At 60.1% G+C, this 57,671-nt stretch carries 41 protein-coding genes (2 of these 41 only partly in view); 23 read left to right on the top strand and 18 right to left on the bottom strand.

The features are described from left to right. On the bottom strand, positions 1–1,032 hold the 5' portion of the coding sequence (locus ACEN8Z_RS08200) for a methyl-accepting chemotaxis protein (RefSeq protein WP_495597314.1). It extends 591 nt beyond the left edge of the window; the window shows 1,032 of its 1,623 coding nt (coding positions 1–1,032); the start codon lies at positions 1,030–1,032; its stop codon lies off the left edge, out of view. A gap of 324 nt (positions 1,033–1,356) precedes the next feature. After that, positions 1,357–2,049: a tellurite resistance TerB family protein gene (locus tag ACEN8Z_RS08195; protein ID WP_495597313.1), complete on the bottom strand. Its 693-nt coding sequence runs from the start codon at positions 2,047–2,049 to the stop codon at positions 1,357–1,359. A 205-nt stretch (positions 2,050–2,254) separates the two neighbouring features. Between ACEN8Z_RS08195 and ACEN8Z_RS08190 the strand changes: the two genes are divergently transcribed. The 9 genes from ACEN8Z_RS08190 (at position 2,255) to ACEN8Z_RS08150 (ending at position 13,510) form a co-directional block, all read left to right on the top strand. After that, complete coding sequence (locus ACEN8Z_RS08190; RefSeq protein WP_007975056.1) at positions 2,255–3,169, top strand: LysR family transcriptional regulator; 915 nt, start codon at positions 2,255–2,257, stop codon at positions 3,167–3,169. Between the two features lie 147 nt (positions 3,170–3,316). Beyond that, positions 3,317–4,774 carry a gamma-aminobutyraldehyde dehydrogenase gene (locus ACEN8Z_RS08185; protein ID WP_495598103.1) on the top strand — a complete coding sequence of 486 codons (1,458 nt, stop codon included), beginning with the start codon at positions 3,317–3,319 and terminating at the stop codon, positions 4,772–4,774. A gap of 83 nt (positions 4,775–4,857) precedes the next feature. Continuing rightward, positions 4,858–6,009, top strand: a complete 1,152-nt coding sequence (gene ydcS, locus ACEN8Z_RS08180) for a putative ABC transporter substrate-binding protein YdcS (RefSeq protein ID WP_495597312.1) — start codon at positions 4,858–4,860, stop codon at positions 6,007–6,009. 217 nt (positions 6,010–6,226) lie between these two features. Then, positions 6,227–7,264 (top strand): ABC transporter ATP-binding protein, encoded by a 1,038-nt coding sequence (locus ACEN8Z_RS08175; RefSeq protein ID WP_495597311.1) that lies wholly within the window; start codon positions 6,227–6,229, stop codon positions 7,262–7,264. Position 7,265: 1 nt separating this feature from the next. Continuing rightward, complete coding sequence (locus ACEN8Z_RS08170; protein ID WP_007996978.1) at positions 7,266–8,213, top strand: ABC transporter permease; 948 nt, start codon at positions 7,266–7,268, stop codon at positions 8,211–8,213. Continuing rightward, positions 8,203–9,012, top strand: coding sequence for an ABC transporter permease (locus tag ACEN8Z_RS08165; protein ID WP_495597310.1), 810 nt, complete (start codon positions 8,203–8,205; stop codon positions 9,010–9,012). The genes ACEN8Z_RS08170 and ACEN8Z_RS08165 overlap by 11 nt, the downstream gene beginning before the upstream one ends. 160 nt (positions 9,013–9,172) lie before the next feature. Then, positions 9,173–10,597: a gamma-aminobutyraldehyde dehydrogenase gene (locus ACEN8Z_RS08160; protein WP_495597309.1), complete on the top strand. Its 1,425-nt coding sequence runs from the start codon at positions 9,173–9,175 to the stop codon at positions 10,595–10,597. A 276-nt stretch (positions 10,598–10,873) separates the two neighbouring features. Beyond that, the gene (locus ACEN8Z_RS08155; RefSeq protein ID WP_442095703.1) at positions 10,874–12,358 is read left to right on the top strand and encodes an APC family permease; all 1,485 of its coding nucleotides are present in this window, start codon (positions 10,874–10,876) and stop codon (positions 12,356–12,358) included. A gap of 639 nt (positions 12,359–12,997) precedes the next feature. Then, positions 12,998–13,510 carry a BRO-N domain-containing protein gene (locus ACEN8Z_RS08150; RefSeq protein WP_495597308.1) on the top strand — a complete coding sequence of 171 codons (513 nt, stop codon included), beginning with the start codon at positions 12,998–13,000 and terminating at the stop codon, positions 13,508–13,510. Between the two features lie 64 nt (positions 13,511–13,574). Here ACEN8Z_RS08150 and ACEN8Z_RS08145 read toward each other — a convergent pair whose 3' ends face one another. Continuing rightward, positions 13,575–13,760: a hypothetical protein gene (locus tag ACEN8Z_RS08145; RefSeq protein ID WP_495597307.1), complete on the bottom strand. Its 186-nt coding sequence runs from the start codon at positions 13,758–13,760 to the stop codon at positions 13,575–13,577. A 419-nt stretch (positions 13,761–14,179) separates the two neighbouring features. Here ACEN8Z_RS08145 and ACEN8Z_RS08140 point away from each other — a divergent pair, with 419 nt between their 5' ends. From ACEN8Z_RS08140 to aauR, 7 genes are all read left to right on the top strand, one after another. Next, on the top strand, positions 14,180–15,808 hold the full coding sequence (locus ACEN8Z_RS08140; protein WP_495597306.1) for a glucan biosynthesis protein D: 1,629 nt from the start codon (positions 14,180–14,182) through the stop codon (positions 15,806–15,808). Between the two features lie 277 nt (positions 15,809–16,085). Beyond that, entirely contained in the window at positions 16,086–17,000 is a 915-nt protein-coding gene (locus ACEN8Z_RS08135) for a glutamate/aspartate ABC transporter substrate-binding protein (RefSeq protein ID WP_495597305.1), read from the top strand. A gap of 194 nt (positions 17,001–17,194) precedes the next feature. After that, positions 17,195–17,941, top strand: coding sequence for an amino acid ABC transporter permease (locus ACEN8Z_RS08130; RefSeq protein WP_495597304.1), 747 nt, complete (start codon positions 17,195–17,197; stop codon positions 17,939–17,941). Continuing rightward, a complete protein-coding gene (locus ACEN8Z_RS08125; protein WP_495598102.1) occupies positions 17,941–18,612 on the top strand; it encodes an amino acid ABC transporter permease in 672 nt (223 codons plus the stop codon). The genes ACEN8Z_RS08130 and ACEN8Z_RS08125 overlap by 1 nt, the downstream gene beginning before the upstream one ends. After that, the gene (locus ACEN8Z_RS08120) at positions 18,609–19,343 is read left to right on the top strand and encodes an amino acid ABC transporter ATP-binding protein (RefSeq protein WP_116265064.1); all 735 of its coding nucleotides are present in this window, start codon (positions 18,609–18,611) and stop codon (positions 19,341–19,343) included. Before ACEN8Z_RS08125 ends, ACEN8Z_RS08120 begins: the two co-directional genes overlap by 4 nt. A gap of 175 nt (positions 19,344–19,518) precedes the next feature. Further along, positions 19,519–21,420 (top strand): two-component sensor histidine kinase AauS, encoded by a 1,902-nt coding sequence (aauS, locus tag ACEN8Z_RS08115; RefSeq protein ID WP_495597303.1) that lies wholly within the window; start codon positions 19,519–19,521, stop codon positions 21,418–21,420. Then, positions 21,417–22,745, top strand: coding sequence for a two-component response regulator AauR (aauR, locus tag ACEN8Z_RS08110; protein WP_495597302.1), 1,329 nt, complete (start codon positions 21,417–21,419; stop codon positions 22,743–22,745). Before aauS ends, aauR begins: the two co-directional genes overlap by 4 nt. 194 nt (positions 22,746–22,939) lie before the next feature. Here aauR and ACEN8Z_RS08105 read toward each other — a convergent pair whose 3' ends face one another. Further along, positions 22,940–23,974: an alpha/beta fold hydrolase gene (locus ACEN8Z_RS08105; RefSeq protein ID WP_495597301.1), complete on the bottom strand. Its 1,035-nt coding sequence runs from the start codon at positions 23,972–23,974 to the stop codon at positions 22,940–22,942. Positions 23,975–24,191: 217 nt separating this feature from the next. On the opposite strand from ACEN8Z_RS08105, the gene ACEN8Z_RS08100 reads away from it, so the two are divergent. Both ACEN8Z_RS08100 and metR read left to right on the top strand, forming a co-directional pair. After that, complete coding sequence (locus ACEN8Z_RS08100) at positions 24,192–29,426, top strand: dermonecrotic toxin domain-containing protein (RefSeq protein ID WP_495597300.1); 5,235 nt, start codon at positions 24,192–24,194, stop codon at positions 29,424–29,426. Positions 29,427–29,543: 117 nt separating this feature from the next. Continuing rightward, complete coding sequence (gene metR, locus ACEN8Z_RS08095) at positions 29,544–30,461, top strand: transcriptional regulator MetR (RefSeq protein ID WP_008000240.1); 918 nt, start codon at positions 29,544–29,546, stop codon at positions 30,459–30,461. A gap of 119 nt (positions 30,462–30,580) precedes the next feature. Here the strand turns inward: metR and ACEN8Z_RS08090 are convergent, their stop codons facing one another. The 5 genes from ACEN8Z_RS08090 to ACEN8Z_RS08070 form a co-directional block, all read right to left on the bottom strand. Further along, positions 30,581–31,078 carry a GNAT family N-acetyltransferase gene (locus ACEN8Z_RS08090; protein ID WP_495597299.1) on the bottom strand — a complete coding sequence of 166 codons (498 nt, stop codon included), beginning with the start codon at positions 31,076–31,078 and terminating at the stop codon, positions 30,581–30,583. Between the two features lie 2 nt (positions 31,079–31,080). Further along, positions 31,081–31,719: a LysE family translocator gene (locus tag ACEN8Z_RS08085; RefSeq protein ID WP_007985735.1), complete on the bottom strand. Its 639-nt coding sequence runs from the start codon at positions 31,717–31,719 to the stop codon at positions 31,081–31,083. Positions 31,720–31,742: 23 nt separating this feature from the next. Continuing rightward, the gene (locus ACEN8Z_RS08080) at positions 31,743–32,177 is read right to left on the bottom strand and encodes an NUDIX hydrolase (RefSeq protein WP_495597298.1); all 435 of its coding nucleotides are present in this window, start codon (positions 32,175–32,177) and stop codon (positions 31,743–31,745) included. A 231-nt stretch (positions 32,178–32,408) separates the two neighbouring features. Next, complete coding sequence (locus ACEN8Z_RS08075; RefSeq protein ID WP_495597297.1) at positions 32,409–33,734, bottom strand: APC family permease; 1,326 nt, start codon at positions 33,732–33,734, stop codon at positions 32,409–32,411. A gap of 217 nt (positions 33,735–33,951) precedes the next feature. Further along, positions 33,952–34,773 (bottom strand): carbon-nitrogen hydrolase family protein, encoded by an 822-nt coding sequence (locus ACEN8Z_RS08070; protein WP_495597296.1) that lies wholly within the window; start codon positions 34,771–34,773, stop codon positions 33,952–33,954. A gap of 124 nt (positions 34,774–34,897) precedes the next feature. Between ACEN8Z_RS08070 and ACEN8Z_RS08065 the strand changes: the two genes are divergently transcribed. Continuing rightward, a complete protein-coding gene (locus tag ACEN8Z_RS08065; RefSeq protein ID WP_495597295.1) occupies positions 34,898–35,698 on the top strand; it encodes a helix-turn-helix transcriptional regulator in 801 nt (266 codons plus the stop codon). A gap of 165 nt (positions 35,699–35,863) precedes the next feature. After that, positions 35,864–37,483, top strand: coding sequence for an FMN-binding glutamate synthase family protein (locus ACEN8Z_RS08060; protein WP_495597294.1), 1,620 nt, complete (start codon positions 35,864–35,866; stop codon positions 37,481–37,483). Positions 37,484–37,516: 33 nt separating this feature from the next. Here the strand turns inward: ACEN8Z_RS08060 and ACEN8Z_RS08055 are convergent, their stop codons facing one another. The 3 genes from ACEN8Z_RS08055 to ACEN8Z_RS08045 are packed head-to-tail and all read right to left on the bottom strand — an operon-like array spanning position 37,517 to position 40,403. Continuing rightward, positions 37,517–39,070: a glycosyltransferase family 39 protein gene (locus ACEN8Z_RS08055; protein WP_495597293.1), complete on the bottom strand. Its 1,554-nt coding sequence runs from the start codon at positions 39,068–39,070 to the stop codon at positions 37,517–37,519. Continuing rightward, positions 39,067–40,032, bottom strand: coding sequence for a glycosyltransferase family 2 protein (locus ACEN8Z_RS08050; protein ID WP_495597292.1), 966 nt, complete (start codon positions 40,030–40,032; stop codon positions 39,067–39,069). Before ACEN8Z_RS08050 ends, ACEN8Z_RS08055 begins: the two co-directional genes overlap by 4 nt. Continuing rightward, positions 40,029–40,403, bottom strand: a complete 375-nt coding sequence (locus tag ACEN8Z_RS08045) for a GtrA family protein (protein WP_008000221.1) — start codon at positions 40,401–40,403, stop codon at positions 40,029–40,031. The genes ACEN8Z_RS08050 and ACEN8Z_RS08045 overlap by 4 nt, the downstream gene beginning before the upstream one ends. A 245-nt stretch (positions 40,404–40,648) precedes the next feature. Here ACEN8Z_RS08045 and ACEN8Z_RS08040 point away from each other — a divergent pair, with 245 nt between their 5' ends. Further along, positions 40,649–41,773 carry an OpgC family protein gene (locus ACEN8Z_RS08040; protein ID WP_495597291.1) on the top strand — a complete coding sequence of 375 codons (1,125 nt, stop codon included), beginning with the start codon at positions 40,649–40,651 and terminating at the stop codon, positions 41,771–41,773. A gap of 312 nt (positions 41,774–42,085) precedes the next feature. Here the strand turns inward: ACEN8Z_RS08040 and ACEN8Z_RS08035 are convergent, their stop codons facing one another. Then, on the bottom strand, positions 42,086–43,519 hold the full coding sequence (locus ACEN8Z_RS08035; RefSeq protein ID WP_495597290.1) for an amino acid permease: 1,434 nt from the start codon (positions 43,517–43,519) through the stop codon (positions 42,086–42,088). 889 nt (positions 43,520–44,408) lie between these two features. On the opposite strand from ACEN8Z_RS08035, the gene ACEN8Z_RS08030 reads away from it, so the two are divergent. Further along, positions 44,409–47,522, top strand: coding sequence for a transglycosylase domain-containing protein (locus ACEN8Z_RS08030; RefSeq protein ID WP_495597289.1), 3,114 nt, complete (start codon positions 44,409–44,411; stop codon positions 47,520–47,522). A 155-nt stretch (positions 47,523–47,677) separates the two neighbouring features. Then, positions 47,678–52,351, top strand: a complete 4,674-nt coding sequence (locus ACEN8Z_RS08025) for an NEL-type E3 ubiquitin ligase domain-containing protein (protein ID WP_495597288.1) — start codon at positions 47,678–47,680, stop codon at positions 52,349–52,351. Between the two features lie 50 nt (positions 52,352–52,401). Here ACEN8Z_RS08025 and ACEN8Z_RS08020 read toward each other — a convergent pair whose 3' ends face one another. The 5 genes in view from ACEN8Z_RS08020 to ACEN8Z_RS08000 are tightly spaced (at most 58 nt apart) and all read right to left on the bottom strand, a layout consistent with a single transcriptional unit that may run on beyond the window. Further along, on the bottom strand, positions 52,402–53,655 hold the full coding sequence (locus ACEN8Z_RS08020; protein ID WP_495597287.1) for a hypothetical protein: 1,254 nt from the start codon (positions 53,653–53,655) through the stop codon (positions 52,402–52,404). Between the two features lie 38 nt (positions 53,656–53,693). Then, on the bottom strand, positions 53,694–54,188 hold the full coding sequence (locus ACEN8Z_RS08015; protein WP_495597286.1) for a CS1 type fimbrial major subunit: 495 nt from the start codon (positions 54,186–54,188) through the stop codon (positions 53,694–53,696). 16 nt (positions 54,189–54,204) lie between these two features. Continuing rightward, positions 54,205–54,951, bottom strand: coding sequence for a molecular chaperone (locus tag ACEN8Z_RS08010; RefSeq protein ID WP_495597285.1), 747 nt, complete (start codon positions 54,949–54,951; stop codon positions 54,205–54,207). A gap of 58 nt (positions 54,952–55,009) precedes the next feature. Next, positions 55,010–56,278: a hypothetical protein gene (locus ACEN8Z_RS08005; protein WP_495598101.1), complete on the bottom strand. Its 1,269-nt coding sequence runs from the start codon at positions 56,276–56,278 to the stop codon at positions 55,010–55,012. Between the two features lie 35 nt (positions 56,279–56,313). Continuing rightward, positions 56,314–57,671, bottom strand: partial view of a CS1-pili formation C-terminal domain-containing protein gene (locus ACEN8Z_RS08000; RefSeq protein ID WP_495597284.1) — the 3' portion only. It continues 1,165 nt past the right edge of the window; only the last 1,358 of its 2,523 coding nucleotides appear in the window; its start codon lies off the right edge, out of view; its stop codon occupies positions 56,314–56,316.

Raw genomic sequence — 57,671 nt, 5'->3', positions numbered from 1 at the left:
TTCCTCCATGCGCGCCAGGCCCTGCTGTCCGGAGCCGGCGGCCACGGAAGCCTGATCGGCAGCGGTGGAGACCTCAGTCATGGTGCGCACCAGATCCCGGGAAGTGGCGGCGATTTCACGGGAGGTCGCGCCGATTTCCGTGGTGGTGGCGGCGGTTTCGGTGGCAGTAGCCTGCTGTTGCTTGGAAGTGGCGGCGATTTCGGTCACCGACGTGGTGACTTGCACTGACGAACGCTGGGCCTGGGACACCAGGGAAGTGAGCTCGCTCATCATGTCGTTGAAGCCGGTCTCTACTGCGCCGAATTCGTCCTTGCGCTCCAGGTTCAGGCGGCTGCTCAGGTCGCCAGTGCGCATGATTTCGAGGATTTTCACGATGCGGTTCATCGGCGCCATGATGGCGCGCATCAACAGCAAACCGCAGAGGCCGGCAGCCAGGACGGCCACCAGCAGGGAAATGCCCATGCTGATTTTTGCCGAAAGCACGGCGTCGTCGATGGCGGCCATTTCGTGGTCGGCCACCAATTTGTTTTCGCGGAGGATGTCGTTGAGCTTCGTGCGACCTGCGGTCCAGACCGGGGTCAGTTGCTCGGTGAACAACTTGACGGCCTCGGCTTCCTGGTTGCGAATGTGCAGATCGAGCACTGCCGTCAGAATCCTGCTGAACTCCTCGTGCCGTTGTTCGAAAGCGGCAAACTCGACCTTGTCTTCATCGGTTGTGATGGTGTTGCGGTAGTTACCTATCTGCTCCAGCAGACGCGCTTCGAAAGCCTTGAATTCCGCAGCGTCTTCGCTGCTGATGCCCTGCCCTTCTTTCAAGCCGAGCATTTCCTGAGTCTGCAGGTAAGTGTCGACCCAGGCGCTGCGAATCATGGAGCTGTAATAAACCCCCGGCAACGCGTCGTCCCGGACGCTGGCTTCGCTCTCTTCGATCTTCAGCAATCGCGAATAGGAGAGGACCACCATCAGCAGCATGATGGCGATAATTACCGCAAAGCTCGCCAAGATGCGTTGGCGCAACGTCCAGTTCTTCACAGTCAATCCTCGGGCCTGATTCGAAATGCGGGGAGTATAGCTGAGGGCGGTGTTTCATTTATAAGACGGTTGCACGCCACTTCTCATCCCGCTGAAAAAAGGCGGGATGGGCTCTGGGTTGGGAATGTCCGCTAATTGAGGGGATGGGTGTTAGGGGTGATTCAGCAGAAAGGGACCGTGCAATGGTCATCAAGGAATGCGGTGTGACTGAAATTGTCATCGCGAGCAAGCTCGCTCCCACATTTGACTTATGTCGCGAACAAATTCTGTGTTCACAGCAATTCCCTGTGGGAGCGAGCTTGCTCGCGATGGCGGACTGAAGGTTTACAGGGAAGCCTGGCGAACCTGCTTCTCCAGCTCGGCCTTCAACCCCGGCTCCAGCTTGAGCTGCCGCGCCAGCTCGTCAAGGTAAGCCTTCTCCATGAAGTTTTCCTCATCCACCATCATTACGCTGGCGATGTACATCTCGGCGGCGATTTCCGGGGAGCGGGCAGCTCGGGCGACGTCGCTCGGGTCCAGCGGCTTGTTGAGCTCGGCGTGCAGCCAGTGTTGCAGCTCCTGGTCATTGTCGAGCCGGGTGAACTCGCCTTCGATCAAGGCCCGTTCACGCTCATCGACATGACCGTCAGCCTTGGCGGCCGCCACCAACGCCTTGAGAATCGCCTGACTGTGCAGCTCGACTTGCGCAGCCGGCACACGGTCCAGGGTTTGCGGTTCCGCACCGGCCGCAGCACCCTGCTGCGCATGCCAGTTACCCAAGGTTTTATAGGCCAGCACACCCAACGCGGCGAGACCACCGTAGACCGCGACCTTGCCCCCGACTTTACGGGCCTTTTTGCTGCCGAGCAGCAAACCCATGGCCCCTGCCGCCAATGCCCCGCCACTCGCGCCGGAGAGCAAACTGCCGAGGGCACCGGTGCCACCGCTCGCGCCCTTCTGCGGTGAGCTGCCTGCCTTGTTTTGCAACAGGTCCTGGCCGGATTTGAGCAATTGATCGAGCAATCCACGGGTGTTCATTTACCGCCTCCACAAGACGTTTAACCTGAAACCAAGGCCACCAGCCTAGATCGAAAGTTCCCGATTGCTGCCCGCAAGAGTGCTTCGAGATGTTGCTCCACCCTTTTCTGCTTGCCGCTTGAAGCTTGCGGCATAAAGCAGCCTTTCAAAAAAAACGATATACACTCCAGCCAATCGATAAAAACAGCCCACCGGGTGCTTTCCCATGATGACCTTGCGTCAGATCCGTCACTTCATCGCCGTGGCCGAGACCGGTTCGATCTCGGCCGCCGCGCAAACCGCGTTCATTTCCCAGTCGACCCTGACCCTGGCGATCCAGCAACTGGAGGAGGAAATCGGCGTCAGCCTGTTCAGTCGCCACGCCAAGGGGATGACCCTGACCCACCAGGGGCATCAATTCCTGCGCCAGGCGCACTTGATCCTGGCCACCGTGGATAACGCCAAGCGCAGCCTGCAACAGAGCACCGACCAGGTCGCCGGGCAGTTGATCGTCGGCGTGACCAGCCTGGTCGCCGGCTACTACCTGGCAGATTTGCTCACCCGTTTCCAGCGTGCCTACCCCAACGTGGAAATCCGCGTGATGGAAGATGAGCGCCCGTACATCGAACATTTGCTGGTCAGCGGCGAGATCGATGTCGGCGTGCTGATCCTCTCCAACCTCGAAGACCGCCACGCCTTGCAAACTGAAGTGCTGACCCACTCGCCGCACCGGCTGTGGCTGCCGGCCCAGCACCCGCTGCTGGAGCACGACAGCATCAACCTCGCCGATGTGGCCCGCGAACCATTGATTCAACTGAACGTCGATGAAATGGACCGCAACGCCCAGCGCATGTGGTCGGCAGCCTCCCTGCAACCGCGCATCACCCTGCGTACGGCCTCGACCGAAGCGGTGCGAAGCCTGGTGGCTGCCGGCCTGGGCGTGTCGATCCAGCCTGACATGACCTATCGCCCGTGGTCACTGGAGGGCGACATCATCGAAGCGCGGCCGATTGCCGACCTCAGCCAGACCCTGGATGTCGGCCTGGCCTGGCGTCGCGGCACTGCGCGGCCGGCGCTGGTGGACCCGTTCCTTACGGTCGCCCGCGAACAACCCCACGGCGGGCGCAAGCCATCTATTTAATCGAACGCCACCTTCAGTATTTAGTATTTGTTGTCCTCGGGTCCGCACACTAGTCTTGTTGCATCTAATAAAGACGGCCGGGCCCCAGTCACAGGGAGCGCTGCCATGTCTACACAAGAAGCCACACAAAAAACGAGAACCCGAAAAATGGCTGGCGCGCAGACCCCGTTGTTCACCGCATTGTTGATCGATGGTGAATTAGTAGCCGGCCAAGGCTGCGTCGAGCCGATTCTCAACCCGGCCACCGGGGAAGTGCTGACGCAAATTGCCGAAGCCAGCACCGAGCAAGTCGAAGCAGCGATCCTCGCTGCGAATCGCGCTTTTGCCGGTTGGTCACGGACCACGCCACAGCAGCGTTCGAACCTGCTGCTGGAAATCGCCAACGTCATCGAAAAAAATGCCGACCTGCTCGCCCGCCTCGAAGCCATGAACTGCGGCAAGCCGTTGCACCTGGCCCGTCAGGACGACCTGAATGCCACGGTCGACGTGTTCCGCTTCTTCGCCGGTGCCGTGCGCTGCCAGACCGGCCAGCTCAGCGGCGAATACCTGCCGGGCTACACCAGCATGGTCCGTCGCGATCCTATCGGGGTGGTGGCGTCGATTGCGCCGTGGAACTACCCGATCATGATGGCCGCGTGGAAAATCGCCCCGGCCCTCGCCGCCGGCAATACCCTGGTGTTCAAACCGTCGGAACACACGCCCCTGTCGATCCTGGCCCTGGCTCCGGCGCTGGCCGAGATCCTGCCACAGGGTGTGATCAACATCATTTGCGGTGGCGGTGAAGGGGTCGGCAGCCACCTGGTGAACCACCCTAAAGTGCGTATGGTGTCGCTGACCGGCGATATCGTCACTGGCCAGAAAATTCTTCAAGCCGCCGCCAAAACCCTCAAGCGCACACATCTTGAACTCGGTGGCAAGGCCCCGGTGATCGTCTGCAACGATGCCGACATCCAGGCCGTGGTCGAAGGCGTGCGCACCTACGGCTATTACAACGCCGGCCAGGATTGCACCGCAGCTTGCCGAATTTATGCCCAGGCCGGGATTCATGACCGTTTGGTGTCAGAACTCGGCGCGGCGGTCAGCAGCCTGCGCTTCGCCGGCAAACGCGACGCCGACAATGAAATCGGCCCATTGATCAGCACCCGCCAGCGCGACCGCGTGGCCAGTTTTGTCGAACGCGCCCTCGGCCAGCCGCACATCGAACGGGTAACTGGCGCGGCCGTGCATTCCGGTGCCGGCTTCTATTACCAGCCGACCCTGCTCGCCGGCTGCAAGCAAAGTGACGAGATCGTCCAGCGCGAAGTGTTCGGGCCGGTGGTCACCGTGACCCGCTTCGATGAACTTGAACAGGCGGTGGACTGGGCCAACGATTCGGAATACGGCCTGGCTTCGTCGGTCTGGACCCAGAACCTCGACAAGGCCATGCAGGTCGCGGCGCGCTTGCAGTACGGCTGCACCTGGATCAACAGCCATTTCATGCTGGTCAGCGAAATGCCCCATGGCGGCCTGAAACGTTCGGGCTACGGCAAAGACCTGTCCAGCGATTCGCTTCAGGACTACAGCGTGGTGCGGCACATCATGGCCCGCCATGGCGAGCATCTCTGACTACGCTTATAAGAAGCCACCAACGGCATGCTTCACCACGTTCACAACTGCCCCGACCATAATTTGAAGAAGAGGGAAATTCCATGTTCGTGCACAAGACCGCACTGCTCAGTGCAATCACCACCGCGCTGCTGGCCAGCGCCAGTGTCCAGGCCGCCGAGCCGCTCAAAGCTGTCGGGGCCGGCGAGGGCCAACTGGATATTGTGGCCTGGCCTGGCTACATCGAGCGTGGCGAGAGCGACAAGGCCTACGACTGGGTGACCGGTTTCGAAAAGGAAACCGGCTGCAAGGTCAACGTCAAGACAGCGGGTACCTCCGACGAAATGGTCAGCCTGATGGCCAAGGGTGGTTACGACCTGGTGACAGCGTCGGGCGATGCCTCCCTGCGCCTGATCGTCGGCAAGCGTGTGCAGCCGATCAACACTGCGTTGATCCCGAACTGGAAAAACCTCGACCCGCGCCTCAAGGATGGACCGTGGTACGTGGTCAACAAGCAGACCTACGGCACCCCGTATCAGTGGGGCCCGAATGTGTTGATGTACAACACCAACGTGTTCAAGACCGCGCCCACCAGCTGGGGCGTGCTGTTCAATCCGCAAAACCTGCCGGACGGCAAGCCGAACAAGGGCCGCGTGCAGGCCTATGACGGCCCGATCTACATCGCCGACGCGGCGCTGTACCTGAAGACCGCCAAGCCGGAACTGGGCATCCAGAACCCCTACGAACTGACCGAGGCCCAGTACAAGGCCGTGCTCGACCTGTTGCGCGCCCAGCAGCCGTTGATCCACCGCTACTGGCACGACACCACCGTGCAAATGAGCGACTTCAAGAACGAAGGCGTGGTCGCCTCCAGTTCATGGCCGTATCAGGTCAACGGCCTGATGAATGAGAAACAGCCGATCGCCTCGACCATCCCGAAAGAAGGCGCCACCGGTTGGGCCGACACCACCATGATGCATGCCGAGGCCAAGCACCCGAACTGCGCCTACAAGTGGATGGACTGGTCGCTGCAACCGAAAGTCCAGGGAGACGTCGCGGCGTGGTTCGGCTCGTTGCCAGCGGTTCCGGCGGCGTGCAAGGAGAGCGAATTGCTCGGCGCCGAAGGCTGCAAGACCAACGGTTTCGACCAGTTCGACAAGATCGCCTTCTGGAAAACCCCGCAGGCTGAAGGCGGCAAGTTCGTGCCGTACAGCCGCTGGACCCAGGATTACATCGCGATCATGGGTGGTAGATAACCCACCCTCCCCCTGTGGGAGCGAGCTTGCTCGCGATGAGGGCATTCCAGTCAATATTGTTACTGACTGACACTCCGCCATCGCGAGCAAGCTCGCTCCCACAGTAGATCACCGTCGTTGCCGCTACCGCGCTCGGCCGACAGATAAAAGTTTTTGTTTTTTCAGAAGTCCAGGCAGGGCCGCTGCGACGGCCTTCGCCTTTTTGGAGCACCGCACCATGACGCTTGCAGTCCAGTTCACCAACGTTTCCCGGCAATTCGGCGAAGTAAAAGCCGTAGACCGGGTTTCCATCGACATCCAGGACGGCGAGTTCTTCTCCATGCTGGGGCCGTCCGGCTCTGGCAAAACCACCTGTCTGCGCCTGATCGCCGGTTTTGAACAGCCGAGTGCAGGTTCCATCCGTATTCATGGCGAAGAGGCCGCCCACCTGCCGCCGTACCAGCGCGATGTGAACACCGTATTCCAGGATTACGCGCTGTTCCCGCACATGAACGTTCGCGACAACGTCGCCTACGGTTTGAAGGTTAAAGGCATCGGCAAGGCCGAGCGCTTCAAGCGTGCCGAAGAATCCCTGGAGATGGTCGCCCTCGGCGGCTACGGCGACCGCAAGCCGGTGCAGCTCTCCGGCGGTCAACGCCAGCGTGTGGCCCTGGCTCGCGCTTTGGTCAACCGTCCACGGGTGCTGTTGCTCGACGAACCCCTCGGCGCGCTCGACCTGAAGCTGCGCGAGCAAATGCAAGGCGAATTGAAGAAGCTGCAACGCCAGCTCGGCATCACCTTCATTTTCGTCACCCACGACCAGACCGAGGCGCTGTCGATGTCCGACCGCGTTGCGGTGTTTAACAAGGGCCGCATCGAACAGGTCGACAGCCCGCGCAACCTGTACATGAAGCCGGCCACCACGTTCGTGGCGGAATTCGTTGGCACCTCCAACGTGATTCGCGGCGAACTGGCCAAGCAGTTGAGTGGCAATCCGCAGCCATTCTCGATTCGCCCGGAACACGTGCGCTTCGCCGACGGTCCGCTAGCCAGCCACGAGATTGAAGTCAGCGGTTTGCTGCATGACATCCAGTACCAGGGCAGTGCGACTCGCTATGAGCTGAAACTGGAAAATGGCCAGACCCTGAACATCAGCAAGGCCAACAACCAATGGCTGGACACCAGCGCACAGCACCAGACCGGGCAGCGCATCAGTGCACGTTGGGCGCGTGAAGCCATGATTGCTTTGCACGACACCGTTGCGGGCGGGGTGTGACATGAACACCCTGGCTATCTCTCAAACCCGGTCAGGCGGCTCGCCATTGCGCCGGTTCTCCAACCTGCTGTATCGCCGGCCTAACCTCTATCTGTCGATGCTGCTGGTGCCACCGCTGCTGTGGTTCGGCGCGATCTACCTGGGCTCGTTGCTGGTGCTGCTGTGGCAAGGTCTCTACACCTTCGATGACTTCACCATGGCGGTCACCCCTGACCTGACCCTGGCGAACCTCACCGCGCTGTTCCAGCCGTCGAACTTCGACATCATCCTGCGTACCCTGGGCATGGCGATTGTCGTGTCGATTGCCAGCGCCTTCGTTGCGTTCCCGATTGCCTACTACATGGCGCGCTACACCACCGGCAAGACCAAGGCGTTTTTTTATATCGCGGTGATGATGCCGATGTGGGCCAGTTACATCGTCAAGGCTTACGCCTGGACGCTGCTACTGGCCAAGGGCGGCGTGGCGCAGTGGTTCGTGCAGCACCTGGGGCTGGAACCGGTTCTGCAATTCGTGCTGGGCATTCCGGGCGTTGGCGGCAGCACCTTGTCGACCTCGCACCTGGGGCGCTTCATGGTGTTCGTGTACATCTGGTTGCCGTTCATGATCCTGCCGATCCAGGCCTCGCTGGAACGCCTGCCGCCATCGCTGCTGCAAGCCTCCGCCGACCTCGGTGCCAAGCCGCGCCAGACCTTCACGCAAGTGATTCTGCCGCTGTCGATCCCGGGCATTGCCGCCGGTTCGATCTTCACCTTCTCGCTGACCCTGGGCGACTTCATCGTGCCGCAACTGGTGGGCCCGCCGGGTTACTTCGTCGGCAGCATGGTGTATGCCCAGCAAGGCGCCATCGGCAACATGCCCATGGCCGCCGCCTTCACCCTGGTGCCGATCGTGCTGATCGCCATCTACCTGTCCATCGTCAAACGTCTGGGAGCCTTCGATGCACTCTGAGAAAGCTTCTTTAGGCTTGAAAATCGCCGCCTGGGGTGGGTTGGTGTTCCTGCACTTCCCGATCCTGATCATCTTCCTGTACGCCTTCAACACCGAAGATGCGGCGTTCAGCTTCCCGCCCAAGGGCATCACCCTGAATTGGTTCAGCGTGGCGTTCTCGCGGCCGGACGTGCTGGAAGCCATCAAGCTGTCGTTGCAGATCGCCTCGATTGCCACCCTGATCGCCATGGTCCTCGGCACGCTGGCGTCGGCGGCGTTGTACCGCCGGGACTTCTTCGGCAAGCAAGGCATCTCGCTGATGCTGATCCTGCCGATTGCCTTGCCGGGGATCATTACCGGGATCGCGTTGCTGGCAACGTTCAAGACATTGGGCATCGAGCCGGGGATGTTCACCATCATCGTCGGTCACGCGACTTTCTGTGTGGTGATCGTCTACAACAACGTCATCGCCCGTTTGCGCCGTACCTCCCACAGCTTGATCGAAGCCTCGATGGACCTCGGCGCAGACGGCTGGCAGACCTTCCGCTACATCATCCTGCCGAACCTCGGCTCGGCGTTGCTGGCCGGCGGCATGCTGGCGTTTGCCCTGTCGTTCGACGAAATCATCGTCACTACCTTCACCGCCGGCCATGAACGGACCCTGCCGCTGTGGCTGCTCAACCAGCTCAGCCGCCCACGGGACGTGCCGGTGACCAACGTCGTGGCGATGCTGGTGATGATCGTGACCATGCTGCCGATTCTTGGTGCCTATTACCTGACCCGGGGTGGTGAGAGCGTTGCGGGGAGTGGCGGGAAATAAACTCAAAATAGACACCACTACCCCCTGTGGGAGCGAGCTTGCTCGCGATGAGGCCATCACATTCAGCATGGATGGTGGCTGACACACCGCCATCGCGAGCAAGCTCGCTCCCACAGGGACTGGTTTCAAAACAAGATCTGCATTGATGAGGACAAATGCCATGCAAACCAAACTCTTGATCAACGGCCAACTGCAAGATGGCGAAGGCCCCGCCCAACCAGTGTTCAACCCGGCGCTGGGTCGTGTACTGGTGGAGATCAACGAAGCCAGCGAAGCCCAGGTCGATGCCGCCGTACGCGCCGCCGACGCCGCTTTCGAGAGCTGGTCGCAAACCCCGCCGAAAGCGCGTTCGCTGCTGCTGCTCAAACTCGCCGATGCCATTGAGGCCCACGGCGAAGAGCTGGCCAAACTGGAATCGGACAACTGCGGCAAGCCTTACAGCGCCGCGCTGAACGACGAGATCCCGGCGATTGCCGACGTGTTCCGCTTCTTCGCCGGCGCCAGCCGCTGCATGAGCGGTTCGGCCGGTGGCGAATACCTGCCGGGCCACACCTCGATGATCCGTCGCGACCCGGTGGGTGTGATCGCCTCCATCGCGCCGTGGAACTACCCGCTGATGATGGTGGCCTGGAAAATCGCCCCGGCCCTGGCTGCCGGTAATACCGTGGTGCTCAAACCGTCGGAACAAACCCCGCTGACCGCCCTGCGCCTGGCCGAACTGGCGTCGGACATCTTCCCGGCCGGCGTGCTCAATCTGGTATTTGGCCGTGGTCCTACCGTCGGTAGCCCGCTGGTCACCCACCCGAAAGTGCGCATGGTGTCGCTGACCGGTTCGATCGCCACCGGGTCGAACATCATTTCCAGCACCGCCGACAGCGTCAAACGCATGCACATGGAATTGGGCGGCAAGGCCCCGGTGATCATCTTCGATGACGCCGACATCGACGCCGCCGTCGAAGGCATCCGCACCTTCGGTTTCTACAACGCCGGGCAAGACTGCACCGCCGCCTGCCGCATCTATGCCCAGGCAGGCATCTACGAGAAGTTCGTCGAGAAACTCGGGGCTGCGGTCAGCAGCATCAAGTACGGCCTGCAGGACGATCCGTCTACCGAACTCGGCCCGCTGATCACCGCGCAACACCGTGACCGCGTTGCCGGTTTCGTCGAACGCGCCATTGCTCAACCGCACATCCGTCTGATCACTGGCGGTAAAGCAGTCGACGGCAACGGTTACTTCTTCGAGCCGACCGTACTGGCCGATGCGCAGCAGGATGACGAAATCGTCCGTCGCGAAGTGTTCGGGCCAGTGGTGTCGGTCACCAGATTCAGCGATGAAGCGCAGGTACTCGGCTGGGCCAACGATTCGGAATACGGCCTGGCGTCGTCGGTGTGGACCGCCGACGTCGGTCGCGCCCATCGCCTGTCGGCCCGCTTGCACTACGGCTGCACCTGGGTGAATACGCACTTCATGCTGGTCAGCGAAATGCCTCATGGCGGTCAGAAACTGTCCGGCTATGGCAAGGACATGTCCATGTACGGGCTGGAGGACTACACCGTTGTGCGGCATGTGATGTTCAAACATTAAGAAAAGCATCGCCTGTAGGAGCGAGCTTGCTCGCGATGGACGTCAACGTTGACGCGGGGATCCTGACGCCCCTCGGTGTCCTCAGGTTTTTCGCGAGCAAGCTCGCTCCTACAGCGAATGGCGTCACCGCAACACTCAAGGAAGAAACCGGCACCCAGCACCACCAGGCTCCACAGCAAAAAAACAAAACAATAACCACCGATCCGGGCGGTGCCCTCAAGGCCCCGCCACGGTTTCGGACATCCGAAATCTGCCGATTTTCCGGAGAAAACACACATGAGTGCATCACCCGATCTCTCTGTAGCCCTTGCCGACAGCGATGCCGAGCAACTACGCAAGCTGGGTTACAGCTCCAACTTCAATCGCAGCATGAGCTTGTGGGAAAACTTCGCCCTGGGCTTCACTTACCTTTCCCCGGTCGTCGGGGTTTATACCCTGTTCGGCTTGTGCCTGGCCGCTGGCGGGCCACCCATGTTCTGGGCTTACTTGCTGGTCGGTTGCGGCCAGTTGCTGGTGTGCCTGATCTTCGGCGAAGTGGTTTCGCAGTTCCCGATTTCCGGCGGCGTGTACCCATGGGCCCGCCGTCTGGTGGGCAAGCGTTGGGCGTGGATGGTGGGCTGGATCTACTCCATCGCCCTGTGCGTGACCATCGCGGCGGTTGCCGTGGGTGCCGGTCCGTACCTCGCCGCCATGATGGGCTTTGAACCGAGCAACAACACCAACATCATCATCGCCCTGTTCCTGACGCTGTTCGCCACCCTGGTCAATCTCAGCGGCACCAAAGTGCTGGCGCGGATCGCCATGTTCGGCTTCCTCTGCGAGCTGGTGGGCGCGGTGATCGTCGGCGTTTACCTGCTGATTTTCGAGCGTCATCAACCCATCAGCGTGTTGTTCAACACCTTCGATATCAGCGTCGACGGCTCGTACCTGCCGGCGTTCCTCACCGCATCGCTGGCGGGGATGTTCCTGTACTACGGCTTCGAGGCCTGCGGCGACGTGGCCGAAGAAACCCCGAACCCGAGCAAGAAGATCCCGGTGGCCATGCGCATGACCATCTACATCGGCGGCATCGCGGCAATGTTCGCCTGCCTGGCGCTGATCCTGGCCGTGCCGGACATGCAAGCCGTGATCAATGGCACCGACAAGGACCCGGTCACCACCATCCTCAACAACGCATTTGGCCCTGTGGGTTCGAAAGTGGTGATGGGCGTGGTGATGATTTCCTTCATCTCCTGCGTCATCAGCCTGCAAGCGGCGGCCAGTCGTTTGCTGTATTCCTACGCCCGCGACGAAATGGTTATTGGCAGCCGACTGCTGAAGAAGATTTCCCCTACGACTCAGGTTCCAGTTGCCGCGCTGTTCGTCTCCGGCGTCCTGCCGGCGCTGATCATCATCCTCGGCTTCTTTCTGCAGGATGCAGTAGCCACCATCGTCAGCTTCGCCGCCATCGGCATCTACCTTGCGTTCCAGATGATCGTGCTCGGGGCTCTGTACGCCCGCATGAAAGGCTGGAAACCGAGCGGCAAATTCACCCTTGGTGCCTGGGGCTGGGCGGTGAACATCGGCGCACTGGTCTATGGTGTCGGGGCCATCATCAACATGGCCTGGCCACGGACACCGGATGCTGCGTGGTACATCAACTACGCCATGGTCCTGAGTACTGCCATCGTTATTGGTTTGGGCTTGCTCTACATGTGGATCGCCAAGCCGTATGACCACGGAAAGGCGCCTGCGGGGGATGCGTGGAAGGTTAGTCGGTAAGGTATTCGCCCTCGCTTGGAGACCCTGCCCGTAACGATACGGGCAGGACTTCAAGTCAATAAGGGGCTGAGGGGACATGAAACACCACCCTCAGAAAGCGAAATGCGAAGTAGCAGCTGGCGAAGCCTGCGTTCGGCTGCGTAGCAGTCGTGAAATCAGACCACGCGGTGTTTCAGGAAGATCTCGCACGCAGGCTTTACGACTGCTACGCAGCCGGACGCAGGCTACGCCAGCTGCTACAGATCGTATTTTGGCTTAACTGATCAGCACCACTCAGCTTTATACAAAACCAGCAAGATCCTACAGATCTGCCCTTCCTGAAAAACCCTCGATTCCTACAACATGCGTCGCCAGAGTAGACTTGGCGCCGCGAGCGCCTGACCGATAGGCTTCATTCCGTCGCTGCCAAATCAGCGACCCGGAGTCGAAGCCGGAACTTATCAACATGGCGCATCCGCGCCCCCATACGAACTGGGGCATTTTTTTGCCTTTCAGTTTCGCGTTATGGCGGGTCGTGTGGCGCGGGCCTCTTGGCTTCCATGTTGATAGAGAGTGTCCCGACTTCGAACGCCGCACGGTCCGCCACCCTAATCTGTCGAAGGATTAGTGGCGGCTCCACTTTCAACATGGAGTCGAAAAATGCACAAGCACACATCACATCCGACTGAAACTCCGTCCTGCTTCATTCCTAAAGTCTTCACCCGCCACAACCGCTTCCTCCACGCCTTCATGCAAGACAACCAAGTCTGGTTCTGCGCCCAGGATCTGGGACGCCTGATGGGCAAACCATTGAATGAACGCCTCACCCTGAAACTCGACCCTGACCAACGTCGCACCGTCTGTCTGCTCAAGGACGGCAAAACGGTCGAAACATTAATGATCAGCGAATCTGGCATGTACGCCTTGCTGGTTCACCACTTCGTCCCGGAAAACCGCAACCTGCGCCAGTGGTTGAGCAACGAAGTCATACCCTCGCTGCGTGATGCGAAATCAGCGCCTGTGGAAAACCTGCCAAGCCTGAGTTCCTTGAATTGGGCGGGAGTTTCGGTGCCCTTGCTGCATTACCAACATCACGCCTGGATCAAGTGGCGAGACATGCCTGAGTTGATGCAGGTGCAGCGACCCTTCCCAATCGCTGGCACTTGCCGTTGAAGGGATAAATCAAGCTGATCAAACAGGGACAGACTTCACAGTCCGTCCCTTTGGGTTTGCCTGCTCAAAACCGCGAAACACTCCTCATCGCATCCACCAGATACCGCATCGCGATCCTGTCGCTCTCCGACAGCTCCCGATAGCGCTCCACCAGTTTCATCTCCTCGGAATTCAGCCGGCGTCTTTGCCGTCCGCTGGTCAGACACGGAAAGATTCCCAACAATTCAGTGATGTTCTGTACTTTCGACATGGACGATGTCCTTCTCTAGACGTCAAAGAAACTGCAAAAAAACCGCATCGCCCTATCCCTTTTTCAGCAGCCGCCGGGTGCCCACTGAACCGCACCGGTCCGAAGGGCATAAACCGGTCATGAGCACAGAATAGAAATATTCCGGGCGCTGAAAAGCGTTTTTTAGAGTAATTAATCGAAAAAAGCAGAAATGCCCTGTAAATCAGAAATCCCTGTCGGAATTGTTTCCCGACATGTCTTGTTTCATTGCCGAGCCAGCGCTGTGCCATCAATCAATTTTGCTCTGCAATCGAACGGTTTAAGCTACCCGGCATCTGTTTTACAGTCCGTTGCGTTTGGCCGAAGGCATGTCCGAACCGATATTTCTGATCCAGCACGTGCCAGGAACGGCGCGGGATTGCTCACGACAGGTTGTATTTATGCACCGCAGGAATTTGCTCAAAGCCTCCATGGCCATTGCGGCCTACACTGGCTTGTCCGCCACGGGGCTGTTGGCGGCCCAGGCCTGGGCCGCCAACAGCGGCACCGCTGATGGCGAGGCCACCGCGTTCGATTTCGAGGCGCTGAAACGCCAGGCCAAACAGCTCGCCAGCAATCGCTACCAGGACACCAAGCAACAGTTGCCGCCGACCCTGGCGACCATGACGCCGCAGAACTTCAACGCGATCCGCTACGACGCCAACCACTCCTTGTGGAATGACCTGAACGGTCAGTTGGATGTGCAGTTTTTCCACGTCGGTATGGGGTTCAGGCAGCCGGTACGCATGTACAGCGTCGACCCCAAGACCCGCCAGGCGCGTGAGGTGCATTTCCGCCCGTCGCTGTTCAACTATGAAAACACCACGGTCGACACAGCGCAGCTCAAGGGCGACCTGGGTTTCTCCGGCTTCAAGCTGTTCAAGGCCCCGGAACTGGACAAACACGACGTCGTGTCCTTCCTCGGCGCCAGTTACTTCCGGGCGGTGGACGCCACCGGCCAGTATGGCTTGTCGGCCCGCGGCCTGGCCATCGATACCTATGCCAAAAAACGTGAGGAATTCCCGGACTTCACCAAGTTCTGGTTCGAGACGCCGGACAAGGACAGCACCCGCTTCGTGGTCTACGCCTTGCTCGACTCGCCGAGCGCCACCGGTGCCTACCGCTTCGATATCGACTGCCAGGCCGAGCGCGTGGTGATGGAGATCGATGCCCACGTCAACGCACGCACCGCCATCGACCAACTGGGCATCGCGCCGATGACCAGCATGTTCAGCTGCGGCACCCACGAACGCCGGATGTGCGACACCATTCACCCGCAAATCCACGACTCCGATCGCCTGGCCATGTGGCGCGGCAACGGCGAATGGATCTGCCGTCCGCTGAACAATCCGGTGACCCTGCAATTCAATGCCTTCGCCGACAAGGACCCGAAAGGTTTCGGCCTGGTGCAGACCGACCACGAATTCGCCAGCTATCAGGACACTGTCGACTGGTACAGCCGCCGCCCGAGCCTGTGGGTCGAACCGACCACTGCATGGGGCGAAGGCTCGGTCGATCTGCTGGAGATCCCGACCACCGGCGAGACCATGGACAACATCGTCGCCTTCTGGACCCCGAAGAAACCAGTGGCTGCCGGCGATTCGCTGAACTACGGCTACAAGCTCTACTGGAGCGCACTGCCACCGGTCGGCACACCACTGGCGCGGGTCAATGCAACCCGTTCGGGCATGGGTGGCTTCACCGAAGGCTGGGCGCCAGGCGAGCATTACCCGCCAGTCTGGGCCCGTCGTTTTGCCGTGGACTTCACCGGCGGCGGCCTGGACCGTTTGCCTGAAGGCGCGGGCATAGAGCCGGTGGTCACTTGCTCGAACGGCGAGGTCAAGGATTTCAGCGTGCTCAAGCTGGATGACATCAGGGGCTACCGCATCCTGTTTGACTGGTACCCGACCAATGACAGCGTGGAGCCTGTCGAGCTGCGCCTGTTCATCCGCACCAACGACCGCACGCTGAGTGAAACCTGGTTGTACCAGTACTTTCCGCCTGCGCCCGACAAGCGCAAATACACCTGACACCCAGGTAGCACCCAGCCACCATTCGGTTTTCCGAACGCGACCTGCGGGTCGGTTCGGTTAACCGGATCCTTCGATGACAATATGAGCGCCATAAATATTTAATTTCCTTATAAATCAATGATTTGACCAATTAGCACTGGTCTGGCACGAGTCATGCTCTACACTTCTTCGACGAATGCCCCTGGCGCGCACTTTCAGTAGCGCTCTGGCATTTGCAGCACAAAAAGGGCCGATGAACTGGCTCCATAAAAAAAACAATGTCGAGGAAAATTTGATGCGCATCGTTCCCCATATCCTGGGCGCAGCCATTGCTGCCGCTCTGATCAGCACGCCAGTTTTCGCCGCCGAACTGACCGGCACCCTGAAGAAGATCAAAGAGTCCGGCGTCATCACCCTCGGGCATCGCGACGCTTCCATTCCGTTCTCCTACATCGCGGATGCTTCCGGCAAACCGGTCGGCTACTCCCACGACATCCAGCTGAAAGTCGTCGAAGCGCTGAAAAAAGACCTCGACATGCCGAATCTCCAGGTCAAATACAACCTGGTGACTTCGCAAACCCGCATCCCGCTGGTGCAGAACGGCACCGTGGACCTCGAGTGCGGTTCCACCACCAACAACGTCGAGCGTCAGCAGCAAGTTGACTTCTCCGTTGGCATCTTCGAAATCGGTACTCGCCTGCTGTCCAAGGCAGACTCCAAGTACAAGGATTTCCCTGACCTGGCCGGCAAGAACGTCGTGACCACCGCCGGCACCACGTCCGAGCGCATCCTCAAGGCGATGAACGCCGACAAGCAGATGGGCATGAACGTCATCTCGGCCAAAGACCACGGCGAATCCTTCCAGATGCTGGAAACCGGCCGTGCCGTGGCTTTCATGATGGACGACGCTCTGCTGGCAGGTGAAGCAGCCAAGGCCAAGAATGCGAAAGACTGGGCAGTGACCGGTACTCCGCAGTCCTTCGAAATCTACGGCTGCATGGTGCGCAAAGGCGACGAGCCGTTCAAAAAGGCTGTGGATGACGCCATCAAGGCCACCTACGCATCGGGCGAGATCAACAAGATCTACGACAAGTGGTTCATGCAGCCAATCCCGCCAAAAGGCCTGAACCTGAACTTCCCGATGAGCGACGAGCTCAAGGCCCTGATCGCCAATCCAACCGATAAAGCGGCTGACGACAAGAAATCCTGATTTCTGACTAACCTTATCTCCTGAGAGGGCCCTCGCCCTTTCAGGAGGTGGTCACTTCCTGCTGGCATTTTTTGGAAACACTCGAACCGGTGGCTGTCGAGCCGAGCGCGTGTGCCTGTCCCTCAAGGACAGGCGGGAACGGAGCTTCCCCCAAGCGGGCACTTGTACATCGATTGAACTGAGGGGAGACCCTAATGAATTACAACTGGGACTGGGGCGTGTTCTTCAAGTCCACCGGCGTGGGCAGCGAGACCTATTTCGACTGGTACGTGGCCGGTTTGGGCTGGACCATCGGCATCGCCATCGCGGCCTGGATCATCGCCCTGACACTGGGCTCGATCCTGGGCGTGATGCGTACCGTGCCGAATCGCATCGTATCGGGCATCGCCACCTGCTACGTCGAACTCTTCCGTAACGTGCCGCTGCTGGTTCAGCTGTTCATCTGGTACTTCCTGGTACCCGACCTGCTGCCGGCGGACCTGCAAGAGTGGTACAAGCAGGATCTGAACCCGACCACCTCGGCCTTCCTCAGCGTCGTCGTGTGCCTGGGCCTGTTCACCACCGCCCGGGTTTGCGAACAGGTGCGCACCGGTATCCAGGCCCTGCCAAAAGGCCAGGAATCCGCGGCTCGCGCCATGGGTTTCAAGCTGCCGCAGATCTACTGGAACGTGCTGCTGCCCCAGGCCTACCGGATCATCATTCCGCCGCTTACCTCGGAATTCTTGAACGTCTTCAAGAACACCTCCGTGGCCTCGCTGATCGGTTTGATGGAACTGCTCGCGCAGACCAAACAGACCGCCGAGTTCTCCGCCAACCTGTTCGAAGCCTTTACCCTGGCAACGCTGATCTACTTCACCCTGAACATGAGCCTGATGTTGCTGATGCGCCTGGTCGAGAAGAAAGTCGCCGTACCGGGCCTGATCTCCGTAGGGGGTAAATGATGGAATTCGATTTCTCGGGCATCATCCCGTCCCTGCCGGGCCTGTGGAACGGCATGATCATGACCCTCAAGCTGATGGCCATGGGCGTGGTCGGCGGGATCATCCTCGGCACCATCCTGGCGTTGATGCGCCTGTCCCACAGCAAGGTGCTGTCGAACATCGCCGGCGCCTACGTTAACTATTTCCGTTCGATTCCGTTGCTGCTGGTGATCACCTGGTTCTATCTGGCGGTGCCGTTCGTGCTGCGCTGGATCACCGGCGAAGACACGCCGATCGGTGCGTTCGCGTCGTGCATCGTGGCGTTCATGATGTTCGAAGCGGCGTACTTCTGCGAAATCGTCCGCGCCGGCGTACAGTCGATTCCCAAGGGCCAGATGGGCGCTGCCCAGGCACTGGGCATGACTTACGGCCAAATGATGCGCCTGATCATCCTGCCGCAAGCGTTCCGCAAGATGACGCCGTTGTTGCTGCAACAGAGCATCATCCTGTTTCAGGACACCTCGCTGGTTTACGCGGTCGGCCTGGTGGACTTCCTCAATGCTTCGCGCGCCAGTGGCGACATCATTGGCCGCTCCAATGAGTTCCTGGTTTTCGCGGGTCTCGTGTACTTCATCATCAGCTTTGCCGCCTCGCAGCTGGTCAAGCGTCTGCAAAAAAGGTTCGCCGTATGATCTCTATCAAAAGCATCAACAAGTGGTATGGGGACTTCCAGGTACTGACTGATTGCAGCACCGAGGTCAAGAAAGGCGAAGTGATCGTGGTGTGCGGGCCATCCGGTTCCGGCAAATCGACCCTGATCAAGTGCGTCAACGCCCTGGAACCGTTCCAGAAAGGCGATATCGTGGTCGACGGCACCTCCATCGCCGACCCGAAGACCAACCTGCCGAAACTGCGTTCGCGCGTGGGCATGGTGTTCCAGCACTTCGAGCTGTTCCCGCACCTGACTATCACCGAAAACCTGACCATCGCGCAGATCAAGGTGCTGGGCCGCAGCAAGGAAGAAGCCACCAAGAAAGGCCTGCAACTGCTCGAGCGCGTCGGCCTCTCCGCCCATGCCCACAAGCATCCCGGCCAACTCTCCGGCGGTCAGCAGCAGCGTGTGGCGATTGCCCGTGCGCTGGCGATGGACCCGATCGTCATGCTGTTCGACGAACCGACTTCGGCGCTGGACCCGGAAATGGTCAACGAAGTGCTCGACGTGATGGTGCAACTGGCCCACGAAGGCATGACCATGATGTGCGTGACCCACGAAATGGGCTTCGCCCGTAAAGTGGCCGACCGGGTGATCTTCATGGACCAGGGCAAAATCATCGAAGACTGCAAGAAAGAGGAGTTCTTCGGCGACATCAACGCCCGCGCCGATCGTACGCAGCACTTCCTCAACAAGATTCTGCAGCACTAAGCGACACACACTTGCTGGTTGACTCAATCCCCTGTGGGAGCGAGCTTGCTCGCGATAGCGAACTGACATTCAACATCAATGTTGACTGCAATGGCCTCATCGCGAGCAAGCTCGCTCCCACAGGGGCCAGCGGTGACTCTGCTGCAAGTGTTGTGGTTGATCCAAGGCATCTGTGATGAAATGCGACCCCAATCTTTATCGCGCAGCAATGCCATCACTCGCCGTGAAACCCCGTCTGATTCGTCATTTGTTCCTGCCGCCACTGATCATCGCGATGATGATCGGTCTGGGCTATATCGGCTTCTGGAGCAGTGAACACTATGGCATTCGCAGCCTTGGCGAGAACGGCCAGCGTCAGCTGGAACTGCACGCCCGTGCTGTCGAAAGCGAAATCAGCAAGTACACCTACCTGCCCAGCCTGCTGGAACTCGAAACCAGCGTTTCGCAGTTGTTGGCCGACCCGACCCCGGAACACCGGCAATCGGTCAATGATTACCTTGAAGGCCTGAACCGGCGCAGTCGCAGTCGGGCCATCTACGTGATGGACACCACTGGCCGCGTGATGGCCACCAGCAACTGGCGCGATGTCGACAGTTACCTGGGTGAAGACCTGTCCTTTCGCGCCTATTTCCAGAACGCCGTGCGCGGCCAGCCCGGGCGTTTCTACGGCATCGGCAGCACCAACGGCGAACCCGGTTACTACCTGGCCCATGGCCTGGAGGAGCACGGCAAGATCATCGGCGTCGCGGTGGTCAAGGTGCGTCTCGAAGCCATGGAAGAGCGCTGGCAGCGGGCGCGCCTGGAAGCCTTTGTCAGCGACGAGAACGGCATCATCATTCTCTCCAGCGATCCGGCTCGACGCTTGAAATCGGTGGTGCCGCTGAGCGAGGAAACCAAGGAAAAACTTGCCCGCAGCCTGCAGTACTACTGGTTCCCCCTCAACGAACTGCAGCCGCTGGCCCGGGAAACCCTGTCCGAAGGCGTAGAAAAGCTCACGTTCCCGGCCAACAGCGAACTGGTGTCCGACGATGAAAACATCAGCTACCTGGCGCAAACCCGGCCTTTGAGCGATACGCCATGGAATTTCACCCTGCTCACACCGCTACAGGATTTGCGTCGCGAAGCGATCAACCAGGGGATTCTGGTGGCCGTGGCGTTTGCCCTCTGCGCCTTTCTGTTGATCGCCTGGAACGAGCGGCGCAAGGTGATCGCCACCCGTCTCGCCGCCCGGGAAGCCTTGCAGGAAGCCAACAACCAGCTGGAGCGTCGGATTACCGAACGCACCACCGACCTGCGCGCCAGCAACGAACGGCTCAAGGGCCAGATCCGTGAACGCCGCCTCGCCGAAGAGACCTTGCGCCGCGCCCAGGATGAACTGGTACAGGCCGGAAAACTCGCGGCCATCGGCCAGATGTCCACCAGCATCGCCCACGAACTGAACCAGCCGCTGGCGGCGCTGCGCACCTTGTCCGGCAATACCGTGCGCTTCCTCGAACGCGGCCAGCTCGACGTGGCCAGCACCAACCTCAAGACCATCAACGAACTGATCGACCGCATGGGCCGGATCACCGCCAGCCTGCGCTCATTCGCCCGGCGCGGGGACGACAAGGGCCAGGCCTGCCTCGGCAAAGCGGTGGACGCGGCCTTGCAATTGCACGGCGGCCGGGTGGAAAACATACAGCTGCAACTGCACCGCGACTTCACCGATGTGCAGGTGCAAATCGACCAGACCCGCCTGGAGCAGATTCTGGTCAACCTGATCGGCAACGCCCTCGACGCCATGCAAGCGCAACCGCTGCCGCAGTTGTGGCTCGAAGGCGAAGCATTCGATGGCAAGTATCGACTGCGCGTGCGAGACAACGGCCACGGCATCGACGCCGAAGCGCGCAAGCACCTGTTCGAACCGTTCTTCACCACCAAACCCGGCGAACAGGGCCTGGGCCTTGGCCTGACCCTTTCCGCCAGCCTCGCCGCCGCCACCGGCGGTCACCTGGGTGTCGAGCACCCGGCCAGCGGTGGTACCGCATTCGTCCTCAGTTTACCGTTGGTAAGCCCCACTCCCGCCGAGCCAATATGAACAACGACCTTAGTGTATTGATCGTCGAAGACGACCCCCATGTGCTGCTCGGCTGCCAACAGGCGCTGACCCTGGAAGACATTCCCTGCATCGGCGTGGGCAGCGCCGAAGAAGCCCTGGAGCGGGTCGGCGACAACTTTGCCGGCATCGTCGTCAGCGACATCCGCCTGCCGGGCATCGATGGCCTGGAATTGCTGACCCGGCTCAAGGCCCGCGACCGCAGCCTGCCGGTGGTGCTGATCACCGGCCACGGCGACATCTCCATGGCCGTCGGCGCCATGCAAAAAGGCGCTTACGACTTCATGGAGAAACCCTTCTCCCCGGAGCGCCTGGTGGATGTCGCCCGCCGCGCCCTCGAGCAACGCAGCCTGGCGCGGGAAGTCTCGTCGTTGCGTCGGCAGCTGGCCGAACGCGACTCCCTCGAAGGGCGGATCATCGGGCGCTCGCCGGCCATGCAGAACCTGCGGGAACTGATCGCCAACGTCGCCGATACCTCGGCCAACGTGCTGATCGAAGGCGAGACCGGCACCGGCAAGGAATTGGTCGCGCGTTGCCTGCATGATTTCAGTCGGCGGCACACCAAGCAGTTCGTCGCCCTGAACTGCGGTGGCCTGCCGGAAAACCTCTTCGAAAGCGAAATTTTCGGCCACGAAGCCAACGCCTTTACCGGCGCGGGCAAACGACGGATCGGCAAGATCGAACACGCCGACGGCGGCACGCTGTTCCTCGACGAAGTGGAAAGCATGCCCCTGCCCTTGCAGATCAAACTGCTGCGGGTGTTGCAGGAACGCACCCTCGAACGCCTCGGTTCGAACCAGAGCGTAGCGGTGGATTGCCGCGTCATCGCGGCGACCAAGTCCGACCTCGACGAGTCGAGCAAGGCCGGCGAATTCCGCAGCGACCTGTATTACCGCCTCAACGTGGTGACCCTGGAACTGCCGCCGCTGCGCGAGCGCCGCGAGGACATCCTGCAACTGTTCGAACACTTTTTGCAGCAGTCGTCCCTGCGCTTCGACCGCGCGGTGCCGGAGCTGGACAACCAGACTGTTTCGAACCTGATGAGCCACGACTGGCCGGGCAACGTGCGTGAGCTGCGCAACGTTGCCGAGCGCTTTGCCCTGGGCCTGCCGGCGTTCAAGAAACCCGGTGCCGGCGGCAGCAATCAAGGCCTGGCGTTTGCAGAAGCGGTGGAAGCCTTCGAGCGCAACCTGCTCAGCGATGCCTTGCAACGCAGCGGCGGCAACCTGACCCAGGCCAGCCAGGAACTGGGCATGGCCAAGACCACGCTGTTCGACAAAGTGAAAAAGTACGGGCTGAGCCATTAAGTGTGGACCTGATTCTCAAAGCAACCCTGGGCGCGACGTTGGTGGTGAGCCTCGCTGGCCTGACTCCGCTTTCACAGAGAAATACATTCTCCTGTGGGAGCGGGCTTGCTCGCGAAAGCGGTGTGTCAGTCAACTCAAATGCCAACTGATACTCCCTCTTCGCGAGCAAGCCCGCTCCCACATTGGATCGGGGGTTACAGGAGATTGTGATCGGCCACAGGCTCGATCTGCGCCCAGTGCGAAGTGTCTTCACGGTGCTCGCGCAAGTACGGCAACACCGCCGCCAGCAACGGCGCCTTGAACGCCTCCTGGAAGCGATGGGCCAGGCCCGGAATCAGGATCAACTGACTGCCACGCAGATGCGCCGCCAGATGCACCCCGTGCATCACCGGCAACAGCGGGTCGGCCGTGCCATGCACCACCAGCGCCGGCACCCGCAATTGGTTGAGCAGCGCCACCCGGCTCGGCTCGGCGAGAATGGCCATGATCTGGCGTTTCACGCCCTCAGGATTGAACGCCCGGTCATAGGACAGTGCCGCCTGATGCAGCAGCACCTGGCGATCATCGGTGACCATCGGGCTGCCCAGTGCCGCCAGCAGGTCGGCCTGCTGCTCCAGGGCCACTTCGCGGTTCGGTGCGCCGCGCCGGGACAATAATTGCACCAGCGCCGCACTCGGCGCCGGCAAGCCTTCGGCTCCGGAAGTGGTCATGATCAGGGTCAGGCTCTCGACCCGTTGCGGTGCCATGGCCGCCATGTGCTGGGCGATCATCCCGCCCATGCTGGCGCCCAATACGTGGAATCGATCGATGTGCAAGGCGTCCATCAAGCCCAGGCCATCGTCGGCCATGTCGGTCAGCGAATACGGCGACGACACCGGCAATCCGAGTTTGTAGCGCAGCACTTCGAAGGTCAGGTTGGCTTCGGCCGGTGCTTGCCGCCAGGTCGACAGGCCGACATCGCGATTGTCATAGCGGATCACCCGAAAGCCCTGCTGGCACAGGGCGACCACCACCTCGTCCGGCCAGTGAATCAACTGCCCGCCCAGGCCCATCACCAGCAGCAAGGCCGGGTCCGACGCACGGCCGATGCTCTGGTACGCCAGGCTTACCTGGGCCAGATCCACCCGTTCGGTCGGAACATTGACGTCACAACGTGAAGCCGCCAGGGACGGCAGGCCGAACAACAGCGCGGCCAGAAATATGATTCGTGAAAAGAATGCAGCACCCATGAAAAAACACCAAAACGCAGAACCCCAGTAGAGCGCGAGTCTGATGAAGTTTGTTCAAGCGCGCTGCCACAGTTCCATGACAGTTTGATGAAGAGTGCCGGGCGGTCATCCGGCGTCGAAATCACCCCGCGATAACTATGTACCACCTGCCCCCCTGACGATGGACCTCTAATGCCCGTAACGCCGGCACCGCCCGGCCTTCTGGAGATTCATCGTCATGGTTGACGAAACCACCCCCCTTACGGCCGATTTCGGCCTTACCTTCCCATTGCCCGCAAACCCGGATCAAGGCCTGAGCCTGAGCGCCTCGGCGCGCTGGGACGAATGCTGCGACCAGTGGCGCACCCTCATGGCGCAAAGCTCGCAAGTCCACCTCGACACCGCCTGGTGGAGCGCACGCGCGCTCGGCACCGATCGCTCGCGTCGGGAACAAGCCATCCGCTTGTATCGCCAGCATTTCGAGGTCTCTAGCCAATGGGCGTTTGCCCAAGGCATCCTCGATGCCGGGCAGATCAAAATGTTACTGGCGCTTATCGACCCGCCAGCGCAAACAACAACGCCTGACCCGCACCTCGTGTACGTCGAACAGCTGACTCTCAATGATGACAACGGTCTGTCTGCCCAACTGTCGGGCGCGCTGGTCATCACCCGGGATACCGATCAACCGGTCGCTCAGCTGTTGTATCTGCCTTCGCATTCATCCGCCTGGATGATCTTTCAAAGCCGAACTGAACTGGAGCGCTGGTTGACCGAGCATCAACCACAGCGGTTCGACCAGCCCCGACTGTCGATGGACAAGGTCAGTGTCGGTTACACCGTCCTCGACAAGGCTGTGCTGCACACCAGCGCCGAAGCCCTGTTGTCCCGTTTGTCCGTCGCCCCCGCGGACCGGCCCGGCAATGCTGCCGTACTGGCCGCGCCCCCCGACCTGCCACTTGTGGAGACAGAGGACAACACAGCCCTGTTCGGCCAGCTCAGTCCCGATATTCCCTTGGGCGTGCGTCACCGCACGCTGGCACAACAACGGACGGCCCTGGAGAGTCTGCTCGGCGATGACTTTCCGGGGGATGCCAAGGATCCACGTCTGCAACGCCTGCACCAGCAACTCGAGGCCCTCAGCGCTGCCGAGCAGGCCAGCAGTGCCGCCGCGATGGCGCTACTGGACACCGCCGATGCCCTCAAATGGCTGGAGTTGCGCCACCAGGCGGGCCCGCATTACGCCGCCCTGCACCAGGCACGCCAGGACGGCTTGCGCGCCGAAGCCGAACTGCAATTGAGCCTGAATCAGATCAACAGTGAAGAGCATCAATGGCTCATCAGTGTGCTGGACGCCCCCGATCAGCCCCAAGCGGCCGACCTGGTGGTCGCGCGGCTGGAACTGTCGGCAACCGACACCGAAGGTGACACCCGCCGCACGCAAACCGAGGAACTGGACGGCGTTCTGCTGTTTGCCAAATCCTCGGCGTTGCTGGCGCATTCGACCGACAGCCTGTTGCTCTACTGGCCCGGACGCTTCGGTGGACTGCAACGGTTTGCCTCTCGACAGCTGCTGGAACAATCGCTGTTCAAACGCCCGGTCAACGACCCGGCCCTGGCACTGCACGTGTTGCCGCTGAGCAGTCCGCCGTTTGAATACGCCCTGCAAACCCAGCTCCACAGCTGTGAACAACAGGCGGCCCGGATCATCGCCGCCAATCCTGTTCCGGCTCGTACCAGCCAGCGAGTGGCCGAACTGGAAAAACTGCGCGAACAGACCCTCGCCTGCCTGACCGTCCCCCAATCCGCCGCCCGGGACTGGGTGTACGCACGCATCGTCGAGCAAAACCAGAGCAGTGCGCTGGCCGCTCAATTGCCGTCGTGGCATCGCGAACTGCCCACCGTGCAGCGTGACCGGCTCAAGACGCTGTTCAAATCCTGGATCGCCGCGATGCAGCGCTCCCACGTGTGGTTCGAACGCGAACTGCCGCCACGGGAAGCCTTCGCCATCAAGGCTGTCGACGCCCGGCTGCGCCTGGACTTCGACCTCACTCAAGCGGCGCAGGTGCTGCTCGACGTTCCGGATTCCACCAGCTGGCGCAAAGTACTCATTGAAGGCGCCGCACCAGGCACCCCTCAGCAAAATGTGCTGGTCGCCAGCGAGCAGCGCAGCAAGCTGTCCCTGGGTGAGCTGGCGCTGAGCAATATCGATCAGCAAATGTGGTGGCGACTGTCGTTCATGCGGGTCGAGGTCAGCGGGGTCGACACCGCGCAACAACAGAAAATGAAAAGCGCCATCACTCAATCCTGGCTGCGCAGGCTGGTCACTGAACTGGATCTGGCCGGGCAATATGAAACGCTGATCCGCGAGACCTTTCTCGGCCCCTCGACGGCATCGACGTTCAGTAATGAATATCGGCGCGAATGTCTGAGTGAGCCGTGGCGCCTGATGCTTCGCCTGCAAGGCGAATTCGCCGAGCTGGCAAAGGACATCGATGCCAACGGCCGGCAAGTACTGGAAATCGCCATCGACGCCAGCAGCCGTGAAGCCTTTGCCAGCAACGGCAAGCGCATCGAGTTGCTGCCCGCGCACCTGACCGTGGGCGGCAAGGACACCCACGCCCAGGGACCGAGCACGTTGTCCGGCGTCACCTTTATCGTGGAGCACGTCAGCGGCCTGACCCTGCTGTATCTGCCCGACAGCCCCGACGGCGTTTATCTGCGCCAGTTCGACAGCCTTGAACAGGCGCGGATGCGCCTGTTCAACGATTGCCTGCGCAGTTCGATGGTCAACTACCTGGCCGGTCGAGCCTTGAAGGGCGATATCGCCCACCACGTCAGTCGGATCAACCAGGCCCGATTGAAAAACTTCGACGGGCTGATCGGCGTCGGTACGCCCTGGCCAGCCAGCACTTCCCTGGCAGCGCATCTGCTGAATGCGCACATGGGCCGTTTGCTGGAAGCCCATCGGGCGACATCGCGCTCCAATGATGCGTTGTACCTGGAGCAGGTCGCCTTGAAGTCCGGCGCAATGTTCAATTACTTGAAAATGGCCCTGGGCATGCTGCCCTTCGTCGGTGCGACCATCGCCCTGTACGACGCCTGGAACAGCGCCAACCTGGCGGTGGCGGCCTTCCTGCGCGGTGAAGTCGGCCATGGCCTGGCCGAGGTGGAGGCGGTGCTCTTGTCGCTGATCGACGCGGCCATGGACATTCTCCCCGGCACCATTGCCACCCCTGCCGCAGCCCGCGTTGCCACGCGCAGTCGTCAGTGGCGGGCGCTGGGCAAAAGTCCGCGCGCCTTGCAGGTATCGACGCAACACCAGGCACGGCGTTCGCTGGAACGTTTCAAGGGTTATGAATATGAAAAGCCGATTTCCCTCGCGGGTCTGCACCCGGGCACCGAAGGCATTTATCGCAACGTGTATCGACACGCCGACGGCGACTTCATGCTCAGACAGGGGCGGATCTATCGCATCGAACTGGAAGGCAATCCACCCCGCTGGCGCTTGAGCGGCACCAGCAGCCGGACCTACAAACAGCCAATCGCCCTGGATGAGTCAGGCCATTGGAACACCCACTACGCGGTGTACGGCACAGTGATCGAAGGGGGTGGCGTGGGCGGCGGTGCCGTGCTCGGACACATGGCCGACGGGCTCGACCCGATCTGGCCTGCCGCCATTCGCAACCGGCTGCCGCGCTGGTGGACGGACCGCGCCTTGCGCCGGCAATTGACCCTGAAAAACACCGCCGATGCCTATACCCGGCGCCTCGATGCCCAGACCCGCAAGAACAATAGCCTGGTGCAGGGCTACTTCGATCTTGCACCCGAGCAGCGCCCGGCACTTCGCTCCGCTGTCGACCTTGCCTGCCTGAACGATATCGAAACCGCACAGGCTTTGTACCTGACCCTTGAAGAGCTGATGGTATTGAGCCATGGCAACAAACGCGCCCAGATCAATGACATTCAAAGCCGCTGCGCCTGGATTGTCGTCGACCGCCTGGACCGCAGGATCGGCCTGGCCCGGGAGCGACTGATAGAAAGCCTCGACCGGATCGAACAGTTGAACACCCGTTCGGATTCAACGCCGGTCAACGATACCGCTGCACATTTGAAACTGATGGCCGAGCGCAAGGAGGTCCGAAAAACCTTTATCAAGGAGTTCGACCAGCAATACCAGGCCGTCGAGCAAGCCAACCGATGGAACCGCAGCATCACCCGCCCCAAGCATAAAGAGAACGTGGCCAAGACCGTCGAGCTGCTGAACAAGGCATACAGCGATGCCAATTACCGGTACCTGAAGGCGGCGCATGTGCTGGAAACCATCACCCACTACGACGCTGTCGACGACCTGTCATGGACTTACTTTCATGTGCAGTTGAAAAAGTCCCGCGAGAAGGTTGGGCGCGCCCTGCTGACCCAACATCAACTGCCGCAAGTACGCTCCAACGTCGGTCAGCGCAACAGGGTTATCGAAGACTGCCAGGCCATTTACACCCAATTCCGTCGCCAGCTCGGCGCCTGGACACTGGGTTATCCGCAACACCTGGACTTGGAGCAAGTCACTGTGTTTCTGGATAACCTCGATCAGATGGAAGCACTCGCTCGCCATGCCCTCAAGAACCGCTCCTCCATCACGCCAGTGGAAGAACGCTCCGGACGGCAATTGTTTGAAACTGAGGACAACCAGTTGCTGATCGGCGTGACCAGCACCGACACCACTACCCGGCAACAGCGCTTCACCATCGAAGGCGTCGATGGCCGCACGGAAACCTGGCTACCGCGCTCCAGTGGCAAATATCACCTCAGCGAGCCAGCGGGCTCCGTGCAGCCGGAACTGCCGACCGATGTCGGCCCGTTGCTGGCAGAAGCCAGGAACAGGCTGGAGGCGGCAAGCGCCTACAGCCGCAAAGTCGAAGGCTACGCACGGCAAGACATGTTGCCGGTCGACCTTGAGCACATGATGAGCAGTGAGGCCACGGAGTTGACCACGCGCGCCCGGGCCATCGAACGATTGTCCCCCGCCGAGGCCGTCGCGCTGCAATTGCGCAATCGGGCCGATGAGATGTTGCGCACGGGGCGTACCTTGCGCATCAATCAGACCATGAGCAGCAAAACCCCGACCGAAGGTTATCTGGACTATCTGCTTGAACAGCAAGTGGTGGACATTCGCAAGGAAGGCGGCCTGCGCGATCTGGGCAAACGCGCCGACGGACGACGGGATTTCCTGCAGGAATACGAAGTGCGCGACCTGCGCAGCGAACCGCCGCAAACCCTGTGGTACGCACACTTCCACTACACCTCGGCCAAGCCTCAGTTCAGCGACTTCGTCAAAGGCCACCTGAAACGGCCGGAACAACGCAACCTGGGCCTGCAATGGCAGAAGGACGTGGCCGCCAGTGGTGGTACGGTCGAGGCGATCTGGCGCGGCGACATCGGCAAACCGCTGGGCAACAAGCACTTTTCCACGCTGTGAAGCAACAACGGCGGAGCACGCAATGTGCTCCGCCGTGCTTAGGGTCGACAGCGGCATCAACATGAGACAAACTCAACCTTTTCGAATTATCGACAAGTTTTACTCATGGAGCCTCCGGTGCTTGAAATCCGTCACCTCAAGACCCTGCACGCCTTGCGCGAAGCCGACAGCCTCGTGGATGCGGCCGATCGCCTGCACCTGACCCAGTCGGCCCTGTCTCACCAGTTCAAGGAGCTGGAAGAGCGAATGGGCATGCCGTTGTTCGTGCGCAAGACCAAACCGGTGCGCTTCACCAGCGCCGGTTTGCGCCTGCTGCAATTGGCCGACGCCACCTTGCCGCTGCTGCGCGCTGCCGAGCGTGACATCAGTCGCCTGGCCGGTGGCACCGCCGGGCGCCTGCACATGGCCATCGAATGCCACAGTTGCTTCCAATGGCTGATGCCGACCATCGACCAGTTCCGCGACGCCTGGCCGGAAGTCGAACTGGACCTGGCTTCGGGTTTTTCCTTCGCCCCACTGCCGGCCCTGGCCCGTGGCGACCTGGACCTGGTAGTAACCTCCGACCCGCTGGATCTGGCCGGGATCACCTATGTCCCGCTGTTCACCTATGAGGCGATGCTGGCGGTGGCCAACCAGCACCGCCTGGCTGGCAAAGCCTACATCGTCCCCGAAGACCTGCTCCCGGAAACCCTGATCACCTACCCGGTGGAACGGGACCGGCTGGACATCTTCACCCGCTTCCTCGAACCCGCCGACATCGAACCGGCACAGGTCCGCACTTCGGAACTGACGGTGATGATGATGCAACTGGTGGCCAGCGGTCGCGGCGTGTGCGGCATGCCCCATTGGGCGCTGCATGAATACAGCTCGCGGGGTTACGTGAAAGGCAAGCGGCTGGGTGAGAAAGGTTTGTTCGCCACGCTGTACGCCGCGATCCGGGCCGACATGCTCGATGCGCCGTATATGCGCGACTTCTTGCTGACGGCCAAGGACACGTCGTTTTCGACATTGGATGGGGTTAGTGCGGTTCGATAGAAAAACATCCCCCCTGTGGGAGCGGGCTTGCCCGCGATGGCGGCGGCAGATCCAACATTGATGTATCAGACATATCGCTATCGCGGGCAAGCCCGCTCCCACAGGGATCTCGGTGAGCCTTAAAGTTCGCGCCACATGTGGATCTTGTCGAAGTAATCCTCCCCCACCCGCACCGCCATCGGTTCCAGGCCGAACTGGACGAAACCGCAGCGCTGGTAGAGGTTGAACGCAGCATCGTTGCCGGCGGTGACGGTCAACTGGATCAGGCGCAAACCCGCATGGTTCTGCGCCTCGGCCAGTGCCGCCCGGACCAGTTGATAGCCGAGCCCGCGCTGGCGGACCGTTGGTGAGACGTACATGCCAAACAGCGTCACCTTGTGCCGGGCCTTTTCCCGAGGCTCGAACGCGAGGCCGACGATGCCGGCCAGGCGCCCTTCTTCGAACGCCCCAAGCACCACGTCCAGCTTGCCGGCCAGGCGCGACTCCCACCAGCTCAGCGGCATCGCCGCCCGCTCACGCACACTCGAGGTAAAAGCCTGCGGGTGCAGGTCGTAGGCTTCGAGCATCAGCGCCCGATAGTCCAGGGCATGGCCGGCATCCAGTCGCTCGATCCACATGCTCAAGCCATCCGTTTTTGCTCAAGCATCAGCCGCAGTGCCAGCCCCGACAATATGAAGCCCATGAAATAGCGCTGCATCGCCAGCCAGGTCGGGTTGTTGACGAACCACGAGGCGATACCCGCGGCAAACATGGCGATCATCAGGTTGACGCAGAAACTGACGCTGATCTGGGTCAGGCCGAGAATGATGCTCTGGCTGAACACCGAGCCATGCTCCGGCGTGATGAATTGCGGAAACACCGACAGATAGAACACCGCGATTTTCGGGTTCAGGGCACTGGTCAGAAAGCCCATGGTGATCAGTTTGCGCGACGAATCAGGGGGCAATTGCTGCGCCTCGAACGGCGAGCGCGCACCAGGCTTGACCGCCTGCCAGGCCAGCCACAACAGGTACAACGCACCGGCCCACTTCAACACCTCATAGGCCATCGGCACCGCCAGGAACACCGCGGTCAAACCGGCGGCGGCGGCAAACAGGTGCACGAAGAATCCGGCGACCACCCCAAGCAACGAGATCACCCCGGCCTTGCGGCCCTGGCAGATCGAACGGGAGATCAGGTAGATCATGTTCGGCCCCGGTGTCAGCACCATCAGCAATGCGGCAGCGGCAAAAATCAGCAAGTCTTGAAGCGGGATCATGGGCGAAGTCCTTTGCGTAATGATCAGGCGATCGCGGTCAGCGATGCTCGATAGAACGGCAGGATCAGGTCCCGTGTCAATGGCGCCAGACAGACACCACCGTCGGTGTGTGGATCAATCCAGATCACCTCTTCGATCTCCGCCGCCGGGGTGACGTCTGAATCAATATTCAGCTGAAACAGCTCGGCGTGCACGACAAAGCCCGGCTCATTGGCGGCCGGTGCCGAGAAGTGGCCTAGGTAAACGGCCTGCGCCGGGACGATGTCCAGACCCAACTCTTCTTCCAGTTCACGGGCCAAGGCGTGAATCGGCAATTCATGGGGCTCGATCTTGCCACCCGGTTGCATGAACGCCGTGGTGCCGCGCTTGCGCACCAGCAGCGTGCGACCGTCAGGGCCGATCAACAAAGCGGCGGCGATGTGGATAAGTCCGGTGGACTGGGCGGGAAACGTCGTCATGATCAAAGGCCTTTGACTCAAAAGCAGCAAGGATCACATGTCCGCCGCTCTCGATCAAAAACCAAAGCAAACAGCCGAACCGATTTTTGCAGATGCCGCTGATCCCCTGTAGGAGCGAGCCTGCTCGCGATGGACGTCAACGATAACGCGCCCTATCTGAATGATTGCGTTGTCCAGACGTTTTTCGCGAGCAGGCTCGCTCCCACAAGTAGATCGCAGCCTGTAGCTCGCTTATACAGCTTCCTGGAAATCCATCTCCGGCGGCTGCCGACGGAAACCGCCAGTCAACACCGCCAGGTACACCACGCCAATCGCCAGCCAGCTCAATCCCAGATAAACCGCCAGATGATCGAGGCTGACCATCAGCCACAAATCCGCTGCCAGGCCGATGAACGGGAAGATCAGGAACAGCACCAGTTCACGCAGGCCTTTCTTCTCGCCACCGATCCAGTAATGGAAGATCACCGACAGGTTGACCAGGCTGAACGCCAGGAACGCGCCGAAATTGATGAACGAGGTCGAGGTGGTGACGTCCAGTTTCAGTGCCAGCAATGCCACCACCGCGCACAGCAGGATGCTGTTGATCGGCGTGCCAAAGCGTTCGTGCAAGGTGCCGAAAAACGCTTTCGGCAGCACGCCGTCACGGCCCATGGCATACAGCAGCCGCGAACCGCTGGCCTGGGCCGACAGGCCCGAAGCGAACTGGCCGACGATCAGGCCGATCAGGAAGATCGAGACGAACAGGTCACCACCGATGTTGCGGGCAATTTCATAGGCCGCCGAGTCGACACTCTCGAACTGGAACGACGGATGGGCGATTTGCACGAAGTACGATACGCCGACAAAAATCAGCCCGCCGATCAGGGTGATCAGCATGATCGCCCGAGGAATGGTGCGGCGTGGATCGCGGGTTTCCTCGGTCAAGGTGCTGACCGCGTCGAAGCCCAGGAACGAATAACAGGCGATGGCCGCGCCGCTCATGATCAACGGCATCTGCATATCGCCATTGAAGAACGGCTTGATCGACCACAACGGCGTGCTCGCATCACCGCCGACGTAATGCACGCACAATGCAACGAAGGCGGTCAGCACCAGGAACTGCACCAGCATCAGCAAGGCGTTGATGCCGTTGGCCAGTTTCAGGCCGACGATGTTGATCGCGCTGGTAATGCTGATGAACGCCAGTACCCAGACCCACTGCGGCACGGCCGGGAATGCGGAGTTGAGGTAGGCCGCACCGATCAGCCAGATCGCCATCGGCAGGAACAGGTAATCGAGTAGCACCGCCCAACCGGCGATGAACCCGAGTTTCGGGCTGATGGCCTTGCGCACATAGCTGTAGGCCGAGCCGGCCACCGGGAACGCCGAGGCCATGCGCCCGTAGCTCATGGCGGTGAAGAACATCGCCACCAGCGCCGCGAGGTACGCGGCCGGCACCATGCCGGCGGTGGATTGAGCGAGGATGCCAAAGGTGCCGAGCACAATGATCGGCGTCATGTAGGCAATGCCAAACAGCACCACCGACCCCAGTGACAGGGTGCGTTGCAAACGAGCCATGAGCGACTACTCCGAATTTTATTGGATTTATGGCAGAGCCGAGTTCGGCGCAAATTACGGGTGTTGCGTTGTTGTTATTCGGTCAGACAGGTGTGTCGTCCGGGAGGGCCTCATCGCGAGCAAGCTCGCTCCCACAGGGGATCTCGGGCGTTCACAAGGCCAATGTGGGAGCGGGCTTGCCCGCGAAGGCGTCAGTCCAGCCAACACAGAATCCGGATCAGCCCTTGGGAATCAGCAGCTCGCGCAACCCGCAGGCCCGCTCAACCACCTCTCCCGGCAACTGCAGCCGCTGATCATCCAGGTACCGATAATCCCGACGCGCCGCCGTCAGCTGATTCAGGTCCAGTTCAACCGCAAACTGCCCTTCCTCGCGCCCGGCTTCGAACAACAGGGTGCCCAGCGGATCGACCAATGCGCTGCCGCCGGCAAACAGCAAACCACCGTCACCCGCTTCCACCCGGTTAACCATCAGCGCAAACGCCTGGTTTTCCTGGGCGCGGGCCATGATCGCGGTGCGGTGGGTCGGGCCATACGGGTCCATGTTGCCGTTGGTGACGATCAACAGTTCGGCACCCAGTTGCGCCAGGGCGCGGGCGCTTTCGGGGAATTCGATGTCGTAGCAAATCAGCAGACCCACGCGCACGCCGTTCCACAGGCAGGTGGCGTAGCGATCGCCCGCCTCGTAGACACCGCGATCCGAGGCCCACAAGTGAGTCTTGCGGTACTTCAGCGCGATGCCTTCGGGAGTGATCAGCAGCGTGGTGTTGTAGAAACGGCCGTTGTCGTTTTCGGCCATGCCAATGGCCACGGCGATATTGTGCTGGCGGGCGGCGGCGAGCACCGCACTGACGGACGGTCCGTCCGGCGCCTCGGCCACCTCGGCTACGGACTCAGCCGAAGGGAAACCCATCAAATGGCCTTCAGGGAACATGATCAGCTGCGTGTCGGCTGCGCACCCGGCAATCGCCGCCAGGGTGCGTTCGAGGTTGTAGGCCGTGTCATTGTCACGACCTGCCAATTGGGCGAGTTCGACCTTCATGGGTATTCCTTGTTATGGACCGGGCGGCAGAAAGATTGCCCGGTCGGTGTCTGTGCGCCAGTATGCGCAGCAAGCAACCGGGCGGGGAATCACGCCGCTGGGGTAACACGATAGGGGTAGATGCATGGCACTCTCGTTGGACGACATCGCCTGGCACCGCTCGGTGGGGCAACTGATCGACGCCCTGGACAAGCCCAATTTCTGGACCCAGCTGGTGCGTTTGCTGGATCAGTACGTGTCCTTCGACAGCTGGGTAGCCCTGCTTTTCAGCGCCGATCAGCGCCCGCAGGTGTTCGCCGAATGCCCCGGCGAGGACGGCAGCCCCGACCAGTTGTTCCAGGATTACCTGCGCGGCCTGTATCTGCTCGACCCGTTCTACATCGCCTGCCGCGAGCAGTCGCGCACCGGACTGTATCGCCTGTCGGAAGTCGCCCCGGAACACTTCGAGCTGACCGAGTATTACCAGCGCTACTTTCGTCTGAATGTGGTGGCCGACGAAATCCAGTTCAATTGTCAGCTCGAAGGTGACCGCACACTGTGCCTGTCACTGGGCAGTACGCAGCGCTTCAGCAGCCAGCAGATCGCCTTGTTGTCGTTGATCCAGCCGTGGGTGCTCGGTTTGTTGCGCCAGCGTCTACCCTATGAGATCAACGAAGTCGTGGCCCTGGCCCCCGCACCACCGCAGGCCGATTGGCGGGTACAGCTGGAAGCTTCGGTGCAGCAACTCAAGGGCGCGCAGTTGACCGCCCGGGAACTGGATGTCGGGCGTTTGATGCTCAGCGGTTGCTCCAGTAAAGAAATCGCCCGTAAGCTGGAAATCTCGGTCGAAACCGTGAAAGTCCATAAGAAACACATGTACAGCAAGCTGGGGATCAAGTCCCAGTCCGAGCTGTTTTCGATTTTTCTCCAGGCACAAAATGCCTGAACGTCCTGTGGAGCGCTTTGCTCTTATGTGGGAGCGAGCTTGCTCGCGATAGCGGTGTGTCAGTCAACATAAATGCTGAATGTGGAACCGTCTTCGCGAGCAAGCCCGCTCCCACAGTGTTTTGTGTTTAGCCAAATTTATTGAGTCCGAACCCAAGGAAACCGTATGAGCCTGTCACTCCTGAGCCGCTACGCCTTCTTTGCCGTCTGCGTGATTTTCACCCTCGCCAGCCTGCCATTTCTTGACTATGACTGGCTCTGGCCGATCACCGCCGTTACCGGTGTCCTCAGTCTGGTCGGCCTGTTTGATCTGCTGCAAGTTCCCCACGCGGTGCGCCGTAATTACCCGATCCTCGGCAATATCCGCTATCTGGTCGAAGGCATCCGCCCGGAAATCCGCCAGTACCTGCTCGAATCCGACAGCGACGCCCTGCCCTTCTCCCGGGCCCAGCGTTCGCTGGTCTATTCCCGGGCCAAGAATGAAACCGCCGACAAACCCTTCGGCACGCTGATCGACGTGTATCAGTCGGGCTTCGAATTCATCGGCCATTCCATGCGCCCGGCGCCGTTGAGCGACCCGAGCAGTTTCCGCGTCACGGTCGGCGGCCCGCAGTGCACCCAGCCGTATTCGGCGTCGGTGTTCAACATTTCAGCCATGAGCTTCGGTTCGCTCAGCGCCAACGCCATCCGCGCCTTGAACCAGGGCGCCAAACTCGGCAATTTCGCCCATGACACCGGCGAAGGCAGCATCAGCCCCTATCACCGGGAACATGGTGGCGACCTGACCTGGGAACTGGGTAGCGGCTATTTCGGTTGCCGCACCAGCGACGGTCGCTTCGACCCGGAGCGCTTCGCGGCGCAAGCGCAAACGCCGCAGGTGCGGATGATCGAAATCAAGATGAGCCAGGGCGCCAAGCCCGGCCACGGCGGGATCCTGCCCAAACACAAGGTCACCAAAGAGATCGCCGAAACCCGCGGCATCCTGATGGGCGAAGACTGCGTGTCACCGTCTCGCCACAGCGCGTTTTCCACGCCCATCGAAATGATGCATTTCATCGCACAACTGCGTGAACTGTCCGGTGGCAAACCGGTGGGGTTCAAGTTCTGCCTCGGCCATCCGTGGGAGTTCATGGGCATTGCCAAGGCCATGCTCGAGACTGGCATCCTCCCGGACTTCATCGTGGTGGATGGCAAGGAGGGTGGCACCGGCGCGGCACCTGTGGAGTTCACCGACCACATCGGCGTGCCGATGCGCGAGGGCCTGTTGTTCGTGCACAACACCCTGGTGGGCCTGAACCTGCGGGACAAGATCAAACTCGGCGCCAGCGGCAAGATCGTCAGCGCCTTCGACATCGCCAGCGTGCTGGCCATCGGCGCCGACTGGGCCAACTCGGCGCGCGGCTTCATGTTCGCCATCGGTTGCATCCAGTCGCAGAGCTGCCACACCAACAAGTGTCCGACCGGCGTCGCCACCCAGGACACCCTGCGCCAGCGCGCGCTGGTGGTGCCGGACAAGGCCCAGCGCGTATTCAATTTCCATCGCAGCACGCTCAAGGCTTTGGCGGAAATGCTCGCCGCCGCCGGCCTCGAGCATCCGTCGCAGTTATCCGCCAAGCACCTGGTGCGACGCATGTCGGCGACCGAGATCAAGCTGTTCTCGCAGTTACATGTATTCCTCAAACCCGGCGAGCTGCTGACCGGTGAAGTGAATGGCGAGTTCTACTCGCGGATGTGGCAGATGGCGCGGGCGGACAGTTTTGAGCCCAATGAAGTGGCAGCGGCCTGACGTTGGCTCCAGCGCGGAAAGTTCGGGACGACTTCAGCGCTCGCCGCCGAGTATAAACAGGCGCGCCTCGACTTCCTCTCCCTTGAGGGTCTGCGTCTGTTTCCACCCCTTGGGAAATGTCACGACCTTTTCCGGCCGGGGCCTGCCGGTCACCCACCAGACTCTTTTGGAACTGAGTTTTACTGTTGCGACATTGTCGAAAAAAATCCAGTCCAACGTCTGAGGGATAAGAAGCCAGCCACCATAGTTGAAGGGACCGTCCGAAGCGCCTGTCGGCAATCGGGCGATGTAAAGCCTCGGCTGGATACCCGTGGTGTTGTAGTAGTGGAACGGCAAATACCAGTACAGGCCGTCAATGACCAACTCGTCGCCCGCCTCGGCCTCCCTCTTGATGCCATCTGCCAACATATCCAGCCTGGCCATCTTACGGATGAAGGTTCCGTTCAGCCCGTCTTCCTGCGAATACACTTTCTGCAGTCCATGTACTTCCCCTGCAACAAACACGCTCAAGCAGAGGAGTGCAATCACAGGACGTCGTTCAGCCAACCGATCCAGCACAACGGCGACGAACAAAGGCAAACCGGCCGCGGCAAACACCAGGTACCTGGGAACGAAGATCGGAACGGCCAATGACAAGAAAAACGCCGTGATGAGCGGTACGAAGAAGTAACCGATGACCAGCACGGTCGAGCGGCGATCGGTGCGCCCATACCGCAACGCCATCACACAACAGGCGATCACCACCGCCGAGACAATCAGCGTCCCCCACAACCCGCCCTCCGTGGTTGAAATCATCGCCGCACATTGCGCGATAAAGCTCGGCAACATCTCCCACGTGGTCGGCGATATCCATTCGAGCCCTTTCATTTTCCACGTCTGGTCAATCAGATGCGGCAACCAGGGCGAATACAGCACGACAATCGCGAGATTGGCCAGCAGCCACTTGCGCACAGGCAACGATGCCGATTTGCCACTGCCCAGCCCCGACCAATACAGCCAATGCACCAGCACACAGAGCACTGCAAAGTAGTGCGTGTAGAACGCCGCTGTCATCAGCAGCACGTACATCACGGGATAGCGTTTGAGTTGCGGTTGCCGACTCCAGCAGACCAGCGCAACCGTGGCGCCCATCAGCCAGAAACCGACGAGCGTGTACATGCGCACTTCCTGGCTGTAACGAACCGTGATCGGCAGCAGCACCAGCAATACTGCGGCGATACAGGCCGCTCTTCGCGTGGCAAGCAGACTCATCAGTTTGATACTGAGCAGCACCGTGCCCACATCTGCCACGGCGCTCAGGCCGCGCACAGCCACCACACTGGCGCCAAACAGCATCGTCCAGTAATGAAGAATCACGTAATACAACGGCGGATGAACGTCTCCCGCCGTGGTAGACCAGATCAATGCCGGCGAACGCTCGCTCAGCATCAGGCTATAGCCTTCGTCGTACCAGATGATCGGGACTGAAATCCCGTGAAATCGAACGATCAGGGCCAGGGCGAGCAACGCCAGCACAATCGATGGGTAGACGACCAGACGCCACTGACGCACCTGAACATCCTCGGCCAGGCGCTCCATCGTGTTCATACAATCCTCTTCAGTGAGGGTTTGTCGGCTGGCTCGTCACTGCCTTTGATGATGTCCTTGATGACATAGCGGGGCCGATGCTTGGACTCCATATAGATGCGCCCGATGTATTCACCGAGGATGCCGATGCCAATCAATTGAACGCCGCCCAGAAACAGAATCGCCGTCATCAGGGACGGATACCCCGGGACATCGTTGCCGAACAGAATTTTGTCCAGAATCATGTAGGCCGCATACACAAGTGCCGCCAGCGAGATGATGCCGCCCACGTAGGACCAAACACGCAACGGCACCGTGCTGAACGAGGTGATGCCTTCAAGTGCCAGGTTCCATAGCTTCCAGATATTGAATTTACTTTTGCCGGCGGCACGTGGCGCGCGATCGTATTCAATGACTCGCGTATTGAATCCGGCCCATGACAACACCCCCTTCATGAACAGCTGCTGCTCCGGCAGGCTCTTGATGACGTCAACGACTTTCCTGTCCATCAAGCGAAAGTCACCGACATTTTCTTCGATGCGGGTCGAGGCAATCCGATTGAGCAGGTGGTAGAACATGGCCGCGAAATGGCGTTTGAAATAACCGTCGGCCGAACGGCTGCGACGCTTGGCAAGCACCACGTCAGCGCCATCGGTCCACTCCTTGATCAGCCGGGAAATGACACTGACCGGGTCTTGCAAGTCCACATCCATCGGAATGACCGCATCACCGGTGGCATATTCCAGCCCGGCAAACAGCGCAGGCTCCTTGCCGAAGTTGCGCGAAAAATTAATCAGCAGCACATCGCTGTCCTGCCGAGCGATCGAGCCCGCCAGCAGTAAAGTGTGATCGGTGCTGCCGTCATTGATGAACAGGATTTCAACCTGATAGGGGCTTAGCGAGGGCTCCTGGCGAACAGCCTGGTAGAACAGGTCAATCGCCTGCTCCTCATTGAACACCGGAACAATCAACGAGACTTTCATGTGTCACGCCTGCGAAACACCACGTATTTTGAATACAAAAATCCGAGTACCAGACTCAATGCCGAAAACAGGGCCACGGTGAGCAAACCGTGCAATCGCCAGACGTCGCCAAGATGGCCGACCCCCAGGCTCAACGCCCCCATGCCCGAAACAAACAGTAGATAACCGCCGACCGAGGACCTGGCGGCGAAAGTGAATTGCGCGTTCATGTAGAAGGAAAACGACGCAGCCACGCAGAAGGCCACCAGGTTGCTGACCGCCTGACTGAGGCCGGCCGCAACGCTCAGCAGGAAAAAGATCTGCCAGTGAATCAGGGTGTTGGCGACCCCGATCACCGTGTAACTGGACAGCCCTTTCCACAACAGTCTCATGGGAGACTCCCGCTTTTTAGAACGTTGCGCTCATTTGTATTTGAGCCTGTCTACTGTCAGAAATCGCAGGTTTTTGAACCTTTCAGACCAGCGGTTGAGCCTCGGGGCAACGCCCGAGACATCCGGTAATATCCCGACTTTGCAATTGCCCGCGAATCAGTCCACCCTGCGCGCCGCCGCTTGGGCGCGTGGCCTTTGCGCCCGTGGCCAATCCCATTTTCACCCGCTGTTACGAGTCTGCTGTCATGACGTTAGCGCGCGATCACCGGATCGACTTCTTTCGTGGTCTGGCCCTGATCTTCATCTTTTGGGATCACGTGCCCCATAACCCTTTGGGGCAAATCACCCTGCGTAACTTCGGTTTCAGCGATGCGGCCGAGGTTTTCGTGTTTCTGGCAGGTTTTGCGGCCGTGCTGGCGTACGGCAAAGTCCTGGCGCGCGAAGGCTTTCTGATCGCCTGCGTGAAAATCCTGCGCCGCGCGTGGGTGCTCTACGTGGTGCATATCTTCCTGCTGGCGATGCTGATGGGCATTGTGTTCTTCGCCAATAGCCACGTGGAAACACGGGATCTGGTGGAGGAAATGGGCATGCATCACTTCATCAGCAACCCGCAGCAAGCGTTGATCGATGAGTTGCTGTTGCGCTTCAAACCGAACCTGATGGACCCGTTGCCGCTGTACATCGTGCTATTGGCGGGCTTGCCCCTGGTGCTGCCACTGCTGGTGCGCAAGGCCTGGGTGGTGGTCGCGATGTCGGTGGCGCTGTACCTGATGGTGCCGCTGGCTGGCTGGAACCTGGCAGCCATCAAGGATGGCGTGTGGTATTTCAACCCGGTTGCCTGGCAGCTGCTGTTCGTGCTCGGCGGTGCTGCTGCGATCCATAGCCAGCGCCCGCGCTTGCCCGAATCTCGTCCGCTGGTACGCCAGCCGTTATTTGTGAGTGCGGCGCTGTATGCAGTGGCCGCGGGTGTGTTGACCGTCCTGTGGCGCTGGCCGGACATTCACGATGCCGTGGTCCCGGCGAGCGTGCAAAACTTCCTGTACCCCATCAGCAAGACCGATCTTTCCCCTGTACGCCTGCTGCATTTCCTGGCACTGGCCTACGTCACGGCGACACTGATTCCCGACAGTGGATGGACGCAAACCTGGCTGGCGCAGCAATGCTGCCGCATGGGCCGATTCTCGCTGGAGATTTTCTGTCTGGGCGTGCTGCTGGCGCCATTGGCGGACATGGTCAACGCGTTGACCGACGATGCGTTTGCCATGCAGATTTTCACGGCGCTGGTGGGTGCCGGGTTGATGGCGTTGCTGGCGATGTGGCTGGAGTTCAACAAGCGTTTGAATCGATCACTGAAAACTGTGCCCGCCTGATATGTAGGAGCGAGCTCGCTCGCGATGGACCCAAGAGCGCCGCGTTTAGCCAGGGAACACGCGTCATCGTTATCGACCATCGCGAGCTAGCTCGCTCCTACAGGTTTCAGCGTTTTTTGTGGGAGCGAGCTCGCGATGGACCCAAGAGCGCCGCGTTTAGCCAGGAAACACGCGTTATCGTTATCGACCATCGCGAGCTAGCTCGCTCCTACAGGTTTCAGCGTTTTTTGTGGGAGCGAGCTCGCTCGCGATGGACCCAAGAGCGCCGCGTTTAGCCAGAAAACACGCGTTATCGTTATCGACCATCGCGAGCTAGCTCGCTCCTACAGAGGCCGAACGCGCCGCGCCTTGTGAAGCATTGGTCGGTTGCAGCTTGAACACGTAGAACAGCACCGTCAGCAGCACCAGGAACGCAGGCCCCACATACAGCGCCACGCGGGTGTCCGGGAAGTACGCCATCAGGCCGACCACCAACACCAGGAACGCCAGCGCCAGGTACGAACTGACCGGGTACAGCCACATGCGGTATTTCAGACCGGCCTGTTCGCTGGCGCTCAGGCCTTTGCGGAATTTCAGCTGGGCCAGCAGGATCATCGCCCAGGTCCAGATCGCGCCGAAGGTGGCAATCGCCGTCACCCAGACAAAGACCTTCTCCGGTACCAGGTAGTTGAGCAATACACCCAGCAGCAACGCACCAATCGACAGCAGCAGCGCACGGCGCGGCACACCGTTGCTCGACGTCCTGGCGAACCCCGCCGGGGCCTGGCCGTTCTGCGCCAGGCTGTAGAGCATGCGCCCGGTGCTGAAGATGCCGCCATTGCAGGACGACAGCGCAGCGGTGATCACCACGAAGTTGATGATGCCCGCCGCGGTCTTGATGCCCAGACGCTCGAAGGTCATCACGAACGGGCTGCCCTGCGTGCCGATTTCGTTCCATGGGTAGATCGACAGGATCACGAACAATGCGCCAACGTAAAACAACAGAATCCGCCAGAACACCGAGCCGATGGCATTCGGGATGGTCTTTTGCGGGTTCTTCGCCTCACCGGCGGTCAGGCCGATCATCTCCACGCCGAGGTAGGCGAACATCACCATTTGCAGTGACATCAACACGCCTTGCACGCCGTTGGGCATGAAGCCGCCGTGGGTCCACAGATTGGAAATACCCAGCGCCACACCGTCGTTGCCGAAGCCGAAGGCGATGATGCCGATGCCGCCGAACACCATCGCAATGATGGTGACGATCTTGATCAGGGCAAACCAGAACTCGAATTCACCGAAGGCCTTGACCGCAATCAGGTTGATCGAGCCCATGCTGATCAGCGCAGCGAGCGCCCAGATCCAGCGCGGCACGTCGGGGAACCAGATGCCCATGTAGACCGCCACGGCAGTGATTTCCGCGACGCAGGTCACCAGCCACAGGAACCAGTAGTTCCAGCCGGTCAGAAAGCCCGCCAACGGGCCAAGATAGTCCTGGGCATAACGGCTGAACGAGCCGGCGACCGGGTTGTGCACAGCCATCTCGCCGAGAGCGCGCATGATCACAAGGATCGCCAGACCGCCGATGATGTAGGACAGCATGATGGCCGGGCCGGCCATTTCGATGGCCTTGGCCGAACCCAGGAACAGGCCGACGCCGATACAGGCGCCGAGTGCCATCAGGCGAATATGCCGCTCGCCGAGTTCACGTTTAAGCGGACCGCCCTGAGCGGTCTCGCCTTGGGGCAGGTGATTGCCTGTGGGCATGGGGGACATCCTCGTCTTGTTATTGGATATGACCACCGAGTGGCGAAGCGCTGACCGATAAGCCATCGCTTCCCGAACCGGCTCTGCTTCGTGAGCAGAGCTGTCTTGTAGGAAAAACCTGCAAAATCAGTGGGAAAAGCGGCGCCGAGTATTGCACAACAATGGTGCATCGTCATGCCCCTGCCAAAGCCGTATTTACCCCTTCGACATGTCTAAATCAGGCATTTCAAACAACCCGGACGCTACGCCTTCCTCGTAGCAGCTGCCGAAGGCGGCGTTCGGCTGCGCAGCAGTCGTAAATCCGCCTTGCACGATCTCTCTGACGGACCGCGAACGCTGATTTTACGACTGCTGCGCAGCCGGACGCAGGCTGCGCCAGCTGCTACAGATTGCGTTGTGGCAATGGCCTAATGCCGATCAATCAGGCGAACCCAGACGCTACGCCTCCCTCGTAGCAGCTGCCGAAGGCGGCGTTCGGCTGCGCAGCAGTCGTAAATCCGCCTTGCACGATCTCTCTGACGGACCGCGAACGCTGATTTTACGACTGCTGCGCAGCCGGACGCAGGCTGCGCCAGCTGCTACAGATTGCGTTGTGACAATGGCCTAATGCCGATCAATCAGGCGAACCCAGACGCTACGCCTCCCTTGTAGCAGCTGCCGAAGGCGGCGTTCGGCTGCGCAGCAGTCGTAAATCCGCCTTGCGCCCGGTTTTACATAGTTTGGGGCTGCTTCGCAGCCCAACGGGACGGTGCGGCGATACGACAAGCTCCCTCGCCACAGGAAACGGCAATAACCCGACATTTTGCCCTTCACAATTTTTTCACCATTGCCAACCACCGTCTAAGCTTCAGACAAGTCCGATAAATCTGCGTGAATGGATCAGTCGACTATGGGCGCTTTGTGGCAAACCGATTCGAGTAAAACCGTGGTCCCGACTGAAGGTGTGGATGAAGCGCCGCTACCTGAAAAACCCCGTCGCTCCAGGCACGGCTGGGGAGCTTTCTGGCTATTGCTGTTGATTATCGCGATTGTCGTGGGGCTGGCCGCCATGAGGGAGATGCGCACCTCGAAGTTCCAGGCCCGGGAAGTCAGCAAATACGCCGCGTCCCTGAGCTATGAGCTCAAACCCGGCCCCAGCGATGCGATTCGCTATCCGGGCGACGGTCCGTTCGATCGGCGCCTGGGCTACAGCTCGCTGGATGAATTCCTGCCGCGCCTGATCAAGCGCGATTTCGTCGTTGAGGCGCAAACCCGCTTTTCTCCGGCGCTGTTGAAGTACAGCGACAAGGGCTTGTTCATACCGTATGCCGAGAAGATCCAGGCCGGGCTGTCGATCACCGATTGCCGCGCAGCGCCGCTGTACCAGTACAAATATCCGCAGCAGCTTTATTCATCCTTTGCCTCGATCCCGCCGGTGGTGGTCAACAGCCTGCTGTTCATCGAGAACCGCTTCCTGCTCGACACCAGGCAACCTCTGGCCAACCCCGCAGTGGACTGGCCGCGGTTCGGCATGGCGGCGTGGTCCCAGCTGGCCAAGTTGTTGCACGTGCCCGGCCAATCCGCCGGTGGCAGTACCCTGGCCACGCAACTGGAGAAGTACCGACATTCCCCTGATGGTCTGACGGTCAATGGTGCGGAAAAAATTCGCCAGATGATTTCCGCCACCGTACGCGCCTATCAGGCCGGGCCGCAAACCCTCGAAGCCCGGCAGAATGTGGTGCGCGACTACCTCAACAGCGTGCCGCTGTCGGCCGTACCGGGCCACGGTGAAGTGCATGGCATGGCTGAAGGGTTGCGCGTGTGGTACGGCTCTGACTTCAAACTGGCCAACGAAGCTCTGTCCAGCACCGCGACGGATCCAAAAACCATGGCGGACAAAGGCCTGGCCCTGCGCGAAATGCTGTCGCTGATGATTGCCCAGCGCCGGCCGTCGCATTACCTGACCAAGGGCCGCGATGAGTTGGCCGACCTCACCGACAGTCACATTCGTTTGCTGGCCCAGAACAATGTGATCGATGCGCAGTTCGCCGCCGCGGCACTGGCCAGCAAGGTGACGTACCGCGACTGGGCGACCCAGCCGACCATTCAACCGATCGAAACCAACAAAGGTATCAGCGTAGCCCGCAGCCGCCTGGCAGGTTTGCTCAATCGTCCGCTGTACGACCTCGACCGCCTTGACCTGTCGGCCACCAGCACCCTGCAAGGGGAATTGCAAACCCAGGCCACCGCGTACCTGAAAAAACTCGCCGACCCGGCCTATGCAGCGGAAATCGGCCTGATGGGCGAACGCTTGTTGACCCCCACCAGCACCACCCAGGTGCGCTACAGCTTCACCCTGTTCGAACTGACCCCGGACGGCTCGCGGGTGCGGGTGCAGACCGACAGCACCGACCAGCCGTTCGACATCAACGAAGGCAGCAAACTGGAACTGGGTTCCACCGCAAAAATGCGCGTGCTCACCACCTACCTGCAAATCATCTCGGAGCTGCACGACAAATACGCCGGCATGGACGTCCCGGAACTGAAGAAAGTCGACGTGCCGGATCAGGACCGCCTGAGTCGCTGGGCGGTTGATTACCTGATCGAGAACAAGGACCGCGACCTGCAGAAAATGCTCGGAGCTGCCCTGGACCGCAAATATTCCGCCAGCCCCGGCGAAGCATTTTTCACCGGTGGCGGCCTGCATGTGTTCCACAACTTCCGCAAGGAAGACAACGGCCGGATACCGACCTTGCGCGACGCCTTGCGTGAGTCGATCAACCTGCCGTTCATCCGCTTGATGCGTGACCTGGTGCGCTACACCACCTACTCCGGTGCGAACAGCAGTGCTGAACTGCTCAAGGACGACCGCGACCCGCGGCGCCAGGAATACCTGGCCGAGTTCGCCGACCGCGAGGGCACTTCGTTCCTGCTCAAGTTCTGGAAGAAGTACAAGAACAAGGACACCCAGGACCGGCTCGAGACCTTCCTCGATAGCATGCGCCCGACCCCGATCCGCATGGCCGCCGTACACCGCTACCTGCTGCCGCACGCCAGTCAGGAAAGCTTCAACGCCTTCGTGCGCTCGCACCTCACAGGTGCCAAGCTCACGGAAAAGCTCACTGACGAGCGTCTTTCGCGGCTCTACGAGGCCTACGGCCCCGGCTCCTACGACTTGCCGGACCAGGGCTTCATCGCCAAGGTTCACCCCCTGGACCTGTGGCTGATGGGCTACCTGCTCAACCACCCCGACGCCAAGTGGGGCGACATCGTCAAAGCCAGCCAGTTCGAACGCCAGGAGGTCTACAGCTGGCTGTTCAAAAGCCGGCACAAGGGCGCCCGCGACAGTCGCATCCGCACCATGCTGGAGATCGAAGCGTTCCTCGACATCCACCAACGCTGGCAGAAAGTCGGCTATCCGTTCGACCACCTGGTACCGTCGCTCGCCACCGCCATCGGCAGCTCCGGCGACCGTCCCGCAGCGCTGGCCGAATTGATCGGCACCATCCTCAACGACGGCGTGCGCATGCCGACCCTGCGCATCGACAGCCTGCATTTTGCCGCGGGCACGCCCTATGAAACCCAACTGATCAACAATCCGGACGTCGGCAAACGGGTGATGCCGTCCGAGGTCGCCACGGCCATGCGCGAAGCCCTCTCGCAAGTGGTGGACGCTGGTACAGCCAAACGCGTGGCCGGCAGTTTCAAACTGGCCGACGGCACGCCACTGGCCATGGGCGGCAAGACCGGCACCGGCGACAACCGCATCGAAGCCATCGGCTCCGGCGGGCGGATTCTGAGCTCCAAATCGCTCAACCGCACGGCGACCTTCGTGTTCTATATCGGCGATCACCACTTCGGCACCCTGACCGCCTTCGTGCCAGGCCGCTCGGCAGAAAGCTTCACCTTCACCTCGGCGTTGCCGGTGCAGGTGCTCAAGGGCATGGCGCCGATCCTGACGCCATATTTGCAACCAGGCACCCACACACAGTGCCTAAAAACCGAGACAACCGTCGCACGCTAGACGCAAGCATGGCGGTACATAGTTGTTTTTCCGTCTTCAATTTCGAAAGAGTTGAAGCCTTCGCGAGGTTTTTCCCAACGTATTTTTGCGCTTTTTTCGCCCTATCCGCGTACCTATCCTGATCGCTCCACTCCTGATCAACGGACGATCAAGCAATGCCCAATTCACTGAGCACGATTCACCAGGCGAGCCCGCCTGTCAGCGCCCCTGCCGATAAAAGCATCCATTACGACCTGGTCAGCAAAGCCATACCCGAATGGTTGCGCAAGGCGTCAGTTGCTCGCGTCAGTGAGCTTAAAGATGTCGAGGTGACACTTCCCGACTGGTACAAACAGGCTTCGCCAACGGCGCACCGAAATCTGAAAAATGGCGTCAAGCTCCACTGGGTCGCGCAGAACGATGTCGACCATACACTGAGCAATCTGCAGGACGTCTATGCCTTCGCCAAACCTGTGCTGCAACAGGCGCTGAAAGATCGCTTCGGTGTCGTGGACGACGTCGAGCAGACCTGGCTGCGGCTGTATGCGCCGACGAAAACAGCCTGGTGGGTGCATGATTTTTCAGGCGGAACCACCAGCCGAACCGTTTCGCTGCTGGACGCTGCCCTGCATAACTTTTCCAGTGACGAGACTTTTTCCCCGGACTCCGAGTTCATCACCCGACCGAACACCCAGGGGCACTTCGCGGTAAAGCCACTGAAGCACAAAATCAGCATCGACCAGTTCAAGTCGTTGTGTCGCGAACTGAATATCGGCGCCAAATATCAACAGCACCTCAACGATTTTTTACTGTCGACCAATCCTGTTGCCAATAGCGTCTTGCGCCACAAGGTCATTCTCAGCCAGAAAAGTGCGCTCAATGTCGCGGCACACATGGCCCTGATGAACAACGACATCGATCAGGACGCGTTTGATCTGGTGCAAGGCTTGCTCGTCGAGCGTGCCAATCTTCGCTGGAATGGCCAGGCCGTTGGCTACTACAACCTGGCGATGATGGACACGCGAATGACCGGCATTGTCATGATTACCCCTGATGTATCGACCGCCAGCCGTCCTGTCCCCGTGCTGGTGTATGTCCCGCATGACCCGGAACATCCACTCAAGCAATACCCGTCGTCGCTCGAGTTCATGGCTGAACTGACTCGACAATTACGCGACGGCACCAATACCCCCCCTTATCAGCAGTTCTTCAGCCAGTTCGTGGAGCATCAACAACGCGGGCATTTTTTTGCCGGTTTGAATGACCGATTGAGCAAGGTGAAATGGCAGCCGGCTCCCCAAGGTTCCAACTTGCCTTCCTGGCGTGAAACCTCTGTGGATAACCCGAATCTGCAATACAGTCTGTTAAACGTGACGCTCGATCGTGAGACCCGTTTCAACGGCAACCTCTGGGACTACTTCTACCGGCAGAAACTCAACAAAATCCTCAACGACGCCCGGGAAATCGCGATTTCCACTGAATACGCCGACCGCATGGCGCGCTGGGCGTGGTGGGACAACCTGGAAAAAATGCTCTCGGACATCCTCAATGCCGCCCTGCTGGTGACTACGCCGTTTGTCCCGGGTCTTGGCGAATTGATGCTGGCGTACACCGCTTATCAACTGACCGATGAAGTGGTCGAGGGCATCGTCGATCTGGCCGAAGGTCGTTTGGCCGAGGCTGGTGAACAAACCCTCGGGGTACTGGAAAGCATCGTCCAGTTGGGCGCGTTCGCGGCGGGAGGGGCACTGGGTAATGCCGCACGGACAAAACTCTCGCCGTTTTTCGAGGGGCTCAAACCGGTGCAATTGGCCAATGGCCAGACCCGTTTGTGGAACCCCGACCTCGCGCCCTATGAGCGACCGGGTCCGGCATTGCCAGCCGATACCAGGCCCGATGCATCGGGCATTTACCAGCATCAAGGCCGCCGCCTCGTGCGCCTGGACGATCAGCACTTCGAAGTGGCGCAAGACCCGGTCACCGGTCAGCATCGAATCAAACATCCGCAACGACCCGATGCCTATGCGCCGAGCCTGCGCCACAACGGTCACGGCGCCTGGATCAGCGAAACGGAAAACCCGCGCGAGTGGGAAGGCTCGACATTGATGCGTCGTCTGGGTCACAGCACCGATGGTTTCAACGATGAACAACTGGAGCAGATTCGTCAGATCAGCGGCACCGATGAAGGCGTGCTGCGCAGGGTGCACATGGAAAGCGCACCACCGCCACCGCTGTTGACCGATACCCTGCAACGCCTGGCTTCACCGGCCATTGCACCCGCTCCGTTATCCCCTGAGATCGCGCCCCTGTTCGGCGATTTCCCCGAGCTACCGGCCACCGTTGCGGCACAAATCCATGCCCGCGCCAGCGCTGCGGAACGTCAGCGGATAACGCAAGAAAGCCGCCTGCCCCTGCGCCTGAGGACCCAGGCGCGGGAACTTCAGTTCGAAACGCAAACGGTGCGAGCGGCCCAGGGGTTGTACCCGAGCGCCTCTATCACTCCCGACACCGAGCGCCTGGTGCTAGGCACTTTGCGCATCAACACCGACACCTTCGGCGACTTGCGCCTGGAAATCCGCCAAGACACTTTCGGTGGTGAACTCCGGTGCAGCGCCGGGCCCGACAATGCCTCGCAAGTGCGCATCATGATTCGCGACGAAACGGGTAAATACCGGGTGCGCGACAGCGCGGATCAAGCGATCCATGAAGCCGACAGCTTTTTTGAAGCACTCCTGCACGCCTTGGGGAAAGACGGGCAAAAAGCCTTGGGCTACAAACCGGGCGACAGCGAAAAATTCCGGCAATGGCTTACCGTCAAGATCGAACCGCCCAGCGAACGCCGCACGATTCTGGCGCAACCGCCAATTCGGCCGGTTGCCCAGTACGAGACCCAGCTACTGTTGCGCGGCGGCGCCCAGAGTAGGGGCGGCGTTACCCTGCATGAGCGTATTCAAGACCTGCACCCGCATTTCAGCGATAGCGAAGTCGATGCATTTGCCAACGCCCTGATCGAAAAAGGCCAGCCGCTGCAAGCCATCGAACAGCATGAGAATGATCTTGATGAATTGCGCGTGATCCTCAATCGCTGGGAATACCAACAGCCCGAAGCCTGGGGACCGGCCCCCGAAAGCTTTTTGCATGGTGGCGGCAAGCGCATTGCCGAGCGTCTGATCGACTGCTTCGAACGGAAAAACAGCGGGCTGGGCAACCGAACCGATCCGGACAGTTATGCCCTCGACCTGTCCAGTGAGCTATTGCCTGGAAATCTGGATACCTGGTGGTCACAACGTCCCGAACTGAAGAAGTTTCTCGACCGGATCACTGTGTTGAAACTCGATAACACGCGTTTTTCGGGTCAGCCCAACGGCCTGTTGAAAGACTTCCCTCATCTACGCGAACTCAGCGCCAGGAGCTGCGAGCTGACGGCTCTGCCAGAGAACATCGGCTCCATGCCACGGCTCGAACGCCTGCGCCTGAGTGAAAACGAGATCGTGCTCGACGCCCCTGCCGTTGAACGGCTCAAGCGCCTGACGTATCTGGAAATCCTCAGACTCGACGAGAACCCGTTGGGCAGGCTGATCGACATCGGGCGCATGCCGCGCCTGAAAGTGCTCGGGCTGAAAGACACTGTGATCACTGCCTGGCCACAAGGCGTTTTCGCCAAACCCAGGCCTCGCGGCTTTGTACTGGACCTGCGTGACAACCCGATCGACCAGATTCCCGAAGTGGTTGCCGGCTCGCCCCAAGCCTGGGTGGTCGCACGAACCCGGCTGGACGTCGGCAATCTTTCGCAATTGAATCAACTGCGCTATCAGGAATACCGACGCTCATTGGCATTGCCACCGGAACCTGTGTTGCCTTCGAACACCCGGCAAGAGTTGGTGGTCAATTCGGTAACCTCCCTGGAACGCTGGAACGAGGTACCCGGTTGGGGCGTCGAGCGGGCGAACATCTGGTCGGAGCTGGCAAACGAACCCCAGGGCCAGCAATTCATGAAGGCACTGCTCGATACCCAGAACAGTGCCGACTTCCGTGCCGGTGGCGTGGCCAAGGAACAATTGCTGCAACGGGTGTGGCGCATGCTCGATGCCGTGTTCATCGACACCGCGTTACGCGAAAAGCTGTTCACCATGGCGATCGCACCGGTCGATTGCGCCGATGCCGGTGCTCAGTTGTTCAACAACATGGGTATCAATGTGCTGGCGTCCGAGGCGTATTCGTATTCCACCGATGCGTCAGAGCTGGAGAAAAAACTGGTGACCCTGGCCAAAGGCGCGGCGCGGCTGGAGCAAGTCAATGACATCGCCCGGGCCGATGTCGACAGCCGGGGCGGCAACCCTGACGATGTCGAAGTCTACCTGGCTTACCAGACCGGCCTGGCGGATCGGCTGGACCTGCCCTGGCAGTCCCGTGGCATGTTGTTCAGGCCCGTGTCCGGCGTCACCGACGCCATGATCGATCAAGCCCATGACACGGTGCTGTCCCTGGGCGAAGGCGATGGCCTGGTCAACAGAATGCTCGAACAGCCTTTCTGGGAAGACTACCTGCGCACTACCTGGCCGGTTCGCATGGAAAGCAACAAGCTGCTTTTCCTGAACAAGTACGAGCAACTTGAAACCCTTCGCGCCACTCAGCGTGAATGGCTCTCGGCCCTTGAAGCCGATCGGCCTGCCCTGCGCGAGCGTCTCAGGTCGCTCAAGAACGATCTGCCGGTGCCGGACACCGTGGTCTTCGCAGATCAACCGATCAGCGACGAGACGTTTGATCGGCTGCTGGTCGACCTGGGTGACGATGAAAAGGAACTGTCGAGACAGTTGACCCGCGCTGCATTGCGCAGGGCCGGACAGTAAGGTCAGGCGGTGAACCTGACAGTCGTTTCTGCCGTCAGGTTCACTGCCTTTCAAACGTCGGAATCCCAGATGACCGTGACGTTTCCGACATAGCGGCTGGCGACACCAGGTTGCAGCATCTGCGCCATCTCGTGGGATGCGATTTCGAAGTGCAATACGCCGGGACCTCGGTGCACATAGTGTCCAGTCTTGAAATGTTTGGCGTATGACGGCCCGGCCCGCAACAACTCTTTCCTGACTGGATTCCCGGAAGTGCTGGTCATTCCCGGAGGCAGGCTGAGGAAAGTTTTCAATTTGACCACCCGATTGGTCACCGTGTCCTTGATCGTGCAATCGAAGCCCTCGATCACACAGTCCAGCTCGACTTTGAACCGCGACGACGCTGAAATATGGAACATCTGGTCACGAAACAGCCGCACCGGTCTGCGCCCCGCCTGCAGCCAGTTTTGCCAACCACCGTCGGGAACCAGCCGGACTTTTTCGCCACCAGGCGGAATATCGATTTTGAGCATGTGCTGAACATCGAGCACGAAATCCAGGGTCAGCTGATTGTCGTTGGGCACCATGACATCGCCCATGTCGAAGTCACCACCTTGGCCGACGCTATAACTCAAACGGCCGGTATAAAGGCCCGAGGACATCTCCATCGGATTGGGCGTACGTAGTTCGTAGGCAAAGTCCAGATAGTTGTAGGACATTGCCGGGATCGGAAAAGCGGCAAACTTGACACAGGCGCCTTCGACCGGGGTTTTCCAGAAAAAGCTGTAGGTGGTATTGCCATACAACGCCATCCCGCTGTATTGGCATGGCGATGGAGGAAAAACCCAGCCACTGCCAACCCACAAAAGGTCATGCCCTTCTCGTGCAGTCGGCGCCCCGGTCAGATTCATCGAGGTGTCACTCAGTACATGGGTGGAACCGAAGCCGGCAACCCGTACTTCAACCTCTGCCGACTGATTGGTGTCCGGATTGGTCACAGTCAACCTGCGCCATTGGGTCGGCAGTTTGAACATCGCACTGTCTCGCGCATCGGCACTGGGTCGCATGGCCCTGACCGACTCGAATCGAATGGGCAGGCGAATGCTGAAGATGTTGTTGTTCCGACATTCGCCGGGATAGTGCTCGCAATAGCCACTGACCGGGGTCATGTTGGTAAACGTATTGCGCTGTGGATAGGCCGAGTCAGGGATGAACAGCGCCCTGATTTCCTGGTTTACCGCCGCTGCCGAGGGCGTGACGAAAACCAGCAGTGCCAATGAGCGGCCACCGCGTAGCCATCCCTGGAGCGAAGTCTTGAGATTCATGATCGTGCTCTTTGAAGGTTTGTTCAGACAGGGTGGTTTCAGGGCGCTGCGGCATTGAAAACCAGATGGACGTTGCCGTAATAGTGACCGGTCTTGTAGCCGCCAGCGGGGACTTTCGGCTGGATGTCCAGCGCGAAACGCCCACCGGCGCGCGCCTGTTCTGCGGTCACCACTTGCCGGGGTTGCGGGTCGTGGCTCAACTCCTGGCCGTTGAAGAGCACGCGCAAGTAAATGTTCTGGTCGTCCCGGCCATTGGATAAGTACGGCTCGCTTTCCAGCCGAGCCTCGATTGCGCTGGTGTCGTGTTTGACGTCGAAGTTTTTGCGCAAACCGCCCAGCGTCGAGGTGACGGGATTCCACGACAACTGCTGTTCGAGGTGTATCCAGTTCGTTTCAGACGGGATCACGTAGAAGCCCAGTACCGGAATATCCACGGACACTTCGAAGGTGTGTTCTTCCCGGGCGGCGAACGTCGACGCGCTAGCCAGCATCAGCATGCCAGCGCACCAGGTGTTGGAAGTTTTCCTGCTCATGTCGGCTACCTGTCGGTCATTGCTTGCTGGCGATGCGCAGCGTTTTTTTCTCACTGCCCTCGACCAGATTGAAGCGGTATTCGCGGCCGGGTTTCTTCTCGAACTCGAAGCTCTTCCCGGCGAGGATGTGATGCTTGGTGGTCGGCTCGCACTCGGTTTCGTTTTTCAGCGAGCAGTTGCGAAACTCATCGATCACCACCACCGTGTTGCCGTTGTTGCGCACGCGGTAGTGCTCGGATCCGTCCTCTATCGCGGTGTCGAAACGACTGTCGCTCGGGCGCACGAAGAACACCGTGCCGAAGCCGGTCATGACGTTGACGCCGGCCGAAAGGTTCTTCTTGTACTCCTCGCGCTCATCGCCAGAGACGGCAAACTCGTCTTCCTTTTCCGGCACCACGGGCACGAAGCGCACCCGGAAGTAACGCTCCTTGTCGCGATTGCCCATGAGCAGCAAGCGCGTGCCCTGCATGCCGTTGGCCGGCACGATCAATCGCGCCGGGCTGGCCATCAGACCATCACGACCGCTGGCATCCGCCTGGGTCTTGACCGGTACTTCACGCGAGGTGCCATCGGCCTCGTAGATGATTTCCAGGATGTTGACCTTGACGAAGGCAGTGGCATCGCCACTGTTGAACACACGTTTGAGATAGGTGCTCTTGTCGCCATCCAGATAGTCGTAAACCGTACCGACGTTGATCTGCGGCCCGGCCTGAAGGCCGAAGGAAAACCCGCTCAGAATCAGTGTTGCCCACAGACGCTTCATACCTTGAACCTCATGACATTGAACACAACACAGGCACGCGCCATCGCTAATTTGCCCATCAGACTTCCGAATCCCAGATCACCGTGACACTGCCTCTGTAAGTGGAGGCCACGCCGGGGCGCATCATGAATTCCATCTGATGCTGGGGGACCTCGAAATGCAGGGTGCCCGGCGCTCGATCCACATAAAAACCGGGTTGAAAATGCTGGGCATTCGCAGCGCCAGGGCGCAATCGAAGCTGCTTGACCGGTTTGCCGGCCATATCGGTCAAACCATTGGGCAGGCTGACACTGACCCGCAGCTCGACCGACCGTTTCGAAACCCGGTCATCGAGCATGCAGTCATAGGGAAATGCACTGATCTCGCACTCCAGCTGCATCTTGAAACGCGAGGAAGCCGAGATGTTGAAGGTCTGGTCACGGAACAACCTCACCGGCCGCCGCCCGGCCTGCAGCCAGCTTTGCCAGCCACCGGCCGGGGCCAGTTGGACTCTATCGCCGCCAGGTGGGATGTCTACTTTCAGGGTGTGCTGAACATCCAGCACGAAACTCAGGGTCAAGTCCGGATCAGTTGGCAACATGACGTCGCCCATGTCGAAGTCGCCGCCGGGGCCGATGCGATAGCTCAGATCTCCAGTGTATAAACCGGAAGACATGTCCAAGGGATTTGGCGTGCGAAGTTCATAGGAAAAATCCAGGTATTGATAGGACATTGCCGGTATCGGAAAACTGGCGGTTTTTACACAGACCCCTTCAACCGGGGTTTTCCAGAAAAACTTGTAAAAGCTATCGCCATACACACCGACACCGCTGTATTGACAGGGAGGCGCTGCGTTGACCCAGCCCCCGGAGGGTCCGCCCCACAGGGCCCGATGCCCCTCAATGGCAGGCGAAGCTCCTGTCAGATTGCTGGCTGTATCGCTGAGCAAGTACTGGGAGCCGAAACCTGCAATGCGTACCTCGACGGTTTCCGTTTCCTCTGTGGCCTCATTCCTCACCGTCAAGGCACGCCATTGCGCCGGCACACTGAACATTGCGCTATTGCGTGGAAGCCCATTCGGCTGCATTGCTCCATTGGAATGGAAGGTCAGGGGAAGCCGAATGCTGAATACTTTATTCTGCTCGCATTGGCTGACGTTTTCCGCGCAGTAACCACTGACCGGCGTTTTGTTGATGAACTGGTTACGTTGTGGATTGGCCGAATCGGGGGTGAACAACGCCCGGATTTCCTGGGTCACTGCCTGCGCGGACGGCGTCACCACCGCCATCAGCAACCCCAACCAGCGGCCACGCGACAGCATCCTGACCATAACACTCGCAAGATTCATGGTTGCACTCTCCGATAGATCAGAACCCGAGTCATTCACCCGGCCTTCTGCGGGTTGAAGTTGGCCTCGGCCAGGGTGTCCGGGCTGCACCGCAGATCGCCGATCATCAACACGTTGTTCTCCAGGCGATGCTTGTCGACATCGAGTCGGAACTGACACAGCAAGCGCTCGGCATGCCGCACTTCCAGCGTCGGTGAGCCGGCGTTCATTTCCATGGAGAAGAAGCCGTCGACTTCACTCACGCCGCGACTGGCGTGGTTGATCACGTGATGGCCCTTGAGTGGCAGGCCCTGTGGATCGAGCAGTCGCCCGAGCACGGTCAGGGTTTTCATCACCCTGATCTGGCGGTATTCCACGCCGCCCTTGTTCAGGTGATAACGGGTGCGCGCCGGTGCGATGTTTGCCGCCGGAACGTGATTGCCTTCGAAGTCGAAACTCACCGAGCTGTTTCTGTAGGCCGTCAGCGGTATGAAATTGCGTCCCGGGTGCAACACCGAGCTGCCGCCGCTCAGGTCATCGGCGCGCAAGACAATGCCGTCGATGTCGGACTCGACATCGACGATCATCCCGGCGCCGCGTCCTTGATGCTGGCTGGTCAACGCCATGTGCTGGGCACCCACCACCAGGGTGCTGTCGAGGTTCAGGCCGCCAGTGAAATTGCCGTTGAAGGACGAGCGCTGGACAAAGCCATCGCCGTTGACCGCATCGGTGCGAAAGTTAGCCAGGCTCGACAGGCCCATGCCGTAGGTGTCGGTCAATGCTGTCACCGAGACACTCTGCAAGACGTGGTCTTGCCAGTCTTTGCGATAGCCAAGCGAAGCGTTGGTGTCGCGGCTGCCATCGCGGGCGGTGCGCGAGCCGATACTGCCGGATACCTGTTGGCCCTTGCCGCCGAGGGCCATGTTGAGGCTCAGGTCGACCCCGCGATTGCGCGCATCGCCGCTGCTGAAACTACCCGGGCGATCGAACAACGACAGCCGCCAGTTGGCGTCGCTGCCAAACAACTCGGTGCGCTGCGTCCAGCCCAGGTCTACGCCCATACCTTCAACGTTGCCTTCGCTGTGGGAAACCCGCGCGTTGAACGAGTTCTTGCGGCTGATCCGGTGGTTCAGCGCCAGGGATGAGTTGCTGGTCTCGCCGGTGAATACATTGCGTTGGCGCACGCGAGTGCCGTCGGGCAACGTGTCGAAAGTGTCGGTGGTATCGAGCCAGCTACGGTTGTGGCTGATCACCAGGCTGCCGGCGCCATAGTTGTACAGGCCCTGCAGATCCAGGCCGGTGCCATGGTCCTGGGTTTGATAAACGTTGGCATACACGCTGGTGCTGTTGGCCAGAGACCAGTCGACGGAGCTGCCCAATTGCAGCTTCTCACGCTCCTGGCGCGCGGACAGTC

Source organism: Pseudomonas sp. Pseusp10, from assembly GCF_059492225.1.
Note: the sequence above shows the minus strand (reverse complement) of the source record. Positions and strands in the feature narration are given on the sequence as shown.

Excerpts from the sequence above, each read along its gene's own strand:
- ACEN8Z_RS08195 (WP_495597313.1), bottom strand. The coding sequence starts at position 2,049 with ATGAACACCCGTGGATTGCTCGATCAATTGCTCAAATCCGGCCAGGAC.
- ACEN8Z_RS08190 (WP_007975056.1), top strand. The coding sequence starts at position 2,255 with ATGATGACCTTGCGTCAGATCCGTCACTTCATCGCCGTGGCCGAGACC.
- ACEN8Z_RS08185 (WP_495598103.1), top strand. The coding sequence starts at position 3,317 with ATGGCTGGCGCGCAGACCCCGTTGTTCACCGCATTGTTGATCGATGGT.
- ydcS (WP_495597312.1), top strand. The coding sequence starts at position 4,858 with ATGTTCGTGCACAAGACCGCACTGCTCAGTGCAATCACCACCGCGCTG.
- ACEN8Z_RS08175 (WP_495597311.1), top strand. The coding sequence starts at position 6,227 with ATGACGCTTGCAGTCCAGTTCACCAACGTTTCCCGGCAATTCGGCGAA.
- ACEN8Z_RS08170 (WP_007996978.1), top strand. The coding sequence starts at position 7,266 with ATGAACACCCTGGCTATCTCTCAAACCCGGTCAGGCGGCTCGCCATTG.
- ACEN8Z_RS08165 (WP_495597310.1), top strand. The coding sequence starts at position 8,203 with ATGCACTCTGAGAAAGCTTCTTTAGGCTTGAAAATCGCCGCCTGGGGT.
- ACEN8Z_RS08160 (WP_495597309.1), top strand. The coding sequence starts at position 9,173 with ATGCAAACCAAACTCTTGATCAACGGCCAACTGCAAGATGGCGAAGGC.
- ACEN8Z_RS08155 (WP_442095703.1), top strand. The coding sequence starts at position 10,874 with ATGAGTGCATCACCCGATCTCTCTGTAGCCCTTGCCGACAGCGATGCC.
- ACEN8Z_RS08150 (WP_495597308.1), top strand. The coding sequence starts at position 12,998 with ATGCACAAGCACACATCACATCCGACTGAAACTCCGTCCTGCTTCATT.
- ACEN8Z_RS08145 (WP_495597307.1), bottom strand. The coding sequence starts at position 13,760 with ATGTCGAAAGTACAGAACATCACTGAATTGTTGGGAATCTTTCCGTGT.
- ACEN8Z_RS08140 (WP_495597306.1), top strand. The coding sequence starts at position 14,180 with ATGCACCGCAGGAATTTGCTCAAAGCCTCCATGGCCATTGCGGCCTAC.
- ACEN8Z_RS08135 (WP_495597305.1), top strand. The coding sequence starts at position 16,086 with ATGCGCATCGTTCCCCATATCCTGGGCGCAGCCATTGCTGCCGCTCTG.
- ACEN8Z_RS08130 (WP_495597304.1), top strand. The coding sequence starts at position 17,195 with ATGAATTACAACTGGGACTGGGGCGTGTTCTTCAAGTCCACCGGCGTG.
- ACEN8Z_RS08125 (WP_495598102.1), top strand. The coding sequence starts at position 17,941 with ATGGAATTCGATTTCTCGGGCATCATCCCGTCCCTGCCGGGCCTGTGG.
- ACEN8Z_RS08120 (WP_116265064.1), top strand. The coding sequence starts at position 18,609 with ATGATCTCTATCAAAAGCATCAACAAGTGGTATGGGGACTTCCAGGTA.
- aauS (WP_495597303.1), top strand. The coding sequence starts at position 19,519 with ATGAAATGCGACCCCAATCTTTATCGCGCAGCAATGCCATCACTCGCC.
- aauR (WP_495597302.1), top strand. The coding sequence starts at position 21,417 with ATGAACAACGACCTTAGTGTATTGATCGTCGAAGACGACCCCCATGTG.
- ACEN8Z_RS08105 (WP_495597301.1), bottom strand. The coding sequence starts at position 23,974 with ATGGGTGCTGCATTCTTTTCACGAATCATATTTCTGGCCGCGCTGTTG.
- ACEN8Z_RS08100 (WP_495597300.1), top strand. The coding sequence starts at position 24,192 with ATGGTTGACGAAACCACCCCCCTTACGGCCGATTTCGGCCTTACCTTC.
- ACEN8Z_RS08090 (WP_495597299.1), bottom strand. The coding sequence starts at position 31,078 with ATGTGGATCGAGCGACTGGATGCCGGCCATGCCCTGGACTATCGGGCG.
- ACEN8Z_RS08085 (WP_007985735.1), bottom strand. The coding sequence starts at position 31,719 with ATGATCCCGCTTCAAGACTTGCTGATTTTTGCCGCTGCCGCATTGCTG.
- ACEN8Z_RS08080 (WP_495597298.1), bottom strand. The coding sequence starts at position 32,177 with ATGACGACGTTTCCCGCCCAGTCCACCGGACTTATCCACATCGCCGCC.
- ACEN8Z_RS08075 (WP_495597297.1), bottom strand. The coding sequence starts at position 33,734 with ATGGCTCGTTTGCAACGCACCCTGTCACTGGGGTCGGTGGTGCTGTTT.
- ACEN8Z_RS08070 (WP_495597296.1), bottom strand. The coding sequence starts at position 34,773 with ATGAAGGTCGAACTCGCCCAATTGGCAGGTCGTGACAATGACACGGCC.
- ACEN8Z_RS08065 (WP_495597295.1), top strand. The coding sequence starts at position 34,898 with ATGGCACTCTCGTTGGACGACATCGCCTGGCACCGCTCGGTGGGGCAA.
- ACEN8Z_RS08060 (WP_495597294.1), top strand. The coding sequence starts at position 35,864 with ATGAGCCTGTCACTCCTGAGCCGCTACGCCTTCTTTGCCGTCTGCGTG.
- ACEN8Z_RS08055 (WP_495597293.1), bottom strand. The coding sequence starts at position 39,070 with ATGAACACGATGGAGCGCCTGGCCGAGGATGTTCAGGTGCGTCAGTGG.
- ACEN8Z_RS08050 (WP_495597292.1), bottom strand. The coding sequence starts at position 40,032 with ATGAAAGTCTCGTTGATTGTTCCGGTGTTCAATGAGGAGCAGGCGATT.
- ACEN8Z_RS08045 (WP_008000221.1), bottom strand. The coding sequence starts at position 40,403 with ATGAGACTGTTGTGGAAAGGGCTGTCCAGTTACACGGTGATCGGGGTC.
- ACEN8Z_RS08040 (WP_495597291.1), top strand. The coding sequence starts at position 40,649 with ATGACGTTAGCGCGCGATCACCGGATCGACTTCTTTCGTGGTCTGGCC.
- ACEN8Z_RS08035 (WP_495597290.1), bottom strand. The coding sequence starts at position 43,519 with ATGCCCACAGGCAATCACCTGCCCCAAGGCGAGACCGCTCAGGGCGGT.
- ACEN8Z_RS08030 (WP_495597289.1), top strand. The coding sequence starts at position 44,409 with ATGGGCGCTTTGTGGCAAACCGATTCGAGTAAAACCGTGGTCCCGACT.
- ACEN8Z_RS08025 (WP_495597288.1), top strand. The coding sequence starts at position 47,678 with ATGCCCAATTCACTGAGCACGATTCACCAGGCGAGCCCGCCTGTCAGC.
- ACEN8Z_RS08020 (WP_495597287.1), bottom strand. The coding sequence starts at position 53,655 with ATGAATCTCAAGACTTCGCTCCAGGGATGGCTACGCGGTGGCCGCTCA.
- ACEN8Z_RS08015 (WP_495597286.1), bottom strand. The coding sequence starts at position 54,188 with ATGAGCAGGAAAACTTCCAACACCTGGTGCGCTGGCATGCTGATGCTG.
- ACEN8Z_RS08010 (WP_495597285.1), bottom strand. The coding sequence starts at position 54,951 with ATGAAGCGTCTGTGGGCAACACTGATTCTGAGCGGGTTTTCCTTCGGC.
- ACEN8Z_RS08005 (WP_495598101.1), bottom strand. The coding sequence starts at position 56,278 with ATGAATCTTGCGAGTGTTATGGTCAGGATGCTGTCGCGTGGCCGCTGG.